The following is a 56,270-nucleotide window of genomic DNA, read 5'->3' on the forward strand; positions in this document are numbered from 1 at the left end:
TCGCTCATCGTCAACTACGCGGGAGGCGGCTGCGCCAGGAGCTTAGCTACAATGAGCCCAATTGCAGTGTCCTTGATTGCGTTAGCGATCATCATAGCTGCCGCGCTCTTCGGCACTTTGCTTCGCAACACCCTGCCGGGCCATTATCTGGCAGACGATTCAAAAGATTACATACGGTTAGGGATCGGGCTCATCACGACGCTCGCCGCGCTTGTGCTTGGTCTGCTGGTTGGCTCGGCGAATAGCTCGTATGACGCTCAGAACACTCAAGTTCGGCATTTGACCGCCAACATCATACTGCTCGACAATCTCCTTGAGCAATATGGGCCCGAGTCCCGCGATGCCCGCGACACTCTGCGCGGCGCTGTCGAGCCCTTGATTAAGAGGATTTGGCGAGAGGACAGCTTGGAGTCCGCGAAGGGAACACCCTTTCGGGGGACCGCCTTGTCGGTGGATGCTTATGGAAAGATTCAGAACCTCTCGCCAAAAACGGACGCGCAGCGCTCGTTCAAGGAACGGGCAATACAGCTAGCCACTGACTTGGTGCAAACGCGCCTGCTCCTGTTTGAACACGCTGACACCTCGATTCCCATGCCTTTTCTGGCGATACTGGTCTTCTGGCTGGCAATCATCTTCATGAGTTTCAGTTTGTTCTCGCGCCTTACCCCGATAAACATCGTTGCAATGTTGGTGTTTGCCACTTCCGCGTCCGCAGCGCTTTTCTTGATCCTGGAGTTGAGCCAGCCATTTGTCGGACTGATGCAGATTTCTAGCACACCGCTGCGCAACGCCCTTGCGCCGCTCGGATCGTAGCCGAACCCCGGCAAGATGTCCGGACCTGGCCCATAGCTGACGGTCTGCATGATGATCGGGAACGTCGGCTCTTCGAGGTGAATTGGAAGTCCCCGGTTCGGTCGCTATCGGCTGCTTTTGACCCAAAGTAGACGTTACCCCTCTGGTATTCCGACCGCGCGCATTCCCCCATACAAGTGCTCAAGCCTCGCCATCCAGTCTGGGTTGTCGAACCGGAAGACATTAAGGCGGTATCGACGGATGGTGAAGCTGCGATCAAGTGTCAAGCCGGCCTCTGCACTAGACCGTGCCTCCTTCAGGTCTCCCATCATCGCCAGCGCCCCGGCCAAATGAAAATGAGAAAGGGCGTGATTGGGATTGGCTTCGATGCTTCGGCGCAGCCAGCCGATTGCTTCAAGGTCCGTTTTGGTCATCAACTTGGCCATCCCGACAAACATGAACCAAAGAAAGGCACGCGTGTCGCGTGGAGACATTCGCAGCGCATCCCGAATGTGCCCCTCCACCTCCTCGCCACGCTCCAGCACATACTTTCCAAGCCCGATGAACCCATGTGCATCGGCTAGATTCCGATCCAGCCCCAGCGCCTGGTGGCATTCAGCGATACCTTTGGCAGCGCGGCATGTCCGAATGTGAACTGCACCAAGGAGCATGTGGGCTCTGGGATGATTCGGCGCACGCAACAACGCGCAGTTGAGCGCATTCTCTGCGGTCTTGAAATGCACTGATCCGTCATCGGTGATAAAGGATGAACCCATCGATACGTCGACCTGAGCTGCGGCGACGGCCACTTCAATGTTGTCGGGATCAAGCGCAGCAGCACGCATGAAGAAGTCCCTTGCGCGCGCTAAAAACGCTGGAGTCACGCCCTTGTTCAGGAAAGCCTTGCCCTGAAAGTATAGATCTACAGCGTCCGGCCGGAGCACCCGTTCTGCGCGTCGTGCTTCGGCCTCGATGAGTTCGGCGTTCAAAGTATTTGCGAGCCGGGATACGATTTCGTCTTGTGTATCCAGCAAGTCGGCAGCCGACTTGTCGAACCGCTCGGCCCACACTTGAGTTCTGGTTTGCGTGTCGGTCAACTGGACGTTTAGGCGCAAGCGGTTACCCTCGCGCTGCACCGACCCCTCCAGCACGTAACGGACACTCAGCTCACGGCCGATCTCCCGCACATCCACCGCTTTTCCTTTGAAGGTGAACGCGGTGTTGCGGCCGATGACGAACGCGCCGGCGATACGCGACAAGTCTGTTGTAAGACTATCGGTTACACCATCAGCGAAATACTCTTGCTCAGGATCGCCACCGAGATTCGCGAACGGTAGAACGACGATAGACAGGTGCGGCATCGCGGATGGAGGCGACGGTTCTCGAGGGTTTGGGGGCTCGAGTGCCACCACGATCGGACGGCCGGGCCCGACAAGCTGATTCCCGCTGATTGCCAGCATGTAGCCACGGCGCGGCAGGGTCCTTAAGGCGGATCGATCGACCTCTCCCAGGGCACGCCTGACGTCGCCCACGGCGTGGACGAGAGAGTCTTCCGTGACCTCGCAGTCCGGCCAAACCTCATCCATGATTTCATCTTTGCTGACCAGACGCCCGGCTCGGGTCGCGAGAAGCCGAAGTAACAACCAGGCCCGAGGGCGCAAGGGCACGATGTCGCCGCGCCCATCGATCAACAGCTCACGGCCGAGGTCAATGGTCCGCTCGCCGAGAACGATTGAATGCTGCGAAGACTCAGGCAAGGCCGCCTCTTACAGGTCCCTTTTCTGAAAATTTCGGCAAACTTTCAGGACGCAAGGTCAAATGTACCGCATCATCGGGCGGCTTGGGATAGCGACAGCTTCCAGGCAGCCGATCACCAAAACTGTAGCGAGCAGGAGGCGCGAATCCATGATCCGCTCGGTCTTCTTTGCGGCGTCAAGTCGTTCTGTTTTCAGCTTTTTTGGAATCGCCCTATTTGCTGTCATTGTCCCGGTGGCTGCCCAGGGGCAAGACATCAAGGTTACCCTCTTGGGTACCGGATGCCCCCCCGCCGTTATGAACCGGTTCGGGCCGAGCACCCTCGTCGAGGCGGGTGGGCAGAAGTTCATTTTTGACGCAGGCCGAGGTGCCCTCCAGCGACTCAACCAGGTCAAGGTGCCCTGGCAGGGAATAGACGCCGTCTTTCTCACTCACCTGCACTCGGACCACGTCGTCGGGTTTCCGGATCTGTGGCTGACCGGTTGGCTTGTGGGGCGGCCAGGCCGGGATCGACCACTGCGTGTGCGGGGGCCAACGGGGACCCAGCGCATGATGTCGTTCCTCGCGCAGGCATTCGAGTACGATATTCGGATTCGATTAGACGACGACCGAGCACCACCAAACGGCGTCGTGATCCTCGCAGAGGACATCACCGAGGGGGTCATCTATGAGAACGGCGGCGTGAAGATCACCGCGTTCGAGGTGGACCACACGCCAGTGAAGCCTGCGTTCGGTTTCCGGATCGATTATTCCGGCCGGTCCGTTGTGCTTTCCGGAGACACGCGCATCTCCGAAAATCTCGTTCAGCACGCCCAGAACGTCGATCTGTTGATTCACAACGTTGTCGCACCAGAGACATTCCAGCGCATTGGAGTTCCGCCGGCGCAGACGGCTAACATCATCAGCCACCACACCACGCCGGAGCAAGCGGGCGAGGTGTTTGCGCGAACAACGCCCAAGCTGGCTGTGTATTCGCATGTCGTGTTGCCAAACGCCACCGAGCAAGATCTGATTCCACCAACGCGGAAGACCTACTCAGGTCCAGTGGAGCTCGGTGAAGATCTGATGGTCATCGAGGTCGGAGGGAAGGTCGAAGTCCGACGGCCCTCTAAGTCGTAACGTGAAGCCTGCTAGCAGGCGTCTATCGGCTTATCTTTGAACTCGATGCTCGTCGTTGCTTGCGAATGCCACGGCCTACTCGCTCAAAGGTCCGCAACTGGCCCATAGCTGACGGTCTGCATGACGATCGCGAACGTCGGCTCTTCGAGGTGAACCGGAAGTCACCCGGCCCGGTCGCTATGGGCGGCTTTTAACCGAAAGCGGAAATCAGAGCTCGATCGCCGGTGAAAATCACCGAACGCAGCAGCACGCGCCGTGCCGGGTTGCACGCGGCCGCGCGTTGCGATCGAGCAACACTTTCTGGAAAAGCGTAGCGCCAACTGCTTCCGCCCATTGCGCATTTCCATTTTGATCCGAATGATCGGTGCCGTCGCGTGCTGGGCGGTGCAACAGGGCTCGGATCGAGCCTTTGGAGGCTACGGGGTGATGAACCCGCGGCGAATTGCGACTCCGGAGTTGTGCGGGACGGTCATTCTCGCAGGTTGGCTCCTTGCCTGGCTTGCCGGCTCTGCCGGCATCGGGAACAGCGGCGCAGTGTCCATCGAGGACCTCGCACCATCTCTCGCCGCCAACGCCGAACTGGCTGATACGCGACAGGCCACGGCAGTCGACATCGTCACCAAAGTGAATGCTGAAGCAGCGGTGGCTGCGGAACCCGTAACGGGGCCGCCGTCCGACACGATGGCCACCCCGCAGGCAGGCGTCATGGTTAACGCTGTCGCCAACGCCGATGCGGCGATGGCGGTTGAATCGGTGCCAGCGACGGCCCCTGATGCGACGGCGACCTCGAGCGAGCCGAAGCCAATCGTCGTGGCTGCGTTGCCGGATTCGTCGCAGACGCTGCCGGCCGAAACATCGCCGGTGCAGGCGGCGATAGCGAGCCCGCCTCCCGTGTCGAGCGACACCGAGGCGGCCGCGAAACCCCTGGATATTTTCGAGGAGTGCCTCGTCGTCGATGTCTGCATCGACCGGTACCTGTGGGCGCTCTACGAACGGACGCCGAAGCAAGACACCATCAGCGTACAAGAGCAGCGGAAAGTGACCGTCAAGAAGAAGCGCAAGACGGTGACTGTCACCAGGACGTTCACCAGGCGCGTCGACAACGATTTCACGTGGAAGGATCCGAAGGCGGCGGAGCGAATGGGCATGCCGATGATCGACTACGTGATTGGAGGGGTGGATCGGAGCTTCAAGCTCAAGCTGTTTCACGCGCTTTACGCGGCCGAGCAGGCCGGGTTGGCGCCCGGCATCACCAGCGCGTTCCGTGATGACTACCGTCAATCGATCGCGAGCGGCCTGAAGGCGGCGTCCGACAAGTCATACCATGGAGGGAGCTTCCGTGGCGGCTATGGCCACGGGCTTGCCGTCGATGTCGTGAGCGTCAAAGGCGCGACGCGGGCGGAGCGTTGGGTCACCACCGAGGCCCTTTGGAAATGGATCGATGCGCGTGGACCGGATTTTGGAATCGGGCGACCGTATCTCGATCGAGATCCACCGCATGTCGCGCCGATAGACGGCAAGGAATACGCCGCTCACCGCGGCGGGACGAAAGCTCAGCACGCGGAAGCGGATCGCAAGAAGCGCGACCGGGGCGCTGTGCGGGTCGTGGCAAAACGATCAAAGACCGCAAAAGCGTCGAAGGGGAGAACGATCTGATCGGGTTCGGCTGCGCCTTCCAACACGACGCGGGCAAGAATGCCTAGCAATCCCATCATCGTGCAAAAATACGGCGGCGTCTGTCTCGAAACACCGGCAAAAATCCGCGCGGCCGCGAGCAGTGTCGCCGATCTGCATGGCCGTGGTCATCGTGTCGTGGCGATCGTTTCAGCGATGGGCAAGACCACCGATGAACTCGTCAGGATGGCCTATCAGGTCAGCCCGCATCCCAATCGCCGCGAACTCGATATGCTATTGACCACCGGCGAGCGCATCAGCATGTCCTTGATGAGCATGGCGCTGTCCGATCTCGGCGTGCCGGCGATCAGCTTTACCGGCAGTCAGGCCGGTGTCATGACCGACGGGTCCCATTCCTCCGCACGCATTCTGGACGTGCGGCCCATTCGCGTGCGCGAAGAACTCGATCGTGGACGCATCGTGGTTTTGGCGGGCTTTCAGGGCGTGAACCCGCTGACCAAGGAAATCACCACGCTTGGCCGGGGTGGCAGCGATACCACCGCGGTCGCCATGGCCGCGGCGCTCAAGGCGGAGTGCTGCGAGATTATCAAGGAGGTCGACGGAGTTTGCTCGGCTGACCCGCGCATCGTCGCGGACGCAAAACCCTTGCGTCAGCTGGATTTCGCATCCCTATCCGAAATGTGCTTCTGGGGCGCCAAAGTCCTGCACTTTCGCAGCGTGGAGCTGGCCCACAGCCAAAACGTGCCTTTGGTCCTGAGACAGTGGGGCGGCGCTCGACACAGCACGCAAGTGATGAAGGAGGTCGCAGACATGGAGAACGGAAAAGTCCTGGCCGTCAACTCGATGGCTCGCATTGAGCATGTGGAGATCGATTCGGCGGACCTCAATCAAGGCTTTGAGAAGTTCGCACAGCATCTCCAGCAAAATGGCTTGCCTTGGCCGCAGCTCCTCGCCTCGGCTTTCACCGCCAAAAAAACCCGCATCATGATGACTTGCGATTCCGAGACACTCGACGCGTTGCTGCGCACACTGGAACGGAGCAAAGACCTGCGCAAACAGCGCGAGACGCTGAGTTCGGTGAGCCTCACTTGCTTCGGCGGCATTTCCTCGGACCTGCCATACAAGGCGGTGCAGATTCTGCAACGTCACGGAATCATCGCCGACAAGTATGTCTTGTCATCGCATTCGGTAAGCTTCTTTGTTCCGGTGGAGAGCCGTGAGGCCGCGGTCATGGCTTTGCATTCGCTGATCTAGTTGAAATTTGGCAACGGACGACGTCGGCCGTCGGCCCCTGGCATCGGCAAGGTGCAGGCCGCCTACTTCCGGATGATCAACGAGCGGGGCGGCATCAACGGCCGCCGGATCAATCTGATTTCCTACGACGATGCCGCGACGCCGGCGAAGACGGTTCAGCAGGTCCGCAAGCTCGTCGAAAGTGACGAAGTCCTCGCCGACTAGAGCGCCGTTCCGATGGAATCGAAACGGGATTCCATATCCATGGTTCAAACGCGTTTTCTTTTATCAATGCCCGAGCCGCGCCTCCGTGCCGGCCAGCAGCCGCTGAATGTTGGCACGATGGCGCACGATCACGTAGATGCCGCCTGCGATCACCAGCAATCGATACGGCAGCGGTTGCTCCAGGCCGCAGACGAGGACGATCGCCGTCAATGCCGCCAGCATCGAGCCGAGGGAAACGATCCGAGAGACAGCCACCACAGCGCCGAAGGCCGCCGCAGCGCCGAGGCCTGCCGGCCAGGACATCGCCAACAACACGCCGAGCCCGGTCGCAGCGGATTTGCCGCCGGTGAAATTCAGCCAGATCGAACGGCCGTGCCCCAACAACACAGCAAGCCCGGCCAGGCAGACAGCCCACGACACGCATGTTTGCGGATCAAGCGCTGCCGGCGGCGTGACGGACGGCAAGGTGTACAACCAGGGATAAAACCAGCGGGCGAACAGGATGGCCGCCACGCCTTTCAGCACGTCGACGAGGAGCACCGCCAATGCGGGCCACTTCCCGAGGGTTCGCAACACGTTCGTTGCCCCGGTGGATTTGGAGCCATGCTGGCGGATATCGATGCCCCTCAGCAGCTTGCCCGCCAGATAACCCGTCGGCGTCGAACCGAGCAGATAGGCGATCGCCAGTCCAGCCACACCCGCGATCCAGAAGACCATCTCAGTCACCTCGATGCCCTCGGCGGCGCGTCCATGAATCCTAACGCGGATGCCACCAGCGTCCGCCGATCACGACGCCTTCAGATGCGATCTTGCGATCGCCCGTCAGATGCTCGCCGACCACATCGACATAGTCGAACGTCCCCTGCCGGACCGAGATCAGCGTGGCGTCGCCGACGCTGCCAGGCTTCAGGCTGCCGAGTTCCGGCCGCCGCAACGCCATCGCGGCGTTGACAGTGGACGCCGCGATCACGTCCGGCAGCGGCATCCCCATGCAGAGGAATTTCGACATCGTCGTCACCTGGTCGAATGCCGGGCCGTCGATGCAGAGCTGATGGATGTCGGAGGAGATGGTGTCGGGGTAGAAGCCGTTGGCGAGCATCGCGCGCGCCGTCTTGAAGGCGAACGAGCCCTTGCCGTGGCCGATATCGAACAGCACGCCGCGCTCGCGCGCCTCCAGCACGACCTTTTTCACCGTGCCCTGCGCGGTCGCGGGCGTGTTGGGGAACGGACGGAACGCATGCGTCAGCACATCGCCCGGACGCAGGCGCGCGAGCACCTCCTCATAGCTCGGCGGCGGATGGTCGATATGCGCCATCAGGGGCATGCCGACCTGCTCGGCAACCTCGAGCGCGATCTCGAGCGGCACCAGCCCCGAGGTGCCCGAGGCGAACAGGCCGACCCGCACCTTGATGCCGACGATCAGGTCGCGGTTCTCGTCGGCGACCCGCGCCGCGTCGATCGGATTCATCAGCCGCAGCTCCTCGCTCTCGCCGACCATCACGCGATCCGAGAAGCCGAAGATGCCGGCGTGCGAGACGTGCAGATAGGCGAGGATGCGGACCTGGCTCGGCTCGATCACATGCTTGCGGAAGCCGGCAAAATTGCCCGGGCCGGCGCTGCCGGTGTCGACCGAGGTGGTGACGCCGGAGTTGCGGCAAAATTCCTCGGCGTCGATGCCGAGCGAGGTGCCGCCCCAATAGACATGCGTGTGCAGGTCGATGATCCCCGGTGAGACGATCAGCCCCGAGACGTCGCGGACCTCGGTGGCGGGATCGGCTTGCAACTCGCGGCCGAGCGCAGCGACCTTGCCCGCGGCAAAGCCGACATCGGTCACGGCATCGAGTTTTTGCGACGGGTCGATCACCCGTCCGCCGCGCAGGATCAAATCGAAAGGCATCGTGTTCTCCGGATTCGGTCCGGCACGATGGTCGACTTCGCCGGCGCCTGCAAGCCGCTCAACCGACACGGGCCTGTTGGGAAACCGGCGCGGTCGCTGTCGCGCGATCCGCGCCGTTGTCAGCGACCATGTCCGTTGCCTTGTCCGCTCCATTGGCCGACGCGACGATGGCCGCAATGGCCGGGTGATGCGCCGCCTCCGAGGCAGCAATGGTCTCGCGGGCCCAGCGGTACGAGGATTCGAAAATTTCCTGATGGCGGTCGAAATCAGTGACGTCGATGCCGTCGGGCGTCGGCGGACGCATCACCATGTCGAGCGGCGTGGTCGGCAGCGTATCGTAGCGCTGATGCGCAACGAGGCTTCGCCACAGCACGTTGACGGCGCTCGGCGCGGCCGGAAGCAATTTCTTGCGGAACGGCGTCAGCAGCGATGCAAACAGCTCAAACCGCCCCGGCAGCGCGGCATAGTCGACGTCGAACATCTCGGTTGCCGGGTCGCCGAAATGGACCACCAGATTCGGTCCACTCTTCATCTGGTGCATCTGCGCCAGCGGAACGTTGTCGACGAGGCATCCATCGACCAGCATCGAGCCGTCCCTTGTGTAGAACGGCGGCAGCAGACCGGGGATGGCGCTCGACGCCCGCACCGCCTGCCACAGCAGACCGGTGCGGATCAATTCGAGGCTGTGCGTCGACAGATTGGTCGCGATCGCCGCGAACGGCCGCCAGCAGTCCTCGATCCGGCAATTGTGGCCGTACTGATCGGCGAGCGCGGCATCGAACGCCTTGTGGTCCAGCAAGGCGTAGCGCGGCCAGGTCGGGCGGCGGAAGCTGCGGCTGGAAACGAAGATCTCATGCGTGCCGCGCTCGAGATGCTCGGCGTCGTAGTTCTTGGCAAAGCCCGCCGCCATCGCCGAGCCGACGCTGGTGCCGACAAAGATATCGAACGTCGCGCCGCGCTCGCGAAACGCCTTGTAGACACCGACATGCGCGGTGCCGAGACTGCCGCCGCCGCCGGCGACAAATCCGACGGCGCGACCGCACAGGAAGCGAACCAGGCTGTCGATGTCGAGCTGGTCCTCGAGCGCGACATGATGGTGCATGAAGCAGGGCAGCCGCGCCAGCCACGCCGCGGTGCCGCTGACCTCGTGGCGCCTGACGTCATGAACCCGGACGAGGCGCCGCGTCGACGCCGGATGCACTCCGCAGGCGAAGCGTTCGATCTCCGTCAGATCGGGCGCGGGCGCATGGCCACGGCAGGCGAACACGACAAGATCGGCCTGGCGGATGGTTTTCCGCGCCCAATCCGATGCGTCAGGACCACCGAAATAGGCCACCAGCGGCGCGTCGTACTCGATCCTGTTGAGCCAGTCGGCGACTTCGGATGCGTCCAGCGCGCGGCCGGGAAACATCGCCTGAACCCGCGCGAGGTCGACGATCTCGGCACCCGCAGCGGCAAGGCCTTCGCGCAACCTGTGCTCAAAGGCGGCAGGCACCGGTTCGCTTCCGCCCGAGATCAGCGCGACGGTGCGCGCCTTCGGTGACGCCCGAACCGGCAACAGACGCGCGGTCTCGGTGGCAAACCGCCGCGCGAGCGCAGCCAGCAGCGCCTCGACGATCTCGGGCGTTTCCCGCGCCAGCGTGGTATAGGCGGCGCGCGTCAACACCAGCACGCTGGTATCGCGGATCGCAATCACATTGGCCGTGCGCGGGATATTGGCAAAGAAGCCGATCTCGCCGACCAGTTCGCCGGCGCGAAGCTCCGCGATCGGTTCGGGATGACTGGTCCGGTACACCGCGAGCGCGCCGTGCAGCACCAGGAATAGCGCGTCGGAGGCGCCGCCCTGCTCGACCAGCAGCTCGCCGCGCACGAGGTCGCGCCGGGTCATTGCGCCAAAGGCAATCAGCCGCTGCTCCGCGCTCAGGGTTCTGAACAGCGCGAAGTCCTCGGACACGTTTCCCCACGCAAACGTCGCGCTCGGCGGCACACGGTTCGAATGCATGATCCGATGTTAGCGCCGGGCCGTCGTCCCGGCGAGCGATATCAGGGCTCAATCGGCCGCACCCTGGCTACAAATCCTTGGGAGCACTGCAGCAGGATTGCAGCATCCGCCATCGGCTTCACCCGACCAGTTCCGGCCACGGCACGATGGTCGACTTCACCGTCTTCATCGCCATTGCGTCGGCAACCGCGCGGGCGACGCCATCTTCGGTGAACGGATAGATCGTCTGCATGTCGAGCCAGGGATATTTGTTCCGCGTGCGGTAGAGCATGTCGACGCCGAGCGGCAGGTCGTTGCCGGTAAAGCCCCAGGAGCCGAGCACGTTGAGGTCCTTGGTGCAGATGCGGTGCCACGAGGTGTTGATCGAGCCGGCATCGGTGAACTGCCCCATCTCGACATAGGTGCCGCCGTCGCGCAGCATCTCGATGCCCTCGGGGCCGGCGGTCGGATGGCCCGAGCAGTCCATGACGAGGTCGGCGCCGAAACCGCCGACGATGTCGCGCACCGCCTTGATGCGCTGCTCCGGCGTCTTGAGCTGCTCGATATCGACGGTCGCCTCGGCGCCGAACTTGCGCGCCAGCGCAAGGCGCGGCGTCTCCGGCGCGCCGACGCAGATCACGCGCCCTGCGCCCATTTCCTGCGCGGCGGCGACCGCGAGGATGCCGATCGGCCCCGAGCCCTGGATCACCACCGTGTCACCCCATCTGAAGCCGCCGGCGCGGGTGGCGCGGTTGAAGGCGCGGATGCAGGAGGTCAGAGGCTCGGAAAGCGCGCCGAGCCGCAGCGACATGTCGTCGGGCAATTTGTAGATCTTGGTGCCGGGCAGCATGTCGAGATCGACATAGACATATTCAGCCCAGCCGCCCCACATGTGCGGCGCCTTGTCGAAGCCCAGATAGCGGCCGTAATAGACCGGCGTCAGGCATTTGTTGGCGCTCTCGGGAAAATGGATGCAGTAGTAGCAGCGGCCGCAGGGCATCAAGGGCGGGATCATCACCTTCGATCCCACCTGCAGCGGCTTGCTCATGAAATCCTCGGTGAACTCCGCGCCGCATTCGACGATCACGCCGCCAAGCTCATGGCCGAGCGTGAACGGCCACGGCAACGGCTTCGGCCAATGTCCCTTCAGGATGTGCAGATCGGTTCCGCAAACGCCACAGGCGCCCACCTTGATCAAGGCCGCCTTTTTGCCGATTTCCGGCCATGGCACTGTCCGGATTACCGGCTTGGCTCCAGGTCCATCATGCGTGCAGACGCGGATCTGCTCCATCGGTTCGCTCTCCCTGTCCTTGTCGTTGGGCCGGGTTCGGCCGAGCCGACTTTAGGTCAGGACGATTGGGATGTCATGAAGGCCTGTCATGAAGGTCTTCATGACAGACCTTGGCGGAACGAGGCGCTTCTAGTCCTGGCGGAGTATTGTCCGCAAGGAGGCATCGATTGTGAAAGCAGCCGAGGGCGAATTGGCTGGTAGCATTGCGGGGAACGACACCATGAATCCTGGTATCGAAGGTATCGTCGGCATGTACGTCAAGTTGGGCGAACTGGACACGCTGCAACGAATGAAGGAGCATCGACAGGGTTTGCTCGACCAATGCGTCGATACCGCGAATTTCAGCTTCGATGTGACGAGATCGATCTACAGGAGCGACCTCGAGGTGATCGAGGCGGGCATCGAGAGTCTGTATGGCGAGATCACCGGCCATGTCGACGTGGTCAACGAGAAAAGGATTGCCGGCTGGGCCCTGTACAACCAGCACCCCGACAAAAGGGTTGCGATCGATATCTACTTCAACGGCAATCTCGTTGGCGAAGTCGTCGCCGATGAGTTCCGCAACGATCTCCTGAAGCTCAACAAGGGCGATGGACACCATGCCTTCGTCTTCGTGCCGCCAAGCGGCTCCTATCAGCCGCCGCTGCAGATCGAGGTTCGCGCGGCGAAACGAAAGCTGCTGAAAGCCGTGACTGTTGAACCACCAGCGGCGGCAGTCGAACCGGAAACGGCTGTCGAACCGGAAATGGACACCGAGGCCGAATAACCTCACCGCGTCGCTTTCGCACGCCCCGGATCCGCCGGGCGCCGCCAACCCGGCTGAAGCCGCCGCAGACGCCGATATGGGCTGCGACATGACGGATGTGGGCGGCCGATTGACAGCGACCATCGCTTCACCGCAACCTGCGATGCAACCTCAGGTGACGGAATGAAGCCGCAACCCGGCTCGGAGCGAATCTTCGTGGACGCCAGCACCGATCCGCTGGACGGGCGCGTGCGATGGCCGCCGGCGAAGTCGCTGTGGCTTGGCGGCATGACCGCGGTCGCGATCGTCCTTGGGCCGCTGCTGTTCACGTGGAGCGCGTTCGCATTATTCATCGTCACCAGCGCGATCACGCTGTGCTTCGGGCATTCGGTCGGCATGCACCGCCGCCTGATCCATGCGAGCTTCGACTGCCCGCTGTGGCTGGAGCGGCTCTGCGTCTATCTCGGCACGCTGGTCGGGATGGCCGGCCCCTACGGCATGGTGCGGCTGCACGATTTCCGCGACTGGGCGCAGCGCCAGACCGCGTGCCACGACTACTCCTGCCACCGCGCCGGCTTCTGGCGCGATGCGTGGTGGCAGCTGCACTGCACGCTGGTGCTGAAACACCCGCCCGAATTCCGGCTCGAACGGCGGCTCGCCGATGACCGCTTCTACGCCTTCGTCGAGCGAACCTGGATGTGGCAGCAATTGCCCTGGGCGATCCTGTTCCTCGCGATCGGCTCGTGGAGCTGGCTGGTCTGGGGCATCTGCGTCCGTGTCGCCGTCTGCGTCACCGGTCACTGGCTGATCGGTCACTACTCGCATCGCAAGGGCGGACAGACCTGGATCATCGAAGGCGTCGCGGCCCAGGGCTACAATGTCGGCATCGCGGGCCTGATCAGTATGGGCGAAAGCTGGCACAACAATCACCACGCCTATCCCGGCTCCGCGAAGCTCGGGCTGCTGCCGGGTCAGATCGACCTCGGCTGGTGGTTGATCAAGGCATTCGAAGCCGCAGGGCTCGCGAGCAACATCAAGACGCCGGATAATCTTGCGCCGCGCCCTGGTTCGCGCCGCGTCGGCGAACCAGGCAATGCCGACGCGGTCGCGCCGCGACAACGCGGCAGCGCATTGTTCCAGTAATCCGCAGCCGCGCATCTACCGTTGCGGATCGAACGCCACGCAGCTATATACGCCGCGTCGGAAAAGGCAGACTTGGTTTGGTAAGCCCAAGTCCTTTCGAAAACGAAAGTCCTTTCGGAAACGAAGTCCTTTCGAAAACGAATGCTCTGGTCTCCTGCCTCGTGCATGAGATCCCCACGACGAACACCGGACGCCATCCTGGCGCCCAATGTTCGTCCGTGTGGTTCTCAACCCGACGAACCGCTCCGGTCGAACACCGACAAAGGAGCAGTTCATGCGCACCAGCCGCCCCCTTCCCCATGATGTCGTGATTGCCGGTGCCGGCCCGGTCGGCCTGCTGCTTGCCTGCGAGCTGCGGCGCGCAAACCGCTCGGTCCTGGTGCTGGAGCAGGCCGCGGAGGCGCACTCGCCATTGAAGCGGCTGCCCTTCGGCATGCGCGGCCTTTCGGCGCCCAGCATCGAGGCGTTCTATCGTCGCGGGATGCTGGATGACATCGCGGCACGGCAGCACGCAGGAGATGGCTCGGGCAGCAGCGCATCGAATGGCGCGCATTGGACGCAACGGCCGCGCCGCCCGGCCGGCCATTTTGCCGGCATCCAGTTCTTTCACGACGATATCGACACGTCGAAGTGGCCGTTTCGCTTGCCGAGCCCGGCAGCCACCAGCATGGCGGTCGACATGGAGGCGCTCGAATCCGCCCTCGCCGCGCGCGCAACCGCGATGGGGGTCGAGATCAGGCGCGGCCTCGGCGTCGAGGCGCTGGATCAGTCGGACGACGACGTCACCGTTCGCGCCGGGGGCGCGACTTTCCACGGACGCTGGCTGGTCGGCTGTGACGGCGACCGCAGCATGGTGCGCAAGGCCGGCGGCTTTGAATTCGTCGGCACCGATCCCGAGTTCACCGGCTATTCGGTCGATGTCGAGATATCAGATCCGGACCAGCTCCGCACGGGCCGTCACTACACGCCGACGGGCATGTATACCTACGCGCGGCCCGGCACGATCGCGATGGTGGAGTTCGACGGCGGCACCTTCCACCGAACCCGGCCGATCACGCGCGAGCATGTGCAGGCGGTGCTGCGCCGCGTCTCCGGCACGGACATCACGTTGACGGCGCTCCGGCTTGCCGCCACCTGGACGGATCGCGCGTGTCAGGCGACGGATTACCGCAAGGGGCGCGTGCTGCTCGCGGGCGATGCCGCGCACATTCATTCTCCGCTCGGCGGCCAGGGGCTCAATCTCGGGCTTGGCGACGCGATGAACCTCGGGTGGAAGCTCGCTGCCACGATCCGCGGCGACGCACCGGCGGATCTGCTCGACAGCTACTCGCGTGAGCGGCATCCGGTGGGCGCGCAGGTGCTGGACTGGTCGCGCGCCCAGGTCGCGCTGATGCGGCCGAGTCGCAGTTCGCGCGCGCTCGAAGCCATCATCCGCGACCTGATCGCGACGTCAGACGGCGCGACCTACTTCGCCGAGCGCGTGTGGGGCGTTTCGCTGCGTTACGATCTTGGCGGCAACCATCCGCTGGTGGGCCTTAGCGCGCCCGACTTCGAGCTCGCCTGTGGCACGAAACTCGGCGAACTGCTCAGGAACGGGCGCGGCCTGCTGCTGGACTTCGATCCGCGCTCTCCTCTGCAAGCGCTTGCCGGTCGCTGGCGTGGCCGGATCGGCTATGTCGCAAGCGACGCGCGGGATCGGCTGGGCCTCGACGCCGCGCTCGTGCGCCCCGACGGCTTCGTCGCATGGGCCGCTGACACCGCCACTCACCTTGATGAAGCAGCTCAGGTCATGTCGCGGTGGTTCGGCGAACCTGATGCGCAGCCCTGACCCCTTGGGGGCCACGCGGGGTTCCACTCACGTTTCTCTTGCACCGTGTGCGGGTTCCCCGTCTCAACCGTAACGCCCCGTTAACCCTATCAGCCGTAGGGTCGTCGGGGCTCCGAATGGACGGTGGCCGGGTTTGTCGTGATGTCGTTTGCACAGAAGAAAACTACCGTCGTCCCCGTAGCCGAGGAGCGGCGGCGCTTCCAGCGCGTCAAGGTGCACCTGCTCGGCCGCTACATGCTGCCCGACCGGCGCGAGTTTCCCTGCCAGATTATCAACATGTCGCCGGGCGGCCTCGCTTTGCTGGCGCCAGGCATCGGCAATGTCGGCGACCGCGTGATCGCCTATCTCGACCATATCGGCCGGGTCGAAGGACGCATCACCCGCATCATCGACAACGGCTTTGCGATGACGATCGGCGCCACCGCGCGCAAGCGCGACAAGCTCGCCGCGCAGCTGACCTGGCTTGCCAACCGCGACATCCTCAATCTGCCCGAGGATCGCCGCCACGACCGTATCGTGCCGCGCAACCCGATCGCCCTGCTGACCCAGGAAGACGGCACGCGGATGACCTGCCGCATCATCGACCTTTCCTTGTCCGGTGCTGCGATTGCCGCCGAGAACCGCCCGCCGCTGAAATCGCTCGTGATGCTCGGGCGGGTGCAGTCCCGTGTGGTGCGAAATCTCGAGGAAGGCTTCGCGCTCGAGTTCGTTCACGAGCAATCGGCGGAAACCCTCGAAGAGAGCGTTACCGCGAGGTAAAGCGAAAAAGCGCTCAAGCCCCCCTGTTTTGGCCCGCGAAGGCGGCCACCGGTGCACCGGTGGCCGCCTTCGGCGCGTTTGGCCCGGTGAAAATCGGCGGTTAACGGCCGCAGCGTTTGACGCAACAAACCGCGCTGGCGCAGCGCTTGCCGCGTTAATGCATAAAATTTGAATCAATTGCAGTTGTTTCAAATTTTACGCGAATTCGATTCAAGTACAGTTCGAATTCGTCGCAGCTTTTACCAGTATTCGCGTCAAATCTACTTTGCGTACTTAGCGGCGGCGCAAAAGCTTTGTGCGAAACGTGGTCCCAACAAGAAGAACGGGGGCCACGATGTTTGGGTTCAGGGGACAGGGGAAAGGTTTGGCGGTTGCCGCCATTCTGTTTGCGACGTGCGTGTCGGCCAAGGCCGGCGACGTGCTCTACGCCAGCCTGGGTGATGTTGCGCGTTCGCCGATCGGCTGGGTCGAATTCTGTGCCGACAATCCGGGCGAATGCCGCGGCGGCGCGACGCAACCACGCGACATCGTGTTGTCGCAGACCGCTTGGCGGGACCTCGTACGGGTCAACAAGTGGGTCAACGAATCCATCAAGCCGATGACCGACATGGATCATTGGGGCGTGATCGAGAAATGGTCGTTGCCGACTGACGGCTACGGCGACTGCGAGGACTACGTGCTCCTGAAGCGCAAGATGCTGATGGACGCCGGCTGGCCCCGCGAGGCGCTGTTGATCACGGTGGTCCGCGACAAGAAGGGCGAAGGTCACGCGGTGCTGACGGTGAAGACCGACAAAGGCGAGTTCGTGCTCGATAACCAGAACGAGAGCATCGTCGCCTGGACCGACACTGGCTACCGCTTCGTCAAGCGGCAGTCGCAGGGCGATCCCAATGTCTGGGTCTCGCTCGGGGACAACCGCCCCGCAGTTGCAACCGCAAGCTCGCGCTGAGCAGAACAGGAAATTTCGAGTTCGCGACCCGGTCACATCCCCACCCCTCCCCGTCCAAGACCGGTTCGCGCGCGGCCAGCCTTCCCCCAAAGGCTGGCCGCACCCTTTTTGAGCGGCGTCGATCGACGCCTAGAAGAACCGCTCGAGAAACGCCGCGGTCTCGTCCGAGATGCCAACGATCTTGTTGGTGGCCTGGCGATAGAATTTGAAATTCAGTTCGGTCTCGGGCCGGCCGTCGTCCCAATCCTTGAAGCGCTTGAGCTGGTCGCGCCCGAGCGGCCGCGCTGCGGATGCGGTGCGCCTGACCGTGATGCTGACGCGCGGCGTTTGCCTGATGATGCCGATCTTGGGCGGTGTCGCTTCGGCCGACGCGACGATCGCGCGGGCGATCAGGCCGCTGCCGCCCTCGTTCTCGCTCGCGAACACGAACACGACGTCGTCGGCCGCGATGTGCTTGCCGCCATACATGGTCTTCTGCGCGGTGAAGCTGAACACCATCGCCCGTGGATTTCGGATCTCGGTCTTGATCGCAAACGCCATCGCATTCCTTCACCGGCTCGCTTTGCCATTCGCGTCGGCGGCTTGACATCCTAGCATCGGCGAGATTGAATTGAATTCAATTCAGCGAATGAGCCCACGATGGACGCGACGAGCCTGGGGACACGGGAACGGCTGCTCTCGGCAGCGCAAGCCGAGCTCATCGAGGGCCGCGGGCACCTCGAGATGCAGGCCGTCGCAAGACGGGCGCAGGTCTCGGTCGGGCTCGCCTACCACCACTTCGGATCGAAGGCCGGCCTGATCGCCGCCGTGGTCGAAGGCTTCTATGAACAACTTGATGCGGCGGCGTTCGGCGGTGCCAAGCTGTCCGCCACGGACTGGGCGGACCGGGAGAAGCAGCGGATCGGCGCCTATGTCGACTTTCACTATGATCACCCGTTTGCGCCCCTCGTGATCGGACCGCTCAGCCGCGCGCCCGAGGTGCTCGATGTCGAGACCGCCTTCACCGGCCGGCAGCTTGCAGCCGGCGCCCGCATGCTCGAGGCGGCCCAGCGCGACGGGATCGTGTCCGCTGGCATCGACCCTCACCTCACCATCGCGCTGATGATCGGCGGCATCCGCCAGGCGCTGATCGGCGCGCTCATGAGCGAAAGACGGCCTGATCCGGCAAGGCTGACCGGCGACATCTGGGCCTTCATGGCCGCCGCGTTGGGCTTGCCTGCCAAACCCCTGTCCGCGCGGCCAAGAACCATGCGGCGCAGCCGCAGCTAAGCTTCAGCCAGAACCCGAACATCGATGGCCATCTTGTTCAATCCGCACGATTTTCACGCTCCGCAATCGTCCTACAGCAAGCCGGATCTGCTGCGCTCGAGCGAAGGCGGCTATTTCGGCCCGGGCAATGCGCAGCTGCCGGCACCGCCGATGCTGATGATGGACCGCATCACCGAGATCAGCCTGGACGGAGGCGCATTCGGCAAGGGCCATGTCGCCGGCGAACTCGAGATTGCGCCGGATCACTGGTTCTTCGCCTGTCACTTTGCCGCCGACCCCGTGATGCCCGGATGCCTCGGCCTCGACGCCATGTGGCAGATCATCGGCTTCTGGCTCGGCTGGTCGGGCTCGCCGGGCAAGGGCCGCGCGCTCGGGGTCGGCGAGGTCAAGTTCAGGGGGCACATCACGCCGGATGTCAGGCTGGTGCGCTATGAGGTCGACATACGCCAGGCCAGGCGCGGCCGGCTGGTGCTGGGCATCGCCGACGGCCGGGTGCTCGCCGACGGCGCTTGCGTCTATCTGGCAAAGGATATGAGGGTCGGCCTGATCGCGCCCAGAGGCTGAATTCGGGAGCTTGAATTCGGATCGGCCAGAGGCCGATCGGCGCCTCGAGCAGGCCGAGCAGCGCGGCCGAAGATTAACATGTGATACAAATTTCGCTGCTGCCGCAGTGGTCTACACACCCCCCGGTTTTGCCCGCGCCGAGGTTTGTGCTATTTCGAACCTTTCAATTGATGTCCGGTTGTTGGTCGCATGGTCGAACTTGCCCCCCGGAATTCACAAGCCAGCAGCCTGATTGGCGTGCAGCCGATCGCGATCGGCGCCGTGGTGCTGGTGCTCGTGCTGTTCGGGATCGGCTCGATCGCGCTGTGGCGCGCCTTCACCGGCAACGTGCCGGAGACCGACCGCATGGTCGCCGCGCGTCAGTTGCAGGCGCGGACCGCGCAGGTCTCCGAGGCCCTGGTGGAAAAGACCAAGGGGATGGAGGTGACCCAGCAGGAATCCATCGACCAGCTGCAGGAGGTGCAGGACCAGCTGCAGACCATGCGCAAGCAGTTCGCCTTGCAGGCGGCCGATGCGAAGAGGCTCTCCGACCAGGTCGCCGCGCTGACTGAACAGGTCGAGGGCTTGCGCCAATCGCTGGCGAGCGCGCAGGCCAACGAGCCGGCCGCCGAGCCCGCGCCGCGCAAGCGCTCAAAGGCCACCCGTAGCGCCAACCGGAAGCGCCACCGGTCGCGCGGTTGATGCCCTCGGAAGCCCACCCCACGCCAGGTGACCAGCCATAAAAATGCGCCAAATCCCCAGCAAGATCATCATCTAACGGGGAACTTTCGGGCTCGACGGCTGCCGGCAGCGGCCGATCATGAGTGCCCGTTACCGTGAATTAATCCGGACTTTGTGAACTGGTTCACATATCGGCCTTCGAATCCGAGTCATCTTCGAATGACCGGATGGCGTGAGCCGATTTCAATATCCGGGGCTGGCAAGGTCGTTGACGGTATACTACGTCGACGGCCTTGTTTTTTGGGCCCTTGAATCCCACTCGGGACCGCCCACCGAGAAAGCACCCTCGCCGCGCGAAAGATGCAGACCGGCTGAAGGAATACGGCGTGCTCGGCTGACGGCTCTGCGTGCGCAGCATCGCGGCGGCCAAGGCCGCGGCGAACGGCACCGCCGCCTATTTGGCGCGATCGCCTCTCTGGCGCAGCCGCGCAAGCTTCGGCTCGAGCTCGCGGAGCATGTAGATCAGTGCAACGGCAAGGCTCGCAACAACCACCATGAACAGCAATGTCAGGTCAGGAATGGTCAGCATCTCTGATGTCCTCTGGGCCCGGCTTCAATCGCAGCCGGGCCATTTGTTTTCGCGACGCGGTCACGCACGGACTGCTGCAAGGCGGTGCAAGCTGCATACCAGTGCGCGACCCAACGCGGCGGCCGGGCGTCGAAACGCCGGCCGCGCCGATCATTGCAAGACCATCAGCATGGCGACCGAATGGAGCGGCCATGCTTGAGCGAATGGCTCAATTGCAAACCTGCACCGGCCGAACGCGCCAGCCATACGGTGTCATCACGCCGCGGCGCACGACGTAACAGCCGCCGTAACCGTAGCCGTAGCCATCGTCATAGCCGTAGCCGGCGTCATAGCCGTAGCCGGCGTAGTATGGATTGCCGTAGTAACCGTCATAGTAATCGTAGGCGCCGTAGCCCAGCCCGAAGCCGACCGCTGCCGCCGCGAGCGGATAGCCCCAGCCGCGCCGATAGAAGCCGCCGTTCCAGCCGCCACCACGCCAGCCTCCGCCGTGCCAGCCGCGGCCGGCCCAACCGCCTCCGATCGCAGCCGACCGGAAGCCACCGCCGATCGCAGCCGACCGGAAGCCACCGCCGCCGCCCATGGCCCGGAATGCGGCGCCGCCGCCGTGGAAGCCGCCAAAACCGCCGCCGCCGCGGAAGCCGCCACCACCATGAAAGCCGCCGCCACCGAAGCCACCGCGTGCCGACGCAGCATCGACGGTGAACAGACCGACCGAGGCCGTCGCCAGCAAGGCAATCATCGTTTTACGCAACATCACCCGTTACTCCTTCTTTCAAAGGCTTCTCTTCAAGCCTCCTCCGCCGCGTCCTGCGCATGCTAGCCCAATCTAGGACCGCGGCTTCCACCGCGCGGCTATGTCGCGCTCACATCTGCGCGACCCGCGTTCATCGAAGCGCGGCCGTCAGAGATTAACAGCCGCGGCAGATGCCTCGCGTACGGCGGTCGACTTTTTCGTTCTCGTCGGCAATGGCCTTGTCGACGCTCTCGGTCGTCGTTGCCGAGCCGGTGGTAACGCCTCTGCCGGTGTTGGGACCGCCGAAGGATTGCGCGGTCCCGGCGCTGTTGGTCCCGGCTGGCGGTGACGTGGCTTGCGGCGATGTCGGGCTGGCTGACGAGGGGCTGCCGGTCCCGGCGCCGCTCCCGGTACCTTGGGCGACGGTAACCGCGGGCGCCAGCACAATCGCGATTGTCGCGAGCGCGGTGGTGACAGATAATTTGCGCATGGCAATTCTCCCTTGCGGACGTCAACGGGTCCGCAAAACGCCGGTTCCCGCAGGCGTTGGAGCAATACAGTTTGGGAGCAATGCAATTTGCGCAAGCTGATCGAGTTTGACGACGACACTTTCGACAAGCTGAAGCAGCTCGGGCGCGACCGGATGGCGACCTTGCAGGAGCTCGCCGACGAAGCTTTCGCCGACCTGCTCAAGAAGCACGGCATCCCGATCGACCTGAAGGATGCGCTGCGCAAGAGCGCAAGACTTCAGGAAACAACAAGACTTCAGGAAGCAACAAGACTTCAACAGGCAACGAGACCGCAAAGCGCAGCGAAGCCTCGCCCCGCCGCACCGAACGCCGCGCGCAAGCGCGGCCGCAAGCGCTGAAGCTTCAGCCGATCTTCTTCAGTCCCGTTTTGTATTGCGGACCCCTGATGGCGTAGGACTTCGCCGGCCGCGACAGCGCTTCGGCCTGCGCCGCGTCAAGCGTACGCACCACACGCGCGGGCGCACCGATGATCAGGGAATTTTCCGGAAACTCCTTGCCCTCGGTGATGACGGAGCCGGCACCGACCACGCTGCCGCGCCGGATCCGCGCGCCGTTCATCACGATCGATCCCATCCCGATCAGCACGCCGTCTTCCAGCGTGCAGCCGTGCACGATCGCATTGTGGCCGATGGTGACGTTGTTGCCGATGCTGAGGGGAAAGCCGGGATCGACGTGCAGGGTGGAATTGTCCTGAACGTTGGAGCCCTCGCCGATCTCGATCCACTCATTGTCGCCGCGCAGCACGGCGCCGAACCAGACGCTCGCGGCGGACTTGAGGCGGACCTTGCCGATCACAACGGCATTGTCGGCGATGAAGTAGCTGCCGTCGGCGGGAAGATCGGGCGCCTGCCCGTCGAGTTCGTAGATCGCCATTGAGGTCTCCCTGGAGCGTTTTCGAGCGAAGTGGACACCGGTTCGCGTGAAGAAAACGCGTCGAAACGAAAATCCAGAGCTTCGGCTTCTGATTCAATCAGAACCGAAGCTCTGATCGCAGGAGACCTTGGCACGGCGGCCGACATGGTTTCAAGCAAGCGCGACCGTGATCGGCCGCGGATCATAATCGGATCAGGCCAGCACGCCCGCAGCGCGCAGCGTCATCATGAAGAAGGTGCCCGACATCAGGCTCCAGAAGCCGGAGATGACGGTTGCCATCATCACGAATTCAAAGCGACGGCGCTCGATGCGTGCCCCGCGCAGCGTGTTGCGCATGATGATGAACGGTGCGGCGAAGACGAGGAACGGGACCGCGGCGAAGGTCTTCGGCGCCACGCCCTCCTGCAGCAGGCCGAAACCGGCCGGGCGCTCCGCCATCGCCTGGTAACCGCTGGCCAGTGCGCCCGCGAGCGCAAAACCGATCAGGAGCGAGAACAGGGAATTCAAGGTATCGGGCGACATCGGAACTTCCGCTACGCAACAGGCCACCCGCCCTGCTTCGCAGAATTGGCAGCCGGCCGCCACATCATCCTTAAGGAAAGGTTAACCGGACCCGTCAGGCGTAGCGTTTGCGCATGGCCATTTGGTCCCGGATTCCATTGGAATCGTACGGAAATTCCCCGCCACGTGGCATATTCGGCAGATGATTCGGCCCCTCTCGACCTGATCTCTGCCTCGCTCATGACGCTTCTCTCGACCGCCCAGCATCTCGCCCGCGACACCCGCCGCAACCCGCGCGCGCATCTCGTTCCGATCATCGCCTCGGCGGTGATCGCGGCCGGCGCGGTTGCGCTCGTCGCCTATCTGCTGTGGCCGACCTACACGACCATCCCGCCGAGCGATCCGTCGCGGCTGCCGGTGAGCGTCGGCGGCGCGCTGTTCAACGTGCCGACCATGGCCGTGCGCATGAAGATCCAGCGCCACTCCGGGCCGCAGGAGCGCGTCGATTTGAGCTTCCTCTATCCGTCGCTGGAGGCGCCTGCCGCGCCGAAGCACTACAGCGCCGATACGGTCGAGGACAAGGTGCAGCCGATAGACAGGATCTTCGTGTCGATCGCGGCGCACCACGATTCACTCGCGCCGGACATGCGCCTGCGCACGATCTATCCGCGCTATCTCGACGAGCGCGCAAACACCGACGACGGCCTGACGGCGCGCGCGTTCCGCGACGGCACGCCCTATGGCGGCGAGGAGCTGTTCACGGCGAGCGAGCCGCAGCTGACCGCGCGCTGCACGCGCGATACCTCGACGCCCGGCATGTGCCTGAGTGAGCGGCGCATCGACGGCGCCGACCTGACCTTCCGCTTTCCGCGTAGCTGGCTTGCGCAGTGGCGCGACATCGCCACCGCGATGAACCGTCTCTCCGCGCAGATGCACAGCGCGAGGGGATGACCACCTCCCCGTCACCGCGCGCCCCGGAGCATTCGATAGCGGCGCCGGTCGATCCGTATTGCCTTTATCGGCTCGCTGGACTAAGAGTTGTCTAGGGGAAATACGGTCTCCCCTTGAGGCTTCGGTCCAAGACTGTGCAACGCTCGACTAGTCGAGGGCATGTGCACATGGGCGAAAGCAAGCCTCCAGTTCCTTCCAGCCAATTTGCCTTGCAGTCTGCATTTGCGCGGGCTTCGGAAGACGTCGATCCCTACCTCCGCATGGTCAGACGAACTCGTCGCCGGCCAACCGCAACATTGGTCCGGGTCAACTCGGCTTGGCCGCGACAACCGCGCCGATCAATCTCTGATCGCCGTCTGCTACCGGAACGGAACGAAAATCCGGGATGGAGTCCTCATCGCGCTACGCGCAAGGAGGATCGCGGGATTCGACCAAGTGTCCCCGTCCGGTCGAGCCTCCCGTTCAAGCGGCCGGGCTTTTCGAATGATCGACGCCTGGCAAGGTCGCATTTCACGACATCCGCACAGTGGAATTTTCGATCCGACGGGAGCCTAGAAATGCCTCATCCCCAACAACGCATGGCCATCGCCGCGGTTACGCTGCTTCTCCTGGGAGTGAATGACATGCCGAGCCACGCAATTGGATTTGAGAATGCCCAGATCGGCGTTGCGCCGGCGGGCTGGACCGCCACCGTCACAGGGTCTGGCGATGCAAGATGGACGGTCGAAACCGATGCGACGGCGCCGTCGAAGTCGAAGGTGCTCAAACAATCCGGCCGAGCGACCTACCCGCTGCTATTGAAGGACGACACCAACATCAAGGACGGCTTTGTCGAGGTCAAGTTCAAGGCTGTCGCGGGCTCGCAGGACCGCGCCGCCGGCATTGTTTGGCGAGCGAAGGACGCGAACAACTACTACGTGACCCGCGCCAATGCACTCGAGGACAATGTCGTGTTGTACAAGACAGTGAACGGCGTCCGAAGCCCGCTCGACATCGTCGGCCGAAAGGGAGGCTACGGAATCAACACCAAGGTGCCGTCCAACAACTGGCACACGCTGCGTGTCGACTTCAAAGCTTCGCACTTCATTGTATCTTTCAACGGCAAACAATTGTTCGAGGTGGAGGATTCCACATTTGGCGATGCAGGCAAGGTGGGGCTTTGGACCAAGGCCGACAGTGTGACGCTATTTGATCAAATCACCTACGGAGAAGCCAAATAGGTAAGCTGGCGTTCAGTGGGTGACCGCCCAATCAGCAAGCTCGGGGATTCGCACCCTCCCCATCAGATGGGACCATCCATCCAAGTGTGCGTCACCTCATTTTTGGGGAACGACCGGTGGATGGAACGAGTCTTGTTCTTTTTGTTATTGCCGCTTTTGCCGGCGGGTTCGTCAGCGGCTTTTCGGGATTTGCGATGGGGCTCGTCGTGTCGGGTGTGTGGCTGCACATCGTCACGCCGGTGCAAACCGCGGCACTGATCGCGGGTTACGGCCTGCTGACGCAGGGCTACGGCATCCTGAAATTGCGTCAGGCGTTCAACTGGCACGCGATCTGGCCGTTGTCAGTTGGCACGACGATCGGCATCCCGGCCGGTGTGGTGCTGCTCACCTATCTCAGCGCGGTCCATCTGCAATTCGGTGTCGGCGCATTGCTGGCACTCTACGCGATCTACAGCCTGACACGGCCGGCGTTCAGGCCGGTGAAGATCGGGGTCGCACCGGACATCGCGATCGGTCTCGTCAACGGATTGGTCGGCGGACTCACCGGGCTGGGTGGCGTTGTCTCGACCATCTCGTGCCAATGGCGCGGCTGGACGAAGGACGCGCAGCGCGCGGTGTTCCAGCCGGTCCTGTTCGCCGCCTTTGTGGTGATCTCGATTTCGATGGGCGTTACCGGCGCCTTCACGACGGAAACCGTCAAACTGTACGGGCTGGGTCTGCCATTCCTTCTCGCCGGCCTCTGGAGTGGCTTCACGCTGTACGGAAAGATCGATGACGAGATGTTCCGCACCGTGGTGTTGATACTATTGCTGCTCGCCGGCCTGTCGCTGATCGTGCCCGCATTGGCTTGACGCGGTACCTCACTCACGTTCTTGAAGCTGGCGACCGGTGCGGCCAGATCCGTCGATCCGCGCCGCGCGCACCAACGGGCTCCGGCGCTCAAGCGACGGAGCCGGCCGGCAACGCTGCTGTTCAGCCCTACTCGGCCAGATCCTCTTCCAGGATCGCCATCTGGAACTGGAACGAGCGATCGTCGTCCTCGTCGTCGACGAACAGCACGCCGATGAACTCCTCGCCGATATAGACCTCGGCCGAGTCATCCTTCTTGGGCCGCGGCACCACGCGGATCTTGGGATTGCTGAACACGCGTTTGAGATACGCGTCGAGCTTCCTGACTTCCTGAACGTCCACGGCCGTCTCCAATCGGGTCGATGATTTTCGGGGGAGTTTTAGGACGAGACGGCAAAGATCGCCAGAGCCTTTTCAGGCTTTGGCGACGTGATGTTGCGCACACGACTCTTGTTTGGGCACGTTTTCGCCGCGATCAGAAAGCGAGTGAAATCAAAGCCCGATCGCGCCGAGCATCTGGTCCATGGTGCGCGACGGCTCGGCACAGCCGGCCTCGCCGACGATTTTCGCCGGCACGCCCGCGACCGTGACGTTGTGCGGCACCGGCTTGACCACGACCGAGCCGGCCGCGATGCGCGCGCAATGACCGATCTCGATATTGCCGAGGATCTTGGCGCCGGCGCCGATCAGCACGCCGTGGCGGATCTTCGGATGGCGATCCTCGTTCTCCTTGCCGGTGCCGCCGAGCGTGACGCCATGCAGAATCGAGACGTCGTCCTCGATGACCGCCGTCTCGCCGCAGACGAAACCGGTGGCATGATCGAGGAAGATGCCGCGGCCGATCCTGGCGGCCGGGTTGATGTCGGTCTGGAACACCGCCGAGGAGCGGCTCTGCAGATAGAAGGCAAAATCCTTGCGGCCCTTCTGATAGAGCCAGTGCGCGAGACGATGGGTCTGCAGCGCGTGAAAGCCCTTGAAGTAGAGCAAGGGATCGATGAAGCGCGAGGTCGCGGGATCGCGGTCATAGACGGCGACGAGATCGGCGCGAAACGCGTTGCCGATATCGGGCTCATCGCGCAGTGCCTCGCCATAGGTCTGGCGGATCAAATCGCCCGACAGCGCGGCGTGATCGAGCCGCTCGGCAATGCGATGGACCACCGAATCTTCCAGCCGCTCATGATGCAGCACGGTCGCATAGATGAAGGATGCGAGCTCCGGCTCGCGCCGCAGGATGTCCTCCGCCTCGCCGCGGATTCGATCCCAGATCGGATCGAGCGCCGCGAGCTTGCTCGCCTGCGGATTGACCTGATGAACTGCCATAGCTGCTCTCGCAATTCGGTTGTTCTGATGTGCGTTATAGCACGATGGACCCAGCGCGTCCCGGGATGGCTCAGTACGGTAAACCCCAGCCGAACACCCCCGGGCCGGCGTCTAGGGGAATTGGTCGGGATTTTGCCGAAATCAAGCCGTGCTTCTGCAACTATTGGCGGATTTCGTCCCCAGTGTGGTTTTGGGCATGGTCGGCCCCAATAATAGGGGGAAACATCATCAATACCCAGAGTTTAGGTGCCCGCCTGACCGATGCACGGTCGGTCTGGATCGCGACCATTGCCATCCCCCTCCTCCTGCTCGCCCCTGCCTTCTGGAACGGCTATCCGCTGCTCCAATGGGATACCGGCGGCTATCTGGCGCGCTGGTATGAGGGCTACCTGGTGCCGAGCCGGTCCACTGTGTTCGGCATCTACCTCCATGTCGGCGAGACATCGGATTTCTGGCTCAACCTCGGCATCCAGACCCTGGCGACGCTATGGATCCTGCAGCTGACGCTGCGCGTGCTCGGCCTCGCCCGGCCGGTCCGGCTGATCGCGATCAGCCTCGCGCTGACCGCAACCACCGCTTTGCCCTGGCTGGACAGCATGCTGCTGACCGACATCTTCGCCGGCCTTTCGGTGCTCGCGCTCTTCATCCTGATCCTGCACGGCGAACGGATTTCGACGCTGGAGAAGGCGGTGCTGTTCGGGTTCATCGCGTTTTCCGCCGCCACGCACAGCGCGACGCTGGCGGTGCTGCTCGGCCTGTGCTGCGTCGGCTGGATGCTGCGTCCGTGGCTCGGGCGGCGCATCCCGGTCGCGAGCCTCGTACAAGGCAGCCTGACCACCGTCGCCGGCGCGGCGATGCTGCTGGCGGCGAACTTTGCGCTGTCCGGACAGCTGGCCTGGACGCCCGGCGGCTATGGCGTCGCCTTCGGCCGCATGCTGCAGGATGGCATCGTCGCGCAATATCTGCACGATCATTGCGCGACGGAGAAGCTGAAGCTCTGCCCCTATCGTGACGAGTTGCCGCCGACCGCCGACGACTTCCTGTGGGGCCACAGCATGTTCAACGCGCTCGGCCGCTTCAAGGGACTGAATGACGAGATGGGCTACATCGTGCTGCGCTCGCTCGCCGAATATCCGGAATGGCAGGCCAAGGCAGCGCTGACGGCAACCGCAGACCAGCTCATGCATGTCGCGACCGGAGAAGGCTCCAATGGCTGGATCCCGCATACCTACGGCATCATCGAGCGCTACATTCCCAAACAAATCGCGCCGATGCGCGCGGCGCGGCAGCAACGCTGGCACCTCGACTTCACCGCGATCAACCACATCCACGTGCCGGTCGCGCTGGGCTCGATGCTGCTGGTCGTCATCCTGTTCGGCCGCGGCCTGTGGCAGCGGCGGCTCGACGATCTGACGCTGCTGGCGGGCACGGTCACGCTCGCCTTGCTCGGCAATGCCTTTGTCTGCGGCGTGATCTCGGGACCGCACGACCGCTACGGCGCGCGCATGGTGTGGGTCGCGACCTTCGTGGTGCTGATCGCGGCCGCGCGCGCCTTCGCCAAAGATGAAGCCGACGATCTATTTTCGCCGCGACAGGAAGTCGATGACCCCGGTCTTGTAGACCTTGTCGCCGACCGCCCGCATGTGATCGCGGTTCGGAATGTCGAGCACCTCCGACCCCGGAATGATCCGGCCGAGCGCTGACGCCGAGCCCGCGATCTCGTCCTTGCTGCCGACCGCGATCGAGACCGGCACGCGGATGCCGGCCGCCTCCTCGCGCGTCATCAGGCGGCGCGAACCGCGCAGGCAGGCGGCGAGCGCGCGGCGGTCGGAGCGGGTCTGGTCGGCAAAGGCGCGGAAGGTACGGCCGACCGGGTCGGTGACATCGTCGAGCGACGCCGCCTCCAGCGCCAGCGCGACCGTCTCGCCGGGGCCGCCGCCCTCGATCAGTCCGATGCCGATCCCGCCAAGGATCGCCGAGCGCACCCGATCGGGATTCTCTCGCGCCAGGATCGCCGTCATCCGCGAGCCCAGCGAATAGCCCATGATGTCGGCGCGCGTGATTCCGAGATGGTCCATCAGCGCGATCACGTCGCTGGCCATGGTCGCGATCTCGTACTGCGCGGCATCGTAGAGCTTGGCGGATTCGCCGTGGCCGCGATTGTCGAGCGCGATCACGCGACGGCCGGCCTTGACCAGATCCGACACCCAGGTCGGGTAGATCCAGTTGACGTTCTTGCTCGAGGCAAAGCCGTGCACCAGCACGATCGGTTCGCCCGCGCCTTCGTCGATATAGGCAATTTCAACATCGCCGTGATGGAAACTCGGCATCATCCATTCCGTTTCTTCTTGGGATTTGCGACAGGCGATCGCAAGCCTAACCCTGGGCGGGCATACTCGCCAAGGTAGGCTGAGCGGCCATCTGCCGCTTCAGGCGCAGCGCCTTGCTTCGTCTGAGCCACCAGGCGGTGGCCCGTTCGGTGGTGGCCTTGATCGACGACAGGAAGCCGAACAGCGCCAGCAGCGCGCCGAACAGCCACATGGTCAGATTGAATGCGCCGGCGGCCAGCAGCAGCGCACCGCGGCCGAGCAGCTTCAGGATCGCACGGGTCTGGCCGCCCTTCGCCTCGGCGATCCGCGCCGCCCGCGCGATCTCCTTCGGGTTCTCGGCGACCTTCAACGTATCCCGCGCAGCGCGAACCCCCGCCGCTTCGCCGATGCGCCCGACGTCCTTGGCGACGCGCACCAGCGCGCCGGCCTTCTCGGCGCGGAAGGCCGCGCGGATCGCGGTTGCGGTTTGCACCGGCCGCAGCACCGAGCCGGATACGACCGCCTCGCGCAGCGCGGGCTGGTCGACCACCTCGCGGGTCGAACGCCCGGCCCATTCGATCATCCCCTCGCTGAGCCGCCCGGCCTTGCGCGTATCCTTGACCAGCGTCAGCCCGGCGCGCAGCGGCCCGGCGCCGCCGACCGACACATAGGTGGCCGCGGTCACCGCAAGCCCGGCGGCCGCAAGGCCGAGCACCAGCTGGTCGGTGTCCTCGCCCATCACGAGGTGCTTGCCCTCGCGCACGACGTCCCTGACATCGCCGAATACGAACAGGTCGCCGGCGACCGTGCCGGACAGGCTTGCGACATCGTCGGCATTGCCGGTCACGAGGCCGGTGGCGAAGCCTTTGGCGAAATGCATGGTGGATGATTGCTCGGCGCGCGCGTCATCGACGCGCTTAGTAAGATCATCACCGAGCGCGATGTTCTTCTCGCCGGCGAGTTCGACAAAGCTGGCCGCAAGGTCGGCATCGCCGGAGGCCAGCGCCGCCTCAATATTGTCGGAGATCAACGCCGGGTTGTTGCGCAGAACGGAATTGAGCCTGATGTCGGCGAGCGCAGCGGGATCCTCCCGCGCCGCCAGCACGGTGCCGGCGTCACGGGCGTGCGGCCAAATAGCCGCGCCCACGGCAGCACTTGCTGCCACGCCGACCACCGCCAAGCTGACGCGCACCCGATTCATTCCGCTAAAACCTCTAGTTTTATTCGCCTTGGAGATAGTGTGCCGTTTTTGCGACACAACGGCTCCGACCAAAGGAGGGCTTCTCTGGGACGACAAGATTGTGTCGAATTTGCATGAGCAAATGAGCCATCGGGGCTCTAGGAATCAACTGTTCCCGCCAGTATGGTGCGCGGCATTTCGCGATGCCGCATGCTGTTGATTGCGTCTGCCCATCGTTGCCATCAAGGTGAGAATATGTCCGACCACGTCGTCCCGCACTTCCATAACGATGCCGGTGTCTCGGTGATCGAAATCGGATCGCAGGAGTTCATGTGCGTCGGCGCCAACCCGCCGTTCGACCACCCGCACGTGTTCCTCGACCTCGGTAACGACAGCGAGATCATCTGCCCGTACTGCTCGACGCTCTATCGCTTCGCGTCCGACCTCGCGGCCGGCGAAGCGCGGCCGCCGGAATGCGTGCTGAAAGACAAGGTCGCCTGACCGCTCCGTGGCGCTGACGCGAACCGTCATCGTTGCAGGCGCCGGGATCGGAGGACTGACGGCGTCGCTGACACTGGCGGCACAGGGCTTTCGCGTCGTCGTGCTGGAGAAGGCCGAACGGCTCGAGGAAGCCGGCGCCGGCATCCAGCTCTCTCCCAACGCCAGCCGCATCCTGGTCGAGCTCGGGCTCAAGGAACCGCTTGCGCAGCGCGCGGTCACGCCTGAATCCGTCAACATCCTGAGCGCGCGGGCCGGTGGCGAGATCGCACGGATGCCACTTGGCCAAGCCGCCGAGTTCCGCGCCGGCGCACCCTATTGGGTGATCCACCGCGCCGATTTGCAGGCCGCGCTGCAGGCCGCCGTCAACGACCATCCCGATATCGATCTGCGGCTCGGCTGCCAGTTCGAGGATGTGACCAAGCATGCCAGAGGCCTCACGGTCGTCCAACGCCGCGGCAATACACGGCAGGAGGAATTGGCCGTTGCGCTGATCGGTGCCGACGGCATCTGGTCGTCGGTGCGCGGGCATTTGTTTCCGGATGTACGGCCGCAATTCTCCGGCCTGATCGCCTGGCGCGGCACGCTGGACGCCACCGCCCTGCCGCATGAATACACCGCACCGCGCGTGCAGCTCTGGATGGGACCGGACGTGCATCTCGTCGCCTATCCCATCTCGGCCGGACGCCAGATCAACGTGGTCGCGATCGTATCGGGCACCTGGAACCGGCCGGGCTGGAGCGAGCCCGGCGACATCAACGAGATCAAGGGTGCATTCGCCACCGCGCGCTGGCCCGCGACGGCGCGGATGCTGATCGGCGCGGTCGACGGCTGGCGCAAATGGGCGCTGTTCACCCTGCCCGACATCGGCCGCTGGAGCGAAGGCGCGGTGACGCTGCTCGGCGATGCCGCGCATGCGATGCTGCCGTTTGCCGCACAAGGCGCCGGCATGGCGATCGAGGATGCGGCCGTGCTCGCCAAGGCCTTGAGCGAGAGCACCGGGGAAAACACCGCAGGCATTCCCGCCGCGCTGAAGCGCTACGCACGGGTGCGGCGCGGACGCGTATTGAAAGTGCAGCGCCTGGCGCGACAGCAGGGCCGCATCTATCATTTGGGCGGACCGGCGGCGATCGCGCGCGATCTGGCGATCCGCGCCATCGGTCCGGAGCGCATGTTGGCGCGGCAGGACTGGATCTACGACTGGCGCGCCTGAGCTCGGCCAACCGTCTCGTTCTGGAAACGCCGGCCTAGTGGACGAGGCCCCGTGGCGCGCGCGGGCCCTTCGCCGCCGGCGTGGGAGCAGCGGGGGCAGCGGCCGCAGGCGTGTCCGGCGTGCTTTCATGGCACCTGCCTTTGCGCCAGGCCTCATCCGCCAGCTTCTGCTGGGAGTGGATCGAGATCAACTCGTTGCGATAGACCATCTCGGAGACGACAGTCCCGCCGACGCCGGTCTCCGCCTTGGCCATCAATTTTTCCTGATCCGCCGCGCGGGTCTTGAGATTGCTGCGCTCGTTCTCGAGCTGCTTGCAATCATAGAGCTCATATTTGGCGGGATCGGCGAATGCCGACGGCACGCTGTCGCCGATCTGCGCGCAGCCGGAAACGCCCGCGGCCGAGGCGAGCAGCGCGATGACGGCCGCCGCGCGCGGCAGCTTCGGGCGGCGTGGGAAACGAACAGACATTCAGCTTTCTTAACCGGACAGTGTTGAGATTGCCTAAAGCAGCCACCGGTGTCCGGATTGAGGCTCAATCGCGGCGGCGCGCTGCTTATCCCAATGCTCGGCCGCCGAGGCAAATGGAATTGCGGGCGGCCGCTTAAGCCTTTGAAAGCTCACCTGTTAGCACTGGATAATGACAATTCCACTCCGCGCCCAAACGCGCTAGAAATCGGCGCGCCTGGCGCAACGCGGACGTGGCGGAACTGGTAGACGCAAGGGACTTAAAATCCCTCGATGGCAACGTCGTGTGGGTTCGAGTCCCACCGCCCGCACCAGCCTTCGCATGCCGTGCACGGACCCACCAGGCGGGCCAGCATCGCGATGCTCGCCGCCTCGTGTTTTCCGGCTGTGGCGTGGTTCACACGCCGCGATCGCTGACCATCGTAGTCTTCCCGCATTGGAAATTCCGGCCGCTCATTTCGCGGCCGTCGCATTGCGAAATCAATTTGGTCGGAGATCGGCGATGGAGATTGCAAACTGCAATCGGATTGCAAACTGCAATCGGATTGCGAAGAGCAATCGGATTGCGACCGGTATTGGACCGACGCAGCTCACGAGCTTGTCGAGCCCGAGCAGTATGAGACCAGACCACGGCGATTAGCGGTCGCCGGTTCGGAACTCATGCACTGGATATTCGTTGTCATGCCGCAATTGGAGCATGACGATGCCGAACGACGATCCATCCGCGCAGCGCGCAACCGAACAATGCGATCAGCGCAAGGAGCGCCCCTCCCCGCCGCACAGCGCGCCACCAGGCGGGCCACCGCTTAGCGACGGATTGGAGCAGCTTCGCGACAGCCACACCTGACAAGCGACAGCGAAAAGAAAAAGAAAAATGGCCGGGACAAGTCCCGGCCATTCGTTTTGCGTTGAGCCGCAAGCTTATTCGGACTTGTCGATATTCCAGAAGATCGGCGTCGCCGGGCCGTCGAGCACGCCGGTGAGCGACTTCCGCCAGGCGCTCGGAATGGTGTACTGGCCGAGCGGAACGTAGATCACCTGATCGTAGGCCTCGGTCTGGATTTCGGTGGCGATCTTCTTCTTTTCCTCAGCCGAGCCGGCGCGTGCGAATTTGTCACGCAGCTCCTCGATCTTCGGGTCTTCGGCCCAGCCGAACCAGCCGCCATTCTTGCCGCGCCCGGTGATCGACGCGTTGACGATCGGATCGGAGACGTCGGCCGCGACCCAGTTGGTGAAGAACATGTTCCAGCCGCCTTCCTTCGGCGGCTTCTGGCTGGCGCGGCGGGTCACCACGGTCTGCCAGTCGGTGGCCTGCAGGTCGACCTTGAAGCCGGCCTCGCGCAACTGCTGCGCGGCCACGACCGGCTGGGCCTTCAACGTCGTGACGTCGCCCGGCGCCATGATCACCACGGGGGTGCCGTCATAGCCGGACGCGGCGAGCGCCTTCTTGGCTTCCGCGAGGCCGTTGCCCTTCACCAGCGTTTCGGCCCCGACGTCGGTCTCGAGCGGCGTGCCGCAGACGAAGAAGGCGCCGCAGATCTTCTGGTACTTGGCGTTGCCGACCAGCGCGTCGAGCACGTCCTTCTGGTTCATCGCCAGGAACGCAGCCCGGCGCACCTTCGGATTGTCGAACGGCGGATAGAGGAAGTTCATGCGTCCGAGGGTCTGGAAGCCGAACTTGTTCAGGACGTCGATCTTGAGATCCGGATTGGCTTCGAGCACCGGCAGCATGTCGAACGGAAGGTTCTCCATGAAATCGATGTCGCCGGATTGCAACGCGTTCACCGCGGTCTGTGCATCGGCCATCGTGACCCACTCGACGCGGTCGACCTTGACGACCTTGCCGCCCGCGGTCCAGCTCGCCGGCTCCTTGCGCGGCACGTAGTCCTTGTTCTTCTCATAGACCGCCTTCACGCCCGGCTGGAATTCCGCCTGCACGAATTTGAACGGTCCGGAGCCGATCTGTTCCGGGATCGGCTTGTCCGGCGGCGTCTCGGCAAGACGCTTCGGCATCATGAACGGCACGCGCGACGACGGCTTGCCGATCGATTCCAGCACGAGGCCGTAGGGTTCCTTCAGCTTCAGCGTGATGGTCTTGGCGTCGGTCGCCTCCAGGCTCGCGACGAAGTCCATCAGCTTCTGGCCCATGCCGTCGACCTTGCCCCAACGCTGCAGCGAGGCGACGCAGTCTTCCGCGGTGACCGGCGCGCCGTCGTGCCACTTCAGGCCGTCGCGCAGCGTGAACGTATAGGTCAGCTTGTCGTCGGAAACTTTCCAGTCCGCCATCTGCGGCTGGATCTTGAAATTGGAATCCGTCGCCAGCAGCGTGTCATAGATCATGTAGCCATGATCGCGGGTGATGTAGGCCGTGGTCATGATCGGATCGATGACGCGCAGATCCGAGTGCATCACCGCGGTGATGGTCTTGCCCGCAGCCATCGCCTGCGGTGCGAATGACAATTCCTGCGGCGCGAACGACAGCGCGAGCGCCGTCAACGCGGCCGCTAGCGTGCGGTGTTTCCAACGCGAGATAGGGAACATGCAATCTCTCCTGACGTGTAACTGGTCAAAGCCGGCTTATTCGTTATGCATGCGGTTCGTTATTTAGGCGAACTAACATGCTGTATGGCTTGTGAAATCGAGACTTGCACCAAGCGCCAAGCGCGTCAATCGGTTTCAGGCCGCATCGGACGTACACAAACGAATGAGGCCGCACGCCAGATTTTGGCTTTACAAAATCGTCGGCTGAGATTTTCGTAACGCCGCGCGATGCCGGCGCCGTCAGAACAACAAGAGAGAAAAACGATGAACCCAGCCAATCTCCCCTTTGATTCCGAAACGATGCTGCAGGGCCTGCGCAGCTGGGTGGAATGCGAAAGCCCGACCTGGGACGCGGCCGCGGTCGAGCGCATGCTCGATCTCGCCGCCCGCGAGATGGCGATCATGGGTGCGACGATCGAGCGCATCGCCGGACGCCAGGGCTTCGCGGGCTGCGTCCGCGCCCGTTTCCCCCATCCGAAACAAGGTCAGCCCGGCATCCTGATTGCCGGCCATCTGGACACCGTGCACCCCGTCGGCACCATCGAGAAGCTGAAGTGGCGGCGCGAAGGCAACAAGTGTTTCGGGCCGGGCATCTTCGACATGAAGGGCGGCAACTACCTGTCGATCGAGGCGATCAGGCAGTTGGCGCGCGCCTCCTTCACGACACCGCTGCCGATCACCGTGCTGTTCACCCCCGATGAAGAGGTCGGCACGCCGTCGACGCGCGACATCATCGAGGCGGAAGCCGCGCGCAACAAATACGTGCTGGTGCCGGAGCCCGGCCGGCCGAACAACGGCGTCGTCACCGGCCGCTATGCGATCGCGCGCTTCAATCTGGAAGCAACCGGCAAGCCCAGCCATGCCGGCGCGACGCTGTCTTCCGGGCGTTCCGCGATCCGCGAGATGGCGCGGCAGATCATCGCCATCGACGGCATGACCACCGAGGACTGCACCTTCTCGGTCGGTATCGTGCATGGCGGCCAGTGGGTCAATTGCGTCGCAACGACCTGCACCGGCGAAGCGCTCAGCATGGCCAAGCGCCAGGCCGATCTCGACCGTGGCGTCGAGCGCATGCTGGCACTGTCGGGCACCGCCAACGACGTGACCTTCAAGGTGACGCGCGGCGTCACCCGCCCGGTGTGGGAGCCCGATGCGGGCACCATGGCGCTGTATGAAAAGGCAAAAGGCCTTGCGGCGGCGATGGGTCTCGATCTGCCGCACGGCAGCGCCGGCGGCGGATCGGACGGCAACTTCACCGGCGCGATGGGCATCCCCACGCTCGACGGCCTCGGCGTTCGCGGCGCCGATGCGCATACGCTCAACGAATATATCGAGGTCGACAGCCTCGCCGAGCGCGGCCGCCTGATGGCGGCATTGTTGGCGACGCTGGACTGACATCGATTGCACTGCACAACACGTTGGCACTGCCGGACCGAAATTTAGCCTTGTCCATTTTTAAGGCTTCGCCTACGGTCCGGCCGTCCAACGCGACGATGCGGGAGAGATCGAAGCGACAACATTCGTGTTGTTGCCTTCGGCGCCGACGGAGCAACCGCCCCGGAAACTCTCAGGCAAAAGGACTGTATCGTCAGGACGATCTGGAGAGAGACGAACATGGCCGCACATCAAGGGCCATGACGTCCACCGAAGGGGATAGTTCGCTTCTGGCCTCGGCCCGATGCGGATCAAGCTCTCAGGTACCGTGACAGATGGGGCGCCGAATGCCGGTTTCACCGGTGGTTCGGCGACTCTAACCCACGGGAGCCTGAAGACCATCATGCCACATATTGCGATCATCGGCGCCGGCATCACCGGCGTAACGACGGCCTATGCCCTGCTTGAACGCGGCTACAAGGTGACTGTCCTCGACAGGCATCGCTACGCCGCGATGGAAACCTCGTTCGCCAATGGCGGACAGCTTTCCGCCAGCAACGCCGAAGTCTGGAACAGTGCTGCGACCATCCTCAAGGGTCTGCGCTGGATGCTCAGAAGCGACGCGCCGCTGCTGATGAACCCGAAGCCGAGCTGGCACAAATATTCCTGGATCGGCGAGTTCGTCGGCGGCATCACGCGCTATCGCAGCAACACGATCGAGACCACGCGGCTCGCAATCGAAGCGCGCAAGCACCTGTTCTCGATCGCACAGCGCGAGAATATCGCCTTCGATCTCGAACGCCGCGGCATCCTGCACGTCTATCACGACAAGGCCGGGTTCGAGGCGGGCCTGCGGGTCAACACGCTGCTGCAGCAAGGCGGGCTCGACCGCCGGCCGGTGACCCCGGACGAAATCCGCGTCATCGAACCCGCGCTGCAGACAACCTGCTATGGCGGCTTCTTCACGCCGTCGGACGCGACCGGCGATATCCACAAATTCACGCGCGGGCTTGCCGACGCCTGCATCCGCCGTGGCGCGAGCTTTGTCCATGAAGCCGACGTCGACACGATCGCACGCGGCGATGACGGCTTCCGCATCGACTGGAACGAAGTTGCTTCAGATGATGCTGCGGTCGCGACGCGGCAGCAATTGCAAGCGGACGGGATCGTGATTTGCGCCGGCGTGGCGAGCCGCCACTTCGCCAGCCTGCTCAACGACCGCGTCAATGTCTATCCGGTGAAGGGCTATTCGATCACGGTGCAGCTCGATGCGCCGCAAAGCCGGAATGCGGCCCCAACCGTCAGCCTGCTCGATGAAGCTGCGAAGATCGTCACCAGCCGGCTCGGCGCCGACCGCTTCCGCGTCGCCGGTACCGCAGAGTTCAACGGCTTCAACCGCGACATTCGCGCCGATCGCATTCAACCGCTGGTGGACTGGGTGCGGCATCATTTCCCAAACATCGACACGTCGAAAGTCGTGCCATGGGCGGGTTTGCGCCCGATGATGCCGAACATGATGCCGGTGGTTCGCGCCGGACGGATTCCGGGCGTGTTCTACAATACGGGCCACGGTCATCTCGGGTGGACGCTGTCGGCGGCGACGGCGCAGATGGTGGCCCAGGCGATCGACGATTGGCACGACCTCGACGCGCCGCCGATGGCGCCGTCGTTCGGTGCCGGGCTCGATGTGCCCGCCGACGCGCGCAAAGCTGAAATCAATCCACCTTCCAGTGGACTGCTTCGAACTGCACCGGAGGAATAATCGCGGCCAACAGGACTGATTAGCTGCACCGCAAAAACCGCAGCACCGATGGCATGGGACTTGCTCAAGTTCTACCGTGAGTCTGCTACCATCTGTGCTACGGTCTGGTGTGCAACGGTCCCGCTGGGGACTTCATCGACCACAACCCAACGGATCAAATTTGCTCGGATATCTGCTTCGCCGCATCCTCGCCGCCATTCCCGTGATGGGCGTGGTGGCTCTGTTCGTGTTCCTGTTGCTGCGGCTGACGCCGGGCGACCCGGCCGCCATCCTCGCCGGCGATAATGCGACGCCCGAACAGCTCGAACGCATTCGGACCTCGCTTGGTCTGAACGAGCCGATCTACATCCAGTTCTACACCTGGATCGCCAAGTTGCTGCACGGCGACCTCGGCGTCTCCCTGATCTCGAACAAGCCGATCCTCGAAATGATCGGCCCGCGCCTCGAGCCGTCGATCTCGGTCGCGCTGGCCACCATCATCCTCTCGATCCTGGTCGCGGTGCCGCTCGGCGTGATCGCGGCGTGGAAACACGGCACCTGGATCGACCGCTTCGTGATGGGACTGTCGGTGCTCGGCTTCTCGGTCCCGGTGTTCGTGATCGGCTATGTGCTGATCCAGATCTTTGCGATCGATCTGCGCTGGGTGCCGGTGCAGGGCTTCAAGAGCATCTCGGCCGGCTTCGGTCCGTTCTTCCAGCGCATCATCCTGCCGACCTGCACCCTCTCCTTCATCTACGTCGCCCTGATTGCGCGCATGACACGCGCCTCGATGCTCGATGTGCTCGGCGAGGATTACGTGCGCACGGCGCGCGCCAAGGGCATCGGCGAGACCGGCGTGCTGCTGCGCCATGCGCTGCGCAACGCGGCCGTGCCGGTCATCACGGTGATCGGTTCCGGCTTCGCGCTGCTGATCTCCGGGGTCGTCGTCACCGAAAGCGTGTTCAACCTGCCCGGCATCGGCCGCCTCACCGTCGATGCGGTGCTGGCGCGCGACTATCCGGTGATCCAGGCGATGATCCTGTTGACGTCGGGTATCTACGTCGCGGTCAATCTGTTGATCGACCTCGCCTACACCCTGCTCGATCCTCGTATCCGGTACTGAGCAATGGCGATCGAAACCCTTCCCGAATCCTCTATTCCCGTTACCCGGCCGTTCCGCGTCAAGTTCGGCTTCCTGACGTCGACGCCGATCATCGCGATTGCGACGATCTGCCTCGCCCTCATCATCCTGATGGCGATCTTCGCGCCGCTGCTTGCGCCGCACGATCCCCTGCTGTTGACGCCGTCGCAGCGGCTGAAGCCGTCGAGCGCGCAATATCTGCTCGGCACCGACGCCTATGGCCGCGACCTGTTGTCGCGCATCATCTACGGCGCACGGATCTCGCTGGTGATCGGGCTCGGCGCCGCCGTCTGCTCGATCGCCATCGGGCTTCTGATCGGCCTCGTCGCCGGCTTCTTCCGCTGGGTCGATGCGGTGCTGATGCGCGTGATGGACGGCTTGATGGCGATCCCCGCCATCCTGCTCGCGATCGCCGTGGTGTCGCTGTCGGGTGCCAGCATCTGGACCGTGATGGTCGCGATCACCATCCCCGAGATCCCGCGCGTGGCGCGGCTGGTGCGCTCGGTGGTGCTGACTGCGCGCGAGGAGCCTTATGTCGAGGCCGCGATCTCGCTCGGCACCAGCCTGCCGAAGATCATGTGGCGGCATTTGATGCCGAACACGATCGCGCCGCTGATCGTGCAAGGCACCTATGTCTGCGCCTCCGCGATCCTGACCGAGGCGATCCTGTCGTTCCTCGGCGCCGGCATCTCGCCGGAAACGCCGACCTGGGGCAACATCATGGCCGAGGGCCGCGCCTATTTCCAGGTCAAGCCGTCGCTGATCTTCTGGCCGGGGCTGCTGCTCTCGATCGCCATTCTCAGCGTCAACCTGATCGGCGACGCCGCGCGCGACGCGCTCGATCCCCGCATGAAGCAGCGTGAGGGCAAGTGACGGCTTCAATGCCAATTGAAGCCGTCATCCCGGGGCGGTGCGAAGCACCGAATCCGGAATCTCGAGATTCCGGGTTCGATGCTTCGCATCGCCCCGGAATGACAGTGGACAAATTCCGTCGCCGCGCTCACCGCAGCCGCGCCAAGAGAACCTGACATGACCAACGTCGTCCTCGACATCAACAATCTCGTCGTCGGCCTCGGCCGCAAGGCGGATGCGCATCGCATCATCGACGACCTGTCGCTACAGGTCCGTGAAAGCGAGACGCTGTGCCTGGTCGGCGAAAGCGGCTCGGGCAAGTCGGTGACATCGCTCACCGTGATGGGCCTGCTGCAGAAGGGCACGCTGGTGCCGTCTGGCGGCAGCGTCAAACTGGTCGGCGAGGAACTGCTCACCGCCAGCGACCGGCGGCTGCGGCAACTCCGCGCCACGCGGATGGCGATGATCTTCCAGGAGCCGATGACCGCGCTCAATCCCGTCGTGCCGGTCGGCCGCCAGATCGACGAGGTGCTGCGCGCCCACACCGATCTCGACGCCCGCGCGCGGCGTCAGAAGATTTTGGCGATGATGGAGCATGTGCGGCTGCCGGACGTCGAGCGCATCTTCTCCTCCTACCCGCATCGGCTCTCGGGCGGTCAGCGCCAGCGCATCATGATCGCGATGGCATTGGTTCTGGAGCCGAAGCTCCTGATCGCCGATGAGCCGACCACCGCGCTCGACGTCACCACGCAGAAGCAGATCCTCACCTTGATCCGCGATCTGCAACGCGATCACGGCACCGCTGTTCTGTTCATCACCCACGACATGGGCGTGGTGGCCGAGATCGCCGACCGCGTCGCGGTGATGCGACACGGCCGCCTTGTCGAAACCGGCCCGCTGCAGGACGTGCTGCGCAATCCGAAGATGGAGTACACCCGCAATCTCTTGTCCTCGGTGCCGAGCCTGGTGCCGCGCGCGCCGCGCCCGGAGACGACCGAGCCAGTGGTGCTGGAAGCCAACGAGCTCAGCAAGATCTACCGGGAGCGGTCGCTGTACGGCAAAGCCCGCGAGGTCGCCGCCGCCAGCAACGTCACCCTCACCCTGCGCAAGGGCCGCACGCTCGGCATCGTCGGCGAAAGCGGTTCCGGCAAGTCGACCGTCGCGCGCTGCATCGTCCGCCTGATCGATCCGACCTCGGGCGGGGTGCGCCTCGCCGGCCGCGAGATCTCCGACCTGTCGCGCCGGCTGCTGCAGCCGCATCGCCAGAAGATCCAGATCATCTTCCAGGATCCCTACCGCTCGCTCAATCCGCGCGTCACCGTCGGCGAGAGCATCGCGGAAGGCCCGGTCAATTACGGCATGCCGCGCAAGGACGCGCTGGCGCGGGCGCGCGAGCTGCTCGAGCTCGTCCACCTGCCGCCCGACGCGATCTCGCGCTATCCGCACCAGTTCTCCGGAGGCCAGCGCCAGCGCATCGCGATCGCGCGCGCGCTGGCGCTCGATCCCGACGTGCTCGTCGCGGATGAGGCGGTGTCCGCGCTCGACGTCTCGGTGCAGGCGCAGGTGCTGGATCTACTCGACGAAATCCAGCGGCGACTGGGCATCGCGCTGCTGTTCATCACGCATGATTTGCGCGTCGCCGCACAAATCTGCGACGACGTCGCCGTGATGCAACATGGCCGCGTCGTGGAACAGGGACCGGCCGCCGAGGTGCTGACCAATCCGCAGCAGGCCTATACCCGCGCGCTGCTCGATGCGGCGCCCGGACGCGGCTGGGATTTTGCGAATTTCCGCCCGGTTTCGGAAGGCCTCGTGGCAACGGCCTAAGTCTTTAGCCTTAGCCTCACGACGTACCTTTGGGCCCTCAATACGCCCATAGGGCATGCAAATCCGGAAGTGCTCCACGGCTTGCGCTTGGCGCGACGACACGCTTAACGTCGCGCGCTAGAGCGTGGCCCTGAAGGTGGACACCGGTCTTCCCCAGAGATCACGCTCCAACCAACGCGATGAGATCATGACGCGCGTCGTCACGATCGCATCATGATCGAAGAAACGCGTATCGAGACCAACTTGATGACTCGCATTGCCGTCGGCGGCTTCCTGCACGAGACCAATACCTTCGCACCGACGAAGGCAACCTATGACGATTTCGTGCATGGCGGCGGCTGGCCGTCGATGAGGCATGGCGCCGACGTGCTCAAGGTCATGCGCAAGATCAATGTCGGCCTTGCCGGGTTTGTCGAGGCGGCGGAAGCCAATGGCTGGGAGCTGGTGCCGACGATCTTCGCCGCGGCGAGCCCATCAGCGCATGTCAGCAAGGATGCGTATGAGCGGATCGTGACGGAAATGGTCGACGGCATCGCCGCGGCCGGACCGATCGACGCCGTCTATCTCGATCTGCACGGCGCCATGGTCACCGAGCATTATGACGACGGTGAAGGCGAAACGCTGGCCCGCGTGCGCAAAGCGATCGGCAACGACCTGCCGCTGGTGGCGAGCCTCGATCTGCATGCGAACGTTTCACCAAAGATGATCGAACATGCCGATGCGCTGATTGCCTACCGCACCTATCCGCATGTCGACATGGCCGAAACCGGCCGCGCCTGCGCCCGGCATCTGGCGCTGATGCTCAAGTCCAGGCAGCGCTTCGCCAAGGCCTTCCGGCAATTGCCGTTCCTGATCCCGATCAGCTGGCAATGCACCAACGACCAGCCCACGAAAGGCATCTATCAGAAGCTCGCCGCGCTCGAGAGCGACGCCGTGCCGACGTTGTCGTTTGCGCCCGGCTTCCCCGCGGCCGATTTCAGGGATTGCGGGCCGAGCGTGTTCGCCTATGGCCGGACCCAGGCCGATGCGGATGCCGCCGCCGACAAGCTCGTCGCGCTGGTCGAGAGCCATGAGGACGATTTCGACGGCCGGATCTATTCGCCCGACGAAGGCGTGCGACTGGCGATGGAACTGGCGAAATCGGCGAGCCGGCCGATCATCATCGCCGACACCCAGGACAATCCCGGCGCCGGCGGCGATTCCGACACCACCGGCATGCTGCGCGCGCTGGTGCGCAACAGGGCGAGTGCCGCGACCGGCGTGATCTACGACCCGCAATCCGCGAAGGCCGCGCACACCGCCGGTGTCGGCGCCACTGTCACGCTCGAGCTCGGCGGCAAGTCCGGTATTCCCGGCGACGCGCCATACCGGGAGACTTTTGTCGTCGAACAGCTCTCGGATGGCAAATTCGTGGCTCCCGGTCCCTATTTCGGCGGCCGGGACATGGATATGGGCCCCTCGGCCTGCCTGCGGGTCGGCGACGTCCGCGTCGTAGTCGGGTCCTACAAGGCCCAGCTTGCCGACCAGGCGATGTACCGCTATGTCGGCATCGAGCCGACGGCACAGAAGATCCTGGTCAACAAGAGCTCGGTGCACTTCCGCGCCGATTTCGAGCCGATCGCCGAGAAACTGCTGATTTGCGCCGCTCCCGGTGCGATGCCCGCCGATACCGCCACGCTGCCGTGGAAACATCTGCGTCCCGGCATTCGTATCAAGCCGAACGGCCTTGCTTTCACACCCACCTCCCCATCACGCACAAACGGATAGAGAGCCATGCCGACCATTGAGCGCATCGACAGTTTTGCCGACGAACTCACCGCCATCAGACGGGATCTGCATGCGCATCCCGAGATCGGCTTCGAGGAGGTCCGCACCTCAGGCATCGTCGCCGACAAGCTCGCGAGCTGGGGCATCGAGGTGCATCGCGGCCTCGGCGGCACCGGCGTGGTCGGTGTGCTCAAGGGCAAGGGCAGCGGCTCCAAGAAGATCGGCCTGCGCGCCGACATGGACGCGCTGCCGATGGAAGAGAACACCAATCTGAAGTGGCGTTCGACGATTCCCGGCCGCTTCCACGGCTGCGGCCATGACGGCCACACCACGATGCTGCTCGGCTCGGCACGCTATCTGGCCGAGACCCGCAATTTCGACGGCACCGTGCATTTCATCTTCCAGCCGGCCGAGGAAGGCCTCGGCGGCGCCCGCGCCATGATCAAGGACGGCCTGTTCAAGCAGTTCCCCTGCGACGAGGTCTATGGCCTGCACAACGCACCCGACCTGAACCATGGCGAGATCGCCATCCTGCCGGGCCCGGCAATGGCGGCAGCCGACTTCTTCGACATCAGGATCCAGGGCTACGGCGCGCATGGTGCGATGCCGGAGCGCTCCAAGGATGCCGTCGTGATCGCAATGACGCTCGGACAGGCGTTGCAGTCGATCGTCAGCCGCAACGTCGATCCGCTGCAGGCTGCGGTGCTGTCGATCACGCAGATCCATTCCGGGTCGGCGTACAACGTCATTCCCGGCGAAGCCTGGATGTGCGGCACGGTGCGCTGCTTCTCCGACGAAATCCGTGAGCTGATCCGCAAGCGCATGCGCGAAATCGCTGCCGGCTTTGCGGCGGCATATGATGCCGAAATCTCGGTCGAGATCCGCGACGGCTTCAGCGTGCTGGTGAACCAGGAAGAACAGTCCCGCGTGGTCGAGGAAGTCGCGCGCGCCGTCGTCGACCCCGCCAAGGTGATCACGCGCTCGACGCCCAAGATGGGCAGCGAGGATTTCGCCGACATGATGCAGGCCATTCCCGGCGCGTATTTCTGGGTCGGCCATGACGGCTCCGTGCCCGTTCACAATCCCGGTTACGTTCTCGACGACAAGATCCTGCCGATCGGCGCCAGCATGTTCGCCCGCATCATCGAGAAACGCATGCCGGCAGGTGCGCATGCATAAGCCCAAAGGGGACGCCATCACGTCGCTGCACGATCTCTCCGCCGTCGACCTGCTCGCCGGCTATCGTGCCAAGCAGTTCTCGCCGTCCGAGGTGCTGGAGGAAATCATCTCCCAGGTCGCGACCTGGGAGCCGCACATCAAGGCCCTCTATCTGTACGACCCGGAAGGGGCGCGGAAGGTCGCCAAGACCTCGACCGAGCGCTGGCAGCAAGCCGAGCCGGCCGGCACGCTCGATGGCGTTCCCGCCACCATCAAGGACAATGTCGCGACCAAGGGGCAGCCGGTGCCGCTGGGCGCGGCGAGCGTCACGCCGGCGCCCGCGGAGAAGGATGCACCGCCTGCGGCGCGGCTGCGCGAGGCCGGCTGCGTGATCTTCTCCAAGACCACGATGCCGGACTACGGCATGCTGTCGTCGGGCCTGTCGTCGTTCCATCCCCTGACCCGCAATCCCTGGGACGTCAGCAAGAACCCCGGCGGCTCGAGCGCCGGCGCGGGCGCGGCAGGTGCCGCCGGCTACGGTCCCTTGCATCTCGGCACCGATATCGGCGGCTCGGTGCGGCTGCCGGCCAACTGGTGCGGCCTTGTCGCATTGAAGCCGAGCCTCGGCCGCGTGCCGATCGACCCGCCCTATGTCGGCCGCGTCGCCGGTCCGATGACCCGCACCGTCGACGACGCGGCGCTGATGATGAGCGTGCTGTCGCGTCCCGACCGCCGCGACGGCATGAGCCTGCCGGCGCTGGAGGTGAACTGGAAGGCGCTGGAAAAGTCGCCGCGCAAGCTGCGCATCGGGCTGATGCTCGACGCCGGCTCCGGCCAGAAGGTCGAGAAGGAGGTTCGCGAAATCGTCGTGAAGGCGGCGAAGGCGTTCGAATCCGCCGGCGCCGTCATCACCGAGATCGACGGCATCCTGACGCCCGAGATGCTCGAAGGGCTCGACAATTTCTGGCGCGCCCGGACCTGGGATGAGCTGTCGAAACTGTCGCAGGCCGACCGCGGCAAGACCCTGCCCTACATCCTCAACTGGGCAGAGGCCGGCGCAAAGCTCTCCGGCGTCGACGTGGTGCGCGGCTTCAACCAGACGATGGCGATCCGCGCGGCCGCCGCGAAATTGTTCTGCGAGGTCGACTACGTGATCTCGCCGGTGTCGCCGGTGGTGAACTTCCCGGCGGAGTTCGCAGCGCCGCTCAACGACCCCGCAAAGCCGTTCGAGCACATCTGCTTTACCGTGCCGTGGAATATGTCGGAGAACCCCGCGCTGTCGATCAACGGCGGCTACGACAAGAAGGGTTTTCCGATCGGCGTCCAGATCATCGGTCGCCGCTTCGACGACATCGGCGTGCTCGGCATGGGCAAGGCGTTCGAAGGCCTGCGCGGCCCGCAGAAGCCGTGGCCCACGCCGCCGAAGAAGTAAAGCAGCGCCTCAACGCAAGTCGGGATGCGCGGAGCCAAGTCCGCGCATCCCTGTTCTTCACAAGGGATGATTGCCGGGTTAACTGGATGGAGACGCGCGCCAGCGCCGTTCATTCAAGAAAACCGAGAGGAAATCATCCCCATGGCGTATGAGACGATCAAGTACGAGGTCGCCGAGCAGATCCTGACCATCACGCTGAACCGGCCCGACAAGCTCAACGCCTTCAACGCCACGATGCAGCAGGAGCTGATCGACGCGTTCGACAAAGCCGACAAGGACGACGACGTCAGGGCCATCATCGTGACCGGTGCGGGCCGCGGTTTCTGCGCCGGCGCCGATCTTTCATCCGGTGCCAACACGTTCGACCGCGATGCGCGGCGCGGTCCGGTCAAGCGCAATGCCGACGGCAGCGTCGACTACAGCGATCCGCAGGTGCGCGACGGCGGCGGGCAAGTGACGCTGCGCATCTTCAAATGCCTGAAGCCGGTGATCGCCGCCGTGAACGGCCCGGCAGTCGGCATCGGCGTCACCATGCAGCTTGCGATGGATATCCGCATCGCCTCCGACGCCGCGCGGTTCGGCTTCGTGTTCTCCCAGCGCGGCATCGTGCCGGAAGCCGCCTCGAGTTGGTTCCTGCCGCGCATCGTCGGCATCTCGCAGGCGCTGGAGTGGTGCTACTCCGGCCGCGTCTTCCCGGCGCAGGAAGCGCTCGCCGGCCGGCTCGTCAGCAAGGTGGTGCCGCCCGATGACCTGTTGCCGACCGCGCGGGCGCTGGCCAAGGAGTTCGCGGCCAAGACCGCGCCGGTGTCGGTGGCGCTGATCCGCCAGATGATGTGGCGCATGCTGGGCGCCGACGATCCGATGGAGGCGCACAAGGTCGACAGCCGCGGCATCTATGCCCGCGGCCGCTCCGACGACGTCAAGGAAGGCGTGGTGTCATTCCTGGAAAAGCGCCCCGCGCAGTTCAAGAACAAGGTGTCGTCTGATATGCCCGACTATTTTCCGTGGTGGCAAGAGCGCGACTATAAGTGAGCGAACGGCGTCAAGCGGCGTCCACGCTTGACGGCGTCGTCCTGCTGCACGGCATCAGCAGGACGGCGCGCTCGTTTCGCAGGATGGAGCTGGCGCTGAGGGCCGCCGGCTTTGCCACCCTCAATCTCGACTACGACAGCCGGCGCAAGCCACTCGACGCGCTGGCCGAGGATATCCATCCTTCGCTCGATCAATTCGCGCGCAGCCTCGACGGCTCCGTGCATTTCGCCTGCCATTCGATGGGCGGGCTTCTGGCACGCGTCTATCTGGCAAGGCATCGCCCGGCGCGGCTCGGCCGCGTCGTGATGCTGGGCACACCGAACGGCGGCAGCGAGATCGCCGATCGCCTGAAGAACCTCGCGGCTTATCGCGCCTATTTCGGTCCGGCCGGCCAGCAGCTCGTCACCCGCCGCGATGCCGCGACCAGCGCGCTGCTGCCGCCGATCGATTATTCCGCCGGCATCATCGCCGGCAACCGCTCGGTCTATCCGATCACCTCCATCGGCCTGCCGCGGCCGCACGACGGGCGGGTGTCGGTCGCCAACACCAGGCTCGACGGCATGGCGGATCATATCGTGATCCGCACCTCGCATCCCTGGCTGGTGCGCAACGCCGAAGCGATCGCGCAGACCATCGCGTTCTTGCAAGAGGGGAAATTCAGCACAAATCGTCGGGTGGACTAAGGGCGCGGACTCATTGGCACGCAGCCGGACCCGGTCGCGAATGACACGAGGGGGATGTCGGAGTGCTCTGCTTCGCTCAGTCGGCGTGGACGTTACCCATCCTGTGCAGCTTGAGCATGGCATAGACCGCATTGTTGGCCGGCGTCGGAATGCCAAGCGGGCGGGCGAACTCCACCACCTTTCCGGCGAGCCAGTCGAGTTCGAGCCGGTTGCCGCGTTCGAGATCGTGCAGCATGGAAGCCTTGAAGGTGGGCGGCGAGGATTCTGCGAATTTCATTCTGTCCTCGGCAAAATTCTCCGGAATCGGAACGCCCTTGGCACGGCCGACCGCCACCACCTCGCTCATCAGGCTGTAAAAGAACGCCCGCGTATCCGGGTCGGCCAGGATCGGCCCCAGCGGCTGGCGAGTCGTTGCGGTCGCGCCAGATAGTCCGACGAGGAATACGAATTTCTGCCAGCGCTCCCGGTCGATCCCGTCGGACACCGAGATGTCGATCCCGGCCGCATGAGCGGCGTCGGCAAAGGCTTTGAGGCCCTCGTCGGGCTTGCCGTCGGTTCGGCCGCAGACCATGCGCGCGAACTGGCTCGTGTGGGTGACGACGCCAGGCGCGGACAGCACCGTAGCAATATAGGCACTTCCGGCGACCACATTGTCGGCGCCGAGAATCGGGGCGATCCTCTCCGCGCTATCGACCCCGTTTTGCAATGGGATCACCCGGGTGCGGGGTCCGACCAGGGGGAGAGACGACCTGGCCGCCGTCTCGCTGTCCCAAAGCTTGACCGCGAACAGAACGATATCGACAGGGCCGACCGTGGCAGGGTCATCGGTCGCGTTGGGCTCAGGCAAATGAAGATTGCCAAGCACACTCTCGACCTTGAGACCGTTTTTCCTGATCGCCTCGAGGTTGGAGCCGCGTGCGATAAAGAACACGTCGTGCCCTGCCGCAGCCATACGTGCTCCGAAATAACCGCCGAGGGCACCGGCCGCCATCACAGCGATACGCATGTTATCCTCCCCCTGCAACGACACTCAGCCGGCAGAGGATATCACGCGGCGGACCCGGGTTCGATTCCTTGAACGCCGGGCCCATCGCGTCATTTGGCTGCACTGCAGAATTTGAGCGCTATCGGTGCACGGCGGACGCTGGCAAGCCGCCTGCCCGACAGCTCTGTGGTTTCACGGCCTCGTCAGCAGCGCCACACGCCCGATCGCCTTGCGCTCGATCAACAGCCGCATCGCTTTCGCATAGTCTTCGAGCGGCAGCCGGTGCGAGATGTTCGGCCGCACCCGGCCGGCCTCGGCCCATTCGCTCAGCGCCTTGAACCTGACCTCGCCGAGCGCGGGATCCTTGCGCACCGCCTCGCCGGCGCGAACGCCGAGCACGCTCGCACCCTTGATCATCAGCAGATTGGTGCGGGCAAGACCGATGCCGCCGGTGAAGCCGACGACGAGAATCCGCGCGCCCCAGTTGATGCAGCGCATCGAGTTCTCGAACACCTCGCCGCCGACAGGATCGAACACGAGATCGGCGCCGCGACCGTCGGTGAGGCGCTTGACCGCATCGCGGAACGGCTCGCGTGCATAGAGCACGAGATGATCCGCGCCGCGCGCCTTGGCGATCGCAAGCTTCTCCTCGCTCGAGGCCGCGGCGATCACGGTGGCGCCGAGCAGCTTGCCGATCTCGACCGCGGCAAGCCCGACACCGCCGCCGGCGCCATGCACCAGCAGCACCTCGCCCGGCTTGATCTGCCCGCGATCGATCAGCGCATGATAGGCGGTGCCGTGCGCGGCCAGGAAGGTCGCGCCTTCCGCGTAGTCGAAAGTCGACGGCACCGGCACGAGCTGCGACGGCGTTGCAACCGTCTCGTCGCAATAGGCGCCGAAGCGCATCTTGACGATCACCTTGTCGCCGACGGCAACACCGGCTGCGTCATTGACTTCGACGACATCGCCGGCCGCTTCCGAGCCCGGCGTGAACGGCAGCGGCGGCTTGAGCTGGTACTCGCCGGCGGCCATCAGGATGTCGGGGAAATTGATCCCGGCGGCGCGGATCGCAACCCGCACCTGGCCCGGCTGCAAAGGCACCGAGGCAAAGTTCTCGAGCTGCAGGCGCTCGGGCGGCCCGAGCTCGCGGCAAACGACGGCTTTCGGCATCAGGCGGCCCGCGCCTTGAGGCGCGCCAGCGCCTCGCGGATCAGCGGCAAGCGATCGTTGCCGAAATACATGTCAGTCTTGTCGAGATAGATCGTCGGCGAGCCGAAGCCGCCGCGCGCCATCACCTCCTCGGTGTTGGCCTTGAGCTGATCCTTGATCGCCTGGTCGCCGATGCCGGCCAGGAACTGCGCCGGATCGATCCCGAGCTTGGTGCAGATCTCGGTCAGCACCGCATCCTGCGAGATGTCCTTGTCGTCGCCCCAATAGGTCTCGAACACCGCGCGTGCGAACGGCACCATCTTCTCGTTGCCGAGAAGGATGCAGCCGCGCATCGCCTTGACGCTGTTCACGGGAAACACGGTCGGCGGCATCTTGATCGCAAGGCCGGCCGAGCGCGCCCAGTCGGTGAGATCCTTCTTCATGTAGCGCGCCTTCAGCGGCACCGGCTTCTCGCGCTGCGCGTAGACCGACGGATTGACGGTGTTGAAGATGCCGCCGACCAGGATCGGCCGCCAGGTGATCGGCGCATCGAACTCCTTCGCGATCGGCTGGATGTTGTGCCAGGCGAGATAGGTCCACGGGCTGGAGCAGTCGAAGAAGAATTCGATCATGGCGTTTCCCTTTGTCTTTTCCACATTCATTCTCGTCATTCCGGGATGCGCCGCAAGGCGCAGAGCTCGCGACTGTGTCGCGCCACGGAATAACGGGCATCATTTCTTCTCGACCAGCTCCTTCGCACGCTGGCCGAACATGTTCTTGCGCGATTCCTCGTCAAACGGCTCCTTGACGAACTTTCCGATCGCAAGGCCCGCCTGCACCTGCGGCCGGGCGCGCACCGCCGCGTACCAGCGCTTGATGTTCGGGAAATCGTCGAGGGTGAAGCCCTGCGCCTTGTGGGTCATGGTCCAGGGGAAGCAGGCGATGTCGGCGATCGAATAGTCGTCGCCGGCGATATAGGCGCCGGTCCTGCCGAGCTGGCGGTCGAGCACGCCGTAGAGCCGCGCCGTCTCGTCGCGGTAACGTTCGATCGCGTAGGGAATCTTCTCGGCCGCATAGAGCGCGAAATGGCCGTGCTGGCCGAGCATCGGCCCGAGGCCGCCCATCTGCCACATCACCCATTGGATGACGTTCGACCGCGCACGCAGCTCCCGCGACAGAAAACGGCCGGCCTTGTCGGCGAGATAGATCAGGATCGCGCCGGTCTCGAACACCGAGAACGGCCCGCCGCCGTCGGCGGGCGCGTGGTCGACGATGGCAGGAATCCGGTTGTTCGGGCTGATCGCCAGGAATTCGGGCCGAAACTGCTCGCCGGCGCGGATGTTCACCGGGATCACCTTGTAGGGCAGCCCCAGTTCCTCCAGCATGATCGAGATCTTCCAGCCGTTCGGCGTCGGCGCGTAGTGCAGGTCGATCATCGGCGTTCTATTCCCCGTCACAAAGACTTTTGTTGTTCTGTACCTCCACCTTAGGACATGGCACACAAGCGCTCAATCAGAACCCAACAGGAGGCACCCATGCTGTTTCCAACCACGATCGCTGGCTCGCTGCCGAAGCCGGAATGGCTGGCGGAGCCGAACATGTTGTGGGCACCCTGGAAGTCGGAGGGCGCCGAGCTCGCCCGCGCCAAGCGCGATGCCACCGTGCTCGCGGTCAAGCTGCAGGAAGATGCCGGCGTCGACATCGTCACCGAGGGTGAGCAGGCGCGCCAGCATTTCGTGCACGGCTTCCTGGAGCGGATCGAGGGCATCGACTTCGCGCACAAGGTCGAGATGGGCATCCGCAAGGACCGCTATAAGGCGATGGTGCCGCAGGTGGTCGCACCGCTGCAGCTCAAGGGACGCGTCCACGAGGGCGAGGCCCGTGCGGCCCGCGCGCACACCAGGAACCGGCTGAAATTCACCCTGCCCGGCCCGATGACGATCATCGATACCATCGCCGACAAATATTACGGCGACCGCGTGAAGATGGCCTTCGCTTTCGCGGAGCTTTTGAATCAGGAGGCGAAGGCGCTCGAGGCCGACGGCGTCGACATGATCCAGTTCGACGAGCCCGCGTTCAACGTCTACATGGACCAAGTGCGCGACTGGGGCATCAAGGCCCTGGAGCGCGCCGCCGAAGGCCTGACCTGCGCCACCGCCGTGCACATCTGCTACGGCTACGGCATCAAGGCCAACACCGACTGGAAGCAGACGCTTGGCGGCGAGTGGCGGCAATACGAGGAGACCTTCCCCGTCATCGACAAGAGCACGATCCAGCAGGTCGCGATCGAATGCCGCAACTCGAAGGTGCCGATCGAACTGCTGGCGGCGCTCCCCGGCAAGATCGTGCAGGCCGGCGTGATCGACGTCGCCAGCGACGAGATCGAGACCGCTGAGGACGTCGTCAAGGTGATCGAGGCGGTCGCCAAGCACGTGCCGAAGGGCAACATCATCGCGACCACCAATTGCGGCATGGCGCCGATGCGGCGGGACATCGCGGAAGCCAAGCTGATTGCGCTGGGCGCCGGTGCCAAGCTGGCGCGGCAGCGGCTGGCGTAAGGATGACGCCGGCCGATCAACCCAGAACGGCCATCGCGCTCGGATGCAACACCGGCCGGTAGCCCGCCTGGAAGGCGCGCACCGTCGATGGCGGCGTCAGCAGCATGGCCGGCTCGGGTACGTCGGCCCGGCTGTAACCGGCGAACGACCAGCGCAACGTGGCGCCGTCGGCGACGAGGTAGCTCTCCCCGCTCGCCTGCACCATCGTCCCGTCGGGCATGTCGCGCAATCGCACCGGCAGCGGATGCAGCCGCTTCCTGCCGCGGTCGAGCCGCTCGGCATGCAGCACCGCATCCATCGCCTTGGCGCTCAGATCGCTCACACCGTTGCCCTGCTCCCAGCAGTTGCGAAACCGCTTGGCATCGTCACGGCGGCAGTAGAAGCAGGGCCGGTGTCCGGCCGCGAACGCGGTGGCCTCATCGAGGAAGAACAGCTCGGTCCAGCTCTGCCGGCTCATCACCTCGCGCCGTCGTCCCCTGAACTCGCAGACGCAGGTGAGCCAGGCCGGGCTCGACCAGCGCTTGTTCAGAAGCGTGCGCGTCGCGGGATCGTGGATGATGCCGCGATTGCCGGTGAAGGTGCCGCGATGTTCTGAGGCGACGATGTCGCCGGTGGGCGTGACGCGGTTTTGCAGGGGCATGGCAAATCCGATCGTTCGTCGCCGTCATTCCGGGGCGATGCGAAGCATCGAACCCGGAATCTCGAGATTCCCCGGTGCGCAACAGCGCACCTGAGGTTCGCGTCTTCGACGCGCCCCGGAATGACGACGACGTCACGCCGCGCCGTCGCGGAGCGGCGGCTGGAACGACAGCGCGGTATCCCAAGGGAAGAAGATCCAGGTGTCCTGCGACACCTCGGTGATGTAGGTGTCGACCAGCGGCCGGCCCTTCGGCTTGGCATAGACGGTCGCGAAATGCGCGTCCGGCAGAAGCTCGCGCACCAGCCTGCCGGTCTTGCCGGTATCGACGAGGTCGTCGACGATCAACAGTCCCTTGCCGGTGCCGCCGCCGAGCTTGGCGGTCTGCTCCGAAATGCCCTTGAGCACCTTCAGGTCGCCTTGCTTGTCGTGGTCGTAGCTGGCGACGCAGACGGTATCGATCACCCGCAAGCCGAGCTCGCGCGCCACGATCGCCGCCGGCACCAGCCCGCCGCGGGTGATCGCGATCACCGCGTGGAACGGGCCGACCTCGTTGAGCCGCCAGGTCAGCGCCCGGCAATCCCGGTGGAATTGATCCCACGAGACCGGGAACGGCCTGCCGGCCCGATCCTGTGCACTCGGTTCGGAATTTCTTTCAACCATATCGTCTCAACCCGCCGGCTTCTTCTGCGCGGCCTGCACTTGCTTCAGCATCTCCTTCACCGCGATCATCGCCGCGGCGAGCTTTTCCGGATCGCGCGAGCGGACCACCAGATTGGTGTTCGGCTTCTGGTTCTCGTCCTGGAACGGATAGCTGCCGATGATGGTGTCGGGATTGGCTTCCGCGATCGCCCGCAGCGGGCCGCCGATATCGCCTTCCCTTGCGTCGGCGCGAACCGAGTCCGACAGCATCCGCACGCCGGACTTCAGGGTCGGCGCCACGATATCCATCATCGCCTGCATGATGGTGGGGATGCCGGCCATCACGATGACATTGCCGAGCTTGAAGCCCGGCGCCAGGATCGTCGCGCTCTGGATCAGCTCGGCGCCGTCAGGCACCCGGGCCATTCTGAGCCGCGCCTCGTTGAGGTCCTGCTCGCTCCAGCGCTCCCTGAACCGCGCCACCACCTCGGGGTGATGGTGGATATCGACCCCGAACGCCTTCGCCACGCTGTCGGCGGTGATGTCGTCATGGGTCGGCCCGATGCCGCCAGTGGTGAACACGTAAGTGTACCTATGCCGCAGCGCATCAAGGGCGGAGACGATGTCGGCCTCGTCGTCGGCGACGACGCGGACCTCCTTCAGGTCGATGCCGATGTTGGTCAGGTATTCGGCGATGAAGCCGATGTTCTTGTCCTTGGTCCGGCCGGACAGGATCTCGTCGCCGATCACCAATATCCCCGCCGTGACGATCTCGCTCATGGTCTCATTCCCTAACTTGATCCCCTGACATTGCCGATCCAATGCCTTGATGTCACGGGGTTTTGCCGCCGAATTAAGCAGACCTCAGCCGGTTTTTCGGGCAGGCCTTCCACTTCACCCATAGCAAATGCCGCAAGCCAATGCATATCGCGCTGGCCCGCCCCTTGCTACCATCCCATCAAGTCATGCACTGTGTCACATGGCTTGGGAGGGCAGTCGGGCTATATGGCAGTCGCGTTCGATGAGATGAACGGCCTCGGCGAGGATCTCCGCCCGGCCTACCAGGAGCTCTCCCGCTGGCTCAAAGAGACGCCACCGGATGCGCTCGAATATCGACGCCAGGAAGCGGAGCTGCTGTTCCGCCGGATCGGCATCACCTTCGCGGTCTATGGCGATGCCGAGGCCCAGGAGCGGCTGATCCCCTTCGACGTCATCCCCCGCATCATGTCGGCGACCGAGTGGACGCTGCTGGAGAAGGGCCTCAAGCAGCGCGTGCTCGCGCTCAACATGTTCTTGAAGGACATCTATCACGGCCGCGACATCCTGCGCGCCAACGTCATCCCCGAAGACCTGATCTTCCAGAACCCGGTGTTCCGTCCGGAGATGAACGGCCAGGACGTGCCGCACGACATCTACGTCCACATCGCCGGCATCGACATCATCCGCACCGATCCCGACAATTTCATCGTGCTGGAGGACAATGCGCGCACGCCATCCGGCGTGTCCTATATGCTGGAAAACCGCGAGATCATGATGCGGCTGTTTCCGGACCTGTTCGCGCGGCACCGCGTCGCGCCCGTGGAGCGTTATCCGGACGAGCTGCTGTCGGCGCTGCGGTCGGTCGCGCCGCACAGCGCCTCCGCCGAGCCGACGGTCGCGTTGATGACGCCCGGC

General features: G+C 64.1%; 54 protein-coding genes, 1 tRNA gene, 2 pseudogenes and 2 riboswitches (1 of these 59 running past the window's edge). Of the genes and pseudogenes, 33 read left to right on the top strand and 24 right to left on the bottom strand.

The window, feature by feature from the left end:
- Nucleotides 1-813, top strand: an 813-nt coding sequence (locus PMN64_RS10030) for a hypothetical protein (protein WP_411780571.1), incomplete at its 5' end; no start/stop codon positions are given.
- A gap of 134 nt (nt 814-947) precedes the next feature.
- Here the strand turns inward: PMN64_RS10030 and PMN64_RS10035 are convergent.
- Nucleotides 948-2,549, bottom strand: a complete 1,602-nt coding sequence (locus tag PMN64_RS10035) for a winged helix-turn-helix domain-containing protein (protein ID WP_411780572.1) — start codon at nt 2,547-2,549, stop codon at nt 948-950.
- A 148-nt stretch (nt 2,550-2,697) separates the two neighbouring features.
- On the opposite strand from PMN64_RS10035, the gene PMN64_RS10040 reads away from it, so the two are divergent.
- The 4 genes and pseudogenes from PMN64_RS10040 to PMN64_RS10055 form a co-directional block, all read left to right on the top strand.
- Nucleotides 2,698-3,666 carry an MBL fold metallo-hydrolase gene (locus tag PMN64_RS10040; protein ID WP_411780573.1) on the top strand — a complete coding sequence of 323 codons (969 nt, stop codon included), beginning with the start codon at nt 2,698-2,700 and terminating at the stop codon, nt 3,664-3,666.
- A 255-nt stretch (nt 3,667-3,921) separates the two neighbouring features.
- Nucleotides 3,922-5,322: a peptidase M15 gene (locus tag PMN64_RS10045; RefSeq protein ID WP_411780574.1), complete on the top strand. Its 1,401-nt coding sequence runs from the start codon at nt 3,922-3,924 to the stop codon at nt 5,320-5,322.
- A gap of 39 nt (nt 5,323-5,361) precedes the next feature.
- Nucleotides 5,362-6,555, top strand: a complete 1,194-nt coding sequence (locus PMN64_RS10050; RefSeq protein WP_411780575.1) for an aspartate kinase — start codon at nt 5,362-5,364, stop codon at nt 6,553-6,555.
- Between the two features lie 39 nt (nt 6,556-6,594).
- Nucleotides 6,595-6,750, top strand: a pseudogene (locus PMN64_RS10055) (ABC transporter substrate-binding protein); the annotation flags it as partial.
- Nucleotides 6,751-6,822: 72 nt separating this feature from the next.
- Here PMN64_RS10055 and plsY read toward each other — a convergent pair.
- From plsY to PMN64_RS10075, 4 genes are all read right to left on the bottom strand, one after another.
- Nucleotides 6,823-7,476 (bottom strand): glycerol-3-phosphate 1-O-acyltransferase PlsY, encoded by a 654-nt coding sequence (gene plsY, locus PMN64_RS10060; protein WP_411780576.1) that lies wholly within the window; start codon nt 7,474-7,476, stop codon nt 6,823-6,825.
- A gap of 40 nt (nt 7,477-7,516) precedes the next feature.
- Nucleotides 7,517-8,656, bottom strand: a complete 1,140-nt coding sequence (locus tag PMN64_RS10065; protein ID WP_411780577.1) for an amidohydrolase/deacetylase family metallohydrolase — start codon at nt 8,654-8,656, stop codon at nt 7,517-7,519.
- A 58-nt stretch (nt 8,657-8,714) separates the two neighbouring features.
- A complete protein-coding gene (locus tag PMN64_RS10070; protein WP_411780578.1) occupies nt 8,715-10,610 on the bottom strand; it encodes a patatin-like phospholipase family protein in 1,896 nt (631 codons plus the stop codon).
- 166 nt (nt 10,611-10,776) lie between these two features.
- On the bottom strand, nt 10,777-11,928 hold the full coding sequence (locus tag PMN64_RS10075) for a zinc-binding dehydrogenase (protein WP_411780579.1): 1,152 nt from the start codon (nt 11,926-11,928) through the stop codon (nt 10,777-10,779).
- Nucleotides 11,929-12,097: 169 nt separating this feature from the next.
- On the opposite strand from PMN64_RS10075, the gene PMN64_RS10080 reads away from it, so the two are divergent.
- The 5 genes from PMN64_RS10080 to PMN64_RS10100 all read left to right on the top strand — a co-directional run bounded on the left by PMN64_RS10080 (nt 12,098) and on the right by PMN64_RS10100 (nt 17,352).
- Nucleotides 12,098-12,694 (top strand): hypothetical protein, encoded by a 597-nt coding sequence (locus PMN64_RS10080; RefSeq protein ID WP_411780580.1) that lies wholly within the window; start codon nt 12,098-12,100, stop codon nt 12,692-12,694.
- Nucleotides 12,695-12,856: 162 nt separating this feature from the next.
- Complete coding sequence (locus tag PMN64_RS10085; protein WP_411780581.1) at nt 12,857-13,816, top strand: acyl-CoA desaturase; 960 nt, start codon at nt 12,857-12,859, stop codon at nt 13,814-13,816.
- A gap of 274 nt (nt 13,817-14,090) precedes the next feature.
- Nucleotides 14,091-15,644 carry an FAD-dependent monooxygenase gene (locus PMN64_RS10090; protein WP_411780582.1) on the top strand — a complete coding sequence of 518 codons (1,554 nt, stop codon included), beginning with the start codon at nt 14,091-14,093 and terminating at the stop codon, nt 15,642-15,644.
- Between the two features lie 141 nt (nt 15,645-15,785).
- Nucleotides 15,786-16,403 (top strand): PilZ domain-containing protein, encoded by a 618-nt coding sequence (locus PMN64_RS10095; RefSeq protein WP_028342942.1) that lies wholly within the window; start codon nt 15,786-15,788, stop codon nt 16,401-16,403.
- 334 nt (nt 16,404-16,737) lie between these two features.
- Nucleotides 16,738-17,352 (top strand): transglutaminase-like cysteine peptidase, encoded by a 615-nt coding sequence (locus PMN64_RS10100; RefSeq protein WP_028342941.1) that lies wholly within the window; start codon nt 16,738-16,740, stop codon nt 17,350-17,352.
- A gap of 129 nt (nt 17,353-17,481) precedes the next feature.
- On the opposite strand, the gene PMN64_RS10105 is transcribed toward PMN64_RS10100, so the two are convergent.
- A complete protein-coding gene (locus PMN64_RS10105; RefSeq protein ID WP_028342940.1) occupies nt 17,482-17,892 on the bottom strand; it encodes a hypothetical protein in 411 nt (136 codons plus the stop codon).
- 99 nt (nt 17,893-17,991) lie between these two features.
- On the opposite strand from PMN64_RS10105, the gene PMN64_RS10110 reads away from it, so the two are divergent.
- The 3 genes from PMN64_RS10110 (at nt 17,992) to PMN64_RS10120 (ending at nt 19,866) form a co-directional block, all read left to right on the top strand.
- Nucleotides 17,992-18,621, top strand: a complete 630-nt coding sequence (locus tag PMN64_RS10110) for a TetR/AcrR family transcriptional regulator (RefSeq protein WP_411780583.1) — start codon at nt 17,992-17,994, stop codon at nt 18,619-18,621.
- Nucleotides 18,622-18,654: 33 nt separating this feature from the next.
- Nucleotides 18,655-19,185 (top strand): bifunctional 3-hydroxydecanoyl-ACP dehydratase/trans-2-decenoyl-ACP isomerase, encoded by a 531-nt coding sequence (fabA, locus tag PMN64_RS10115; RefSeq protein ID WP_028342938.1) that lies wholly within the window; start codon nt 18,655-18,657, stop codon nt 19,183-19,185.
- A 189-nt stretch (nt 19,186-19,374) separates the two neighbouring features.
- Nucleotides 19,375-19,866 carry a hypothetical protein gene (locus tag PMN64_RS10120; protein ID WP_028342937.1) on the top strand — a complete coding sequence of 164 codons (492 nt, stop codon included), beginning with the start codon at nt 19,375-19,377 and terminating at the stop codon, nt 19,864-19,866.
- Nucleotides 19,867-20,299: 433 nt separating this feature from the next.
- Here the strand turns inward: PMN64_RS10120 and PMN64_RS10125 are convergent, their stop codons facing one another.
- The 3 genes from PMN64_RS10125 to PMN64_RS10135 all read right to left on the bottom strand — a co-directional run bounded on the left by PMN64_RS10125 (nt 20,300) and on the right by PMN64_RS10135 (nt 21,657).
- Nucleotides 20,300-20,434: a hypothetical protein gene (locus PMN64_RS10125; RefSeq protein WP_276486715.1), complete on the bottom strand. Its 135-nt coding sequence runs from the start codon at nt 20,432-20,434 to the stop codon at nt 20,300-20,302.
- A gap of 208 nt (nt 20,435-20,642) precedes the next feature.
- On the bottom strand, nt 20,643-21,188 hold the full coding sequence (locus PMN64_RS10130) for a hypothetical protein (protein ID WP_411780584.1): 546 nt from the start codon (nt 21,186-21,188) through the stop codon (nt 20,643-20,645).
- A 154-nt stretch (nt 21,189-21,342) separates the two neighbouring features.
- Nucleotides 21,343-21,657, bottom strand: coding sequence for a hypothetical protein (locus PMN64_RS10135; RefSeq protein WP_411780585.1), 315 nt, complete (start codon nt 21,655-21,657; stop codon nt 21,343-21,345).
- Nucleotides 21,658-21,744: 87 nt separating this feature from the next.
- On the opposite strand from PMN64_RS10135, the gene PMN64_RS10140 reads away from it, so the two are divergent.
- Nucleotides 21,745-22,035: a hypothetical protein gene (locus PMN64_RS10140; protein ID WP_411780586.1), complete on the top strand. Its 291-nt coding sequence runs from the start codon at nt 21,745-21,747 to the stop codon at nt 22,033-22,035.
- A 4-nt stretch (nt 22,036-22,039) separates the two neighbouring features.
- Here the strand turns inward: PMN64_RS10140 and PMN64_RS10145 are convergent, their stop codons facing one another.
- Both PMN64_RS10145 and PMN64_RS10150 read right to left on the bottom strand, forming a co-directional pair.
- Complete coding sequence (locus tag PMN64_RS10145) at nt 22,040-22,570, bottom strand: gamma carbonic anhydrase family protein (RefSeq protein WP_028342934.1); 531 nt, start codon at nt 22,568-22,570, stop codon at nt 22,040-22,042.
- Nucleotides 22,571-22,762: 192 nt separating this feature from the next.
- Nucleotides 22,763-23,092, bottom strand: coding sequence for a DUF6949 family protein (locus PMN64_RS10150; protein WP_028342933.1), 330 nt, complete (start codon nt 23,090-23,092; stop codon nt 22,763-22,765).
- 219 nt (nt 23,093-23,311) lie between these two features.
- Here PMN64_RS10150 and PMN64_RS10155 point away from each other — a divergent pair, with 219 nt between their 5' ends.
- The 3 genes from PMN64_RS10155 to PMN64_RS10165 all read left to right on the top strand — a co-directional run bounded on the left by PMN64_RS10155 (nt 23,312) and on the right by PMN64_RS10165 (nt 26,093).
- Nucleotides 23,312-24,022 (top strand): hypothetical protein, encoded by a 711-nt coding sequence (locus tag PMN64_RS10155; RefSeq protein ID WP_028342932.1) that lies wholly within the window; start codon nt 23,312-23,314, stop codon nt 24,020-24,022.
- A 557-nt stretch (nt 24,023-24,579) separates the two neighbouring features.
- Nucleotides 24,580-25,242, top strand: coding sequence for a family 16 glycoside hydrolase (locus PMN64_RS10160; protein ID WP_411780587.1), 663 nt, complete (start codon nt 24,580-24,582; stop codon nt 25,240-25,242).
- Between the two features lie 116 nt (nt 25,243-25,358).
- Complete coding sequence (locus PMN64_RS10165; RefSeq protein WP_411780588.1) at nt 25,359-26,093, top strand: sulfite exporter TauE/SafE family protein; 735 nt, start codon at nt 25,359-25,361, stop codon at nt 26,091-26,093.
- Between the two features lie 127 nt (nt 26,094-26,220).
- Here the strand turns inward: PMN64_RS10165 and PMN64_RS10170 are convergent, their stop codons facing one another.
- Entirely contained in the window at nt 26,221-26,433 is a 213-nt protein-coding gene (locus PMN64_RS10170) for a DUF3126 family protein (protein ID WP_021077729.1), read from the bottom strand.
- Between the two features lie 150 nt (nt 26,434-26,583).
- Nucleotides 26,584-27,411: a serine O-acetyltransferase gene (gene cysE / locus PMN64_RS10175; protein ID WP_411780589.1), complete on the bottom strand. Its 828-nt coding sequence runs from the start codon at nt 27,409-27,411 to the stop codon at nt 26,584-26,586.
- A 182-nt stretch (nt 27,412-27,593) separates the two neighbouring features.
- On the opposite strand from cysE, the pseudogene PMN64_RS10180 reads away from it, so the two are divergent.
- A pseudogene (locus tag PMN64_RS10180) lies at nt 27,594-28,985 on the top strand (hypothetical protein); the annotation flags it as partial.
- 3 nt (nt 28,986-28,988) lie between these two features.
- Here the strand turns inward: PMN64_RS10180 and PMN64_RS10185 are convergent.
- On the bottom strand, nt 28,989-29,741 hold the full coding sequence (locus PMN64_RS10185) for an alpha/beta fold hydrolase (protein WP_411780590.1): 753 nt from the start codon (nt 29,739-29,741) through the stop codon (nt 28,989-28,991).
- Nucleotides 29,742-29,787: 46 nt separating this feature from the next.
- The gene (locus PMN64_RS10190; RefSeq protein ID WP_411780591.1) at nt 29,788-30,921 is read right to left on the bottom strand and encodes a hypothetical protein; all 1,134 of its coding nucleotides are present in this window, start codon (nt 30,919-30,921) and stop codon (nt 29,788-29,790) included.
- Nucleotides 30,922-31,155: 234 nt separating this feature from the next.
- On the opposite strand from PMN64_RS10190, the gene PMN64_RS10195 reads away from it, so the two are divergent.
- Nucleotides 31,156-31,401, top strand: coding sequence for a zinc-finger domain-containing protein (locus PMN64_RS10195; RefSeq protein ID WP_092115185.1), 246 nt, complete (start codon nt 31,156-31,158; stop codon nt 31,399-31,401).
- Between the two features lie 7 nt (nt 31,402-31,408).
- Complete coding sequence (locus tag PMN64_RS10200) at nt 31,409-32,611, top strand: FAD-dependent monooxygenase (protein ID WP_411780592.1); 1,203 nt, start codon at nt 31,409-31,411, stop codon at nt 32,609-32,611.
- 34 nt (nt 32,612-32,645) lie between these two features.
- Here PMN64_RS10200 and PMN64_RS10205 read toward each other — a convergent pair whose 3' ends face one another.
- Nucleotides 32,646-33,080 carry a twin-arginine translocation pathway signal gene (locus PMN64_RS10205; protein ID WP_411780593.1) on the bottom strand — a complete coding sequence of 145 codons (435 nt, stop codon included), beginning with the start codon at nt 33,078-33,080 and terminating at the stop codon, nt 32,646-32,648.
- A 224-nt stretch (nt 33,081-33,304) separates the two neighbouring features.
- Between PMN64_RS10205 and PMN64_RS10210 the strand changes: the two genes are divergently transcribed.
- Nucleotides 33,305-33,391, top strand: a tRNA-Leu gene (locus tag PMN64_RS10210).
- 607 nt (nt 33,392-33,998) lie between these two features.
- On the opposite strand, the gene PMN64_RS10215 is transcribed toward PMN64_RS10210, so the two are convergent.
- Entirely contained in the window at nt 33,999-35,618 is a 1,620-nt protein-coding gene (locus PMN64_RS10215; RefSeq protein ID WP_028336108.1) for an ABC transporter substrate-binding protein, read from the bottom strand.
- 264 nt (nt 35,619-35,882) lie between these two features.
- Between PMN64_RS10215 and PMN64_RS10220 the strand changes: the two genes are divergently transcribed.
- The 10 genes from PMN64_RS10220 (at nt 35,883) to PMN64_RS10265 (ending at nt 48,625) form a co-directional block, all read left to right on the top strand.
- Nucleotides 35,883-37,013, top strand: a complete 1,131-nt coding sequence (locus tag PMN64_RS10220) for a M20/M25/M40 family metallo-hydrolase (RefSeq protein WP_411780594.1) — start codon at nt 35,883-35,885, stop codon at nt 37,011-37,013.
- 91 nt (nt 37,014-37,104) lie between these two features.
- A riboswitch (glycine riboswitch) is annotated at nt 37,105-37,211 on the top strand.
- A gap of 3 nt (nt 37,212-37,214) precedes the next feature.
- Nucleotides 37,215-37,329: riboswitch (glycine riboswitch) on the top strand.
- A gap of 66 nt (nt 37,330-37,395) precedes the next feature.
- Complete coding sequence (locus tag PMN64_RS10225; protein ID WP_411780595.1) at nt 37,396-38,754, top strand: D-amino acid dehydrogenase; 1,359 nt, start codon at nt 37,396-37,398, stop codon at nt 38,752-38,754.
- Nucleotides 38,755-38,914: 160 nt separating this feature from the next.
- Nucleotides 38,915-39,856, top strand: a complete 942-nt coding sequence (locus PMN64_RS10230) for an ABC transporter permease (protein WP_304495980.1) — start codon at nt 38,915-38,917, stop codon at nt 39,854-39,856.
- 3 nt (nt 39,857-39,859) lie between these two features.
- The gene (locus tag PMN64_RS10235) at nt 39,860-40,747 is read left to right on the top strand and encodes an ABC transporter permease (RefSeq protein WP_038383303.1); all 888 of its coding nucleotides are present in this window, start codon (nt 39,860-39,862) and stop codon (nt 40,745-40,747) included.
- A 156-nt stretch (nt 40,748-40,903) separates the two neighbouring features.
- A complete protein-coding gene (locus tag PMN64_RS10240) occupies nt 40,904-42,553 on the top strand; it encodes an ABC transporter ATP-binding protein (RefSeq protein WP_411780596.1) in 1,650 nt (549 codons plus the stop codon).
- Nucleotides 42,554-42,799: 246 nt separating this feature from the next.
- Entirely contained in the window at nt 42,800-44,320 is a 1,521-nt protein-coding gene (locus PMN64_RS10245) for a M81 family metallopeptidase (RefSeq protein ID WP_411780597.1), read from the top strand.
- 6 nt (nt 44,321-44,326) lie between these two features.
- Nucleotides 44,327-45,499 (top strand): M20 aminoacylase family protein, encoded by a 1,173-nt coding sequence (locus PMN64_RS10250; protein ID WP_411780598.1) that lies wholly within the window; start codon nt 44,327-44,329, stop codon nt 45,497-45,499.
- Nucleotides 45,492-46,910, top strand: a complete 1,419-nt coding sequence (locus tag PMN64_RS10255) for an amidase (RefSeq protein ID WP_411780599.1) — start codon at nt 45,492-45,494, stop codon at nt 46,908-46,910. Before PMN64_RS10250 ends, PMN64_RS10255 begins: the two co-directional genes overlap by 8 nt.
- Nucleotides 46,911-47,051: 141 nt before the next feature.
- Nucleotides 47,052-47,942, top strand: a complete 891-nt coding sequence (locus PMN64_RS10260) for a crotonase/enoyl-CoA hydratase family protein (RefSeq protein WP_411780600.1) — start codon at nt 47,052-47,054, stop codon at nt 47,940-47,942.
- Entirely contained in the window at nt 47,939-48,625 is a 687-nt protein-coding gene (locus PMN64_RS10265; RefSeq protein WP_411780601.1) for an esterase/lipase family protein, read from the top strand. Before PMN64_RS10260 ends, PMN64_RS10265 begins: the two co-directional genes overlap by 4 nt.
- Nucleotides 48,626-48,701: 76 nt before the next feature.
- Here the strand turns inward: PMN64_RS10265 and PMN64_RS10270 are convergent, their stop codons facing one another.
- From PMN64_RS10270 to PMN64_RS10285, 4 genes are all read right to left on the bottom strand, one after another.
- Entirely contained in the window at nt 48,702-49,631 is a 930-nt protein-coding gene (locus PMN64_RS10270; protein WP_411780602.1) for a ketopantoate reductase family protein, read from the bottom strand.
- A 171-nt stretch (nt 49,632-49,802) separates the two neighbouring features.
- The gene (locus PMN64_RS10275) at nt 49,803-50,780 is read right to left on the bottom strand and encodes an NADPH:quinone oxidoreductase family protein (RefSeq protein WP_411780603.1); all 978 of its coding nucleotides are present in this window, start codon (nt 50,778-50,780) and stop codon (nt 49,803-49,805) included.
- A complete protein-coding gene (locus PMN64_RS10280) occupies nt 50,780-51,391 on the bottom strand; it encodes a 2-hydroxychromene-2-carboxylate isomerase (RefSeq protein WP_411780604.1) in 612 nt (203 codons plus the stop codon). Before PMN64_RS10280 ends, PMN64_RS10275 begins: the two co-directional genes overlap by 1 nt.
- A gap of 99 nt (nt 51,392-51,490) precedes the next feature.
- The gene (locus tag PMN64_RS10285; RefSeq protein WP_411780605.1) at nt 51,491-52,195 is read right to left on the bottom strand and encodes a glutathione binding-like protein; all 705 of its coding nucleotides are present in this window, start codon (nt 52,193-52,195) and stop codon (nt 51,491-51,493) included.
- 99 nt (nt 52,196-52,294) lie between these two features.
- Between PMN64_RS10285 and PMN64_RS10290 the strand changes: the two genes are divergently transcribed.
- Nucleotides 52,295-53,317, top strand: a complete 1,023-nt coding sequence (locus PMN64_RS10290; RefSeq protein ID WP_411780606.1) for a methionine synthase — start codon at nt 52,295-52,297, stop codon at nt 53,315-53,317.
- Nucleotides 53,318-53,333: 16 nt separating this feature from the next.
- Here the strand turns inward: PMN64_RS10290 and PMN64_RS10295 are convergent, their stop codons facing one another.
- The 3 genes from PMN64_RS10295 to PMN64_RS10305 all read right to left on the bottom strand — a co-directional run bounded on the left by PMN64_RS10295 (nt 53,334) and on the right by PMN64_RS10305 (nt 55,376).
- Nucleotides 53,334-53,957 carry a hypothetical protein gene (locus tag PMN64_RS10295; protein ID WP_411780607.1) on the bottom strand — a complete coding sequence of 208 codons (624 nt, stop codon included), beginning with the start codon at nt 53,955-53,957 and terminating at the stop codon, nt 53,334-53,336.
- A gap of 132 nt (nt 53,958-54,089) precedes the next feature.
- Entirely contained in the window at nt 54,090-54,617 is a 528-nt protein-coding gene (gpt, locus tag PMN64_RS10300) for a xanthine phosphoribosyltransferase (protein WP_028342908.1), read from the bottom strand.
- A gap of 6 nt (nt 54,618-54,623) precedes the next feature.
- Nucleotides 54,624-55,376: a competence/damage-inducible protein A gene (locus tag PMN64_RS10305; protein WP_028342907.1), complete on the bottom strand. Its 753-nt coding sequence runs from the start codon at nt 55,374-55,376 to the stop codon at nt 54,624-54,626.
- Nucleotides 55,377-55,601: 225 nt separating this feature from the next.
- Between PMN64_RS10305 and PMN64_RS10310 the strand changes: the two genes are divergently transcribed.
- Nucleotides 55,602-56,270 carry the beginning of a circularly permuted type 2 ATP-grasp protein gene (locus PMN64_RS10310; protein ID WP_028342906.1) on the top strand. 750 nt of this gene lie beyond the right edge of the window, so only the first 669 of its 1,419 coding nucleotides appear in the window; it begins with the start codon at nt 55,602-55,604; the stop codon falls past the right edge of the window.

The organism is Bradyrhizobium sp. UFLA01-814, assembly GCF_046718885.1.
GTDB lineage: Bacteria > Pseudomonadota > Alphaproteobacteria > Rhizobiales > Xanthobacteraceae > Bradyrhizobium > Bradyrhizobium elkanii.

What these genes read in the sequence shown, in the direction of transcription:
- PMN64_RS10040 (WP_411780573.1), top strand. Translation starts at nt 2,698, where the DNA reads ATGATCCGCTCGGTCTTCTTTGCGGCGTCAAGTCGTTCTGTTTTCAGC.
- PMN64_RS10050 (WP_411780575.1), top strand. Translation starts at nt 5,362, where the DNA reads ATGCCTAGCAATCCCATCATCGTGCAAAAATACGGCGGCGTCTGTCTC.
- plsY (WP_411780576.1), bottom strand. Translation starts at nt 7,476, where the DNA reads ATGGTCTTCTGGATCGCGGGTGTGGCTGGACTGGCGATCGCCTATCTG.
- PMN64_RS10065 (WP_411780577.1), bottom strand. Translation starts at nt 8,656, where the DNA reads ATGCCTTTCGATTTGATCCTGCGCGGCGGACGGGTGATCGACCCGTCG.
- PMN64_RS10075 (WP_411780579.1), bottom strand. Translation starts at nt 11,928, where the DNA reads ATGGAGCAGATCCGCGTCTGCACGCATGATGGACCTGGAGCCAAGCCG.
- PMN64_RS10085 (WP_411780581.1), top strand. Translation starts at nt 12,857, where the DNA reads ATGAAGCCGCAACCCGGCTCGGAGCGAATCTTCGTGGACGCCAGCACC.
- PMN64_RS10090 (WP_411780582.1), top strand. Translation starts at nt 14,091, where the DNA reads ATGCGCACCAGCCGCCCCCTTCCCCATGATGTCGTGATTGCCGGTGCC.
- PMN64_RS10095 (WP_028342942.1), top strand. Translation starts at nt 15,786, where the DNA reads ATGTCGTTTGCACAGAAGAAAACTACCGTCGTCCCCGTAGCCGAGGAG.
- PMN64_RS10100 (WP_028342941.1), top strand. Translation starts at nt 16,738, where the DNA reads ATGTTTGGGTTCAGGGGACAGGGGAAAGGTTTGGCGGTTGCCGCCATT.
- PMN64_RS10105 (WP_028342940.1), bottom strand. Translation starts at nt 17,892, where the DNA reads ATGGCGTTTGCGATCAAGACCGAGATCCGAAATCCACGGGCGATGGTG.
- PMN64_RS10110 (WP_411780583.1), top strand. Translation starts at nt 17,992, where the DNA reads ATGGACGCGACGAGCCTGGGGACACGGGAACGGCTGCTCTCGGCAGCG.
- PMN64_RS10120 (WP_028342937.1), top strand. Translation starts at nt 19,375, where the DNA reads ATGGTCGAACTTGCCCCCCGGAATTCACAAGCCAGCAGCCTGATTGGC.
- PMN64_RS10125 (WP_276486715.1), bottom strand. Translation starts at nt 20,434, where the DNA reads ATGCTGACCATTCCTGACCTGACATTGCTGTTCATGGTGGTTGTTGCG.
- PMN64_RS10130 (WP_411780584.1), bottom strand. Translation starts at nt 21,188, where the DNA reads ATGTTGCGTAAAACGATGATTGCCTTGCTGGCGACGGCCTCGGTCGGT.
- PMN64_RS10135 (WP_411780585.1), bottom strand. Translation starts at nt 21,657, where the DNA reads ATGCGCAAATTATCTGTCACCACCGCGCTCGCGACAATCGCGATTGTG.
- PMN64_RS10145 (WP_028342934.1), bottom strand. Translation starts at nt 22,570, where the DNA reads ATGGCGATCTACGAACTCGACGGGCAGGCGCCCGATCTTCCCGCCGAC.
- PMN64_RS10150 (WP_028342933.1), bottom strand. Translation starts at nt 23,092, where the DNA reads ATGTCGCCCGATACCTTGAATTCCCTGTTCTCGCTCCTGATCGGTTTT.
- PMN64_RS10155 (WP_028342932.1), top strand. Translation starts at nt 23,312, where the DNA reads ATGACGCTTCTCTCGACCGCCCAGCATCTCGCCCGCGACACCCGCCGC.
- PMN64_RS10160 (WP_411780587.1), top strand. Translation starts at nt 24,580, where the DNA reads ATGCCTCATCCCCAACAACGCATGGCCATCGCCGCGGTTACGCTGCTT.
- cysE (WP_411780589.1), bottom strand. Translation starts at nt 27,411, where the DNA reads ATGGCAGTTCATCAGGTCAATCCGCAGGCGAGCAAGCTCGCGGCGCTC.
- PMN64_RS10185 (WP_411780590.1), bottom strand. Translation starts at nt 29,741, where the DNA reads ATGCCGAGTTTCCATCACGGCGATGTTGAAATTGCCTATATCGACGAA.
- PMN64_RS10190 (WP_411780591.1), bottom strand. Translation starts at nt 30,921, where the DNA reads ATGAATCGGGTGCGCGTCAGCTTGGCGGTGGTCGGCGTGGCAGCAAGT.
- PMN64_RS10195 (WP_092115185.1), top strand. Translation starts at nt 31,156, where the DNA reads ATGTCCGACCACGTCGTCCCGCACTTCCATAACGATGCCGGTGTCTCG.
- PMN64_RS10205 (WP_411780593.1), bottom strand. Translation starts at nt 33,080, where the DNA reads ATGTCTGTTCGTTTCCCACGCCGCCCGAAGCTGCCGCGCGCGGCGGCC.
- PMN64_RS10215 (WP_028336108.1), bottom strand. Translation starts at nt 35,618, where the DNA reads ATGTTCCCTATCTCGCGTTGGAAACACCGCACGCTAGCGGCCGCGTTG.
- PMN64_RS10220 (WP_411780594.1), top strand. Translation starts at nt 35,883, where the DNA reads ATGAACCCAGCCAATCTCCCCTTTGATTCCGAAACGATGCTGCAGGGC.
- PMN64_RS10225 (WP_411780595.1), top strand. Translation starts at nt 37,396, where the DNA reads ATGCCACATATTGCGATCATCGGCGCCGGCATCACCGGCGTAACGACG.
- PMN64_RS10235 (WP_038383303.1), top strand. Translation starts at nt 39,860, where the DNA reads ATGGCGATCGAAACCCTTCCCGAATCCTCTATTCCCGTTACCCGGCCG.
- PMN64_RS10240 (WP_411780596.1), top strand. Translation starts at nt 40,904, where the DNA reads ATGACCAACGTCGTCCTCGACATCAACAATCTCGTCGTCGGCCTCGGC.
- PMN64_RS10245 (WP_411780597.1), top strand. Translation starts at nt 42,800, where the DNA reads ATGACTCGCATTGCCGTCGGCGGCTTCCTGCACGAGACCAATACCTTC.
- PMN64_RS10250 (WP_411780598.1), top strand. Translation starts at nt 44,327, where the DNA reads ATGCCGACCATTGAGCGCATCGACAGTTTTGCCGACGAACTCACCGCC.
- PMN64_RS10255 (WP_411780599.1), top strand. Translation starts at nt 45,492, where the DNA reads ATGCATAAGCCCAAAGGGGACGCCATCACGTCGCTGCACGATCTCTCC.
- PMN64_RS10260 (WP_411780600.1), top strand. Translation starts at nt 47,052, where the DNA reads ATGGCGTATGAGACGATCAAGTACGAGGTCGCCGAGCAGATCCTGACC.
- PMN64_RS10270 (WP_411780602.1), bottom strand. Translation starts at nt 49,631, where the DNA reads ATGCGTATCGCTGTGATGGCGGCCGGTGCCCTCGGCGGTTATTTCGGA.
- PMN64_RS10275 (WP_411780603.1), bottom strand. Translation starts at nt 50,780, where the DNA reads ATGCCGAAAGCCGTCGTTTGCCGCGAGCTCGGGCCGCCCGAGCGCCTG.
- PMN64_RS10280 (WP_411780604.1), bottom strand. Translation starts at nt 51,391, where the DNA reads ATGATCGAATTCTTCTTCGACTGCTCCAGCCCGTGGACCTATCTCGCC.
- PMN64_RS10285 (WP_411780605.1), bottom strand. Translation starts at nt 52,195, where the DNA reads ATGATCGACCTGCACTACGCGCCGACGCCGAACGGCTGGAAGATCTCG.
- PMN64_RS10290 (WP_411780606.1), top strand. Translation starts at nt 52,295, where the DNA reads ATGCTGTTTCCAACCACGATCGCTGGCTCGCTGCCGAAGCCGGAATGG.
- PMN64_RS10295 (WP_411780607.1), bottom strand. Translation starts at nt 53,957, where the DNA reads ATGCCCCTGCAAAACCGCGTCACGCCCACCGGCGACATCGTCGCCTCA.
- gpt (WP_028342908.1), bottom strand. Translation starts at nt 54,617, where the DNA reads ATGGTTGAAAGAAATTCCGAACCGAGTGCACAGGATCGGGCCGGCAGG.
- PMN64_RS10305 (WP_028342907.1), bottom strand. Translation starts at nt 55,376, where the DNA reads ATGAGCGAGATCGTCACGGCGGGGATATTGGTGATCGGCGACGAGATC.